Below are 55,765 nucleotides of genomic sequence, written 5' to 3'. Positions count from 1 at the left end.
CCTGGGTCAGCGGCAGCGTGTGGATGGTCTTGCCCGCGATCCAGGGCTGAATCCAGGTGAGATACAGCTCGTAGGCGACGATCACATCGCTGGCCTGCAGAGCAGCTTCCACCATCGGCGGAATCAACTCGCGTGTGCCTGGGCCGACGGAGACTAAATAGAGTTTGCCGGTCATGGTGGGGTCAGTCTTGTTCAATGTGGTGCGGATGGTCTTCAACGATGGCGACAGTCACGCCGTCCAGTGCGGTCTTCGGCACGATCAGTCGCCCTCGCGGGCTGGCGATGAGTGCGCACGGCTCGCACACGCCGTCCACGCCGATCTGCTGCTGCACCCAGTCGGATGGCTGGCCGACCCAGGCGCGCGTGGCGACATCGGCCTGTGCAATCACGCGCAACGGCAACTGGTGATGCGCGCAGAACGCCAGCAGCCCGACCTCGTCGGCCTTCAGGTCGATCGTGGCGACTTCCCGCACTTCGGTCAGGCTGCGTCCCCCCAATGCATGCACGACCGCTTGCTCGATGGCCTCGGCAGATTTGCCGCGCCGGCAGCCGATGCCGAGTGTGAGGGGTTTGAGCGCTTCGGTTGCCGTGGTGACGGCGGGGGTTGCGCCCGTGAGCCTGGCGACCGCGTAGGCGAGTGCATTGGCGCCGCCTTCGTGACCGCTCAGTAGGGGGATGGCGAAACGCGCGCCTTCGTCGAGAACCACCACGGCGGGGTCTTCGTATTTGCTTTGCGGCAGGCCGTCGAGGTAGCGCACGGCGATGCCGCTCGCGCTCACCATGACCCACTGCCGGTGCAGGCGGAAGTGCCGGCGAAAGTGCTCGCGTGGGCTTTCATCGGCGTGTAGCCAGGGCTGGTACAGGTCGGCATCCAGCCCGGCGGCGAGTCGGCGGCCAAGCGGGAGGGCATCGCTGCGCGTTAGCCAGATGGCGACCGGTCTCATGCCGGTTCTCCTGTCGACGCGCCTGCCGTGCGCGGCTTGCGTGGGCGCCGCGTTTTGCGGTCCGTCCCATCGCGGAAGATATGCGTGAAGCCGGCGGCGTAGAGACTGGACTCCACGCCGTCCTCATGCGCCAGTGCGCGGCCGACCAGCAGCAGCGTGGTGAGCAGCCAATCCTTGTTCTGCACCTCGCTCATCAGCGTGCCCAGCGTGCTGCGGTGGATGGCCTGATCGGGCCAGCTTGCTCGGCGCACCAGTGCCGCTGGGGTGTCCGCCGGGTAGTGCACCAGCAAGTCCGCCACGGTCTGCTTGAGGCGCTGGCCGGAGAGGAAGATGCACATCGTCGCCTGATGTTCGGCAAAGCGGAGGACGGATTCCAGCTCCGGCACGGCCGATGCGCGGCCCGACACCCGCGTCAGGATGACGGACTGCGAGACCATCGGCCGCGTCAGTTCGCTGCCAAGCGCGGCTGCTGCTGCGGTAAACGACGACACGCCGGGGACGATCTCGTATTCGATGCCGAGCTTCTCCAGCCGGCGCATCTGCTCTGCGGTGGCACCGTAGATGGACGGGTCACCCGAATGCAGCCGTGCCACATCCTTGTCTTCGAGTTGCGCACGGCGGTAGAGCGCCTCCTGCGCATCGAGCGACAACTCGGCCGTGTCGAACTTCTCGGCGTCCGGCTGGCAGTGTTGCAGCATCTCGGTCGGCACCAGCGAGCCGGCATACAGCACCATCGGCACGCTCCCCAGGATGCGGCTGCCACGCAGCGTGATGAGGTCGGCGGCGCCGGGGCCGGCACCAATGAAAAACACTTTCATGCGTGACGTTTCTCTCTGGCGGTACGGCGGATCAGCATGGTGGCGAGGTAGCCGCTGGCATCGGCGTTCAATTGCGATACATCGTCGCAAAGCACCTCGCCCGACAGGCCAATGCGGCGTGCGAATGCACAGTGCTCGGCAATGCCCAGCGCGTTCAGCAACTGCAAGACGGCCGGCAGGCGTGCGCCGATCTTCATCAACACGACGATGTCATGGCTTTCGATGTCGGCGCGCAGTTCGGCCATGTCGTCGGGGCAGGGCAGGATCAGGATGCGCTCCTTGCCCTCGCCCAGCGGCCATGACAGCGCCGCTGCGGTGGCGGCAAAGCTGGTGACGCCCGGATACGTGGTGTGGCGCAAGCCGGGCACCTTGTCGCGCAGGGCGGCCAGCAGGTAGCCGTAGGTGGAATACGTCATCGAATCGCCGATGGTCAGGTAGGCGACGTTGTGCCCCTGACGCAGTTCGGCCGCGATGGTTTCCGCCAGCGCACCGTAGTGCTCCGACAGGACGGTGCGGTCCGGGTCCATCTGGAATTCGACTTCGCGGAATTTGGCTTCCGCAATCGGCAGACCGGCCAAGCACTGGCGTGCGACCGACGTTTCACTGCCACGCGCACGCGGCAGGTAGATGCGGTCGGCATTCTGCAAGGCCGCCAGTGCTGCAACCGGAATCAGCCCCGCGGGCCCCGGCCCGACGCCCACGCCAACGAATTGGCCAAGCGTGCTCATGCTGCGGCTCCCAGCGGGGTGCCATCCATGGCGAACAGACGCACCGCCACGCGGTCGACGCTCGGCACTTTGGGCTGCATCAGCGCGGCCAGCCGTTGTTCGACGTGGGTCCAGAACGCTTGCGCGGCGGGTTCATTGCGCATGATTTCTACGATGTTTTCCACGGTATTGGCGTGTTCTATGGATTGGGTGAGTGCGCTGGCAAAGCCGAGTTCGACCGCCACGGCCGCCACGGAATGCATGGCCATGCCGCTCTTGCTGGAATGCGTGTCCCACACGCCGTCCAGCAGCTTTGCGAGCTTGCCGGGGTGCCCGAGCACCCAGAGCGTTTTCAGGCGCGTTTGCGACTCGTCCAGCGCTTGCTGGGCATAGTCGAGCGACGCGCCGACGAAGTTGGCGATCTGCACCACCTCTTTCTTCTGCAAGGCCAGCGTGTCAGCGGCAAAGCTGCGCCCGATCTTGCCGGGGGTGAAGGCGATGGCGTCCGGCTGGTCGCCCAGCGCGACGCGGATATATACCTCGATCGACGCCATCCATGCCGCCAGCGACATCGGCTCGACAATGCCGCTGGTGCCCAGGATGGAGATGCCGCCGACGATGCCGAGCATCGGGTTGAAGGTGCGCTTGGCAATCTTCTCGCCGTCGACGCAGCCGATGGCAAGGTCGAAGCCGGGGTTGGCTGCGCCGTTCAGGACTTCGTCCACGGCCATTTGCATCATCTGCCGCGGTACGGGGTTGATGGCCGCTTCGCCCGGTGGCACGCGCAGGCCGGGCTGCGTGACCATGCCGACGCCCTCGGCGGCGAGAAAGCGCACCTTGCTTTGATGGTTGATTGCAACCTTGGCGAAGATCGTCGCGCCATCGGTATTGTCGGGGTCGTCTCCAGCATATTTCTTCACGTCGGCACGTACCGAGCCGTCTGCCAGGCGTTCCACGTGCTCGACCGGCACGACCAGGTAGTAGTCCGGGTCGGGCAGGCTGACTTCGACTTCGTCCACCACCTCGCCGCGCAACAGTAGAAGCAGCGCGGCCTTGACGGCGGCCGTTGCGCAACTGCCGGTCGTGCGACCACGGCGCAGGCCATTCGGGGCCAGCGCTGCGAGATCGAAGGGGCGGCGTTGCGTGTTGTCGGTCACGGCATGGGGTTCTGATTCTGGCGGTAGACTTGGTCAATCGCCGCGATCATCAGCGCGTTGATGGCCGATGCGGCCCAGGGTGAGCCGCCGCGCGTGCCACGGTTGGTGATGCGCGGCACCTGCAGCAGTCGGCGCAATTCGTCCTTGCATTCCCGCGTGCCGACAAAACCCACCGGCAGGCCGACGACGAGTTGCGGGCGCCAGCCCTGCTCGCGCACCAGCCGCACCAGTTCCATGATGGCCGTGGGTGCATCGCCGATGGCCACGACGACGTCGTTGCCGAACTTCTGCCATGCGCGCCGGATGCCAGCAGCGGAGCGTGTGATGCCATGCGCCTCGGCCAGCAGGCGTGTTTCCTCATCGTGCACGCCGCACCACGTCTGCATGCCGAGTTGATCGAGCACCGCGCGCTTGAGCCCCGTCTGCACCATCGTCACGTCCGCGACGATGCGGCGGCAGCGCAGCAGCGCGCGGATGCCCGTCGTGACCGCGCCGGGAGAGAAATACAAATCATCGACGATGTCGAAATCGCCGCTGGTGTGGACCAGGCGCTTGAGCACGATCTGGTGATCGTCGGGCACGCCGGACCAGTCTCGCCCCTCGTCGATGATGCGCATGCTCTCGGCTTCGATCGGGTGCGGTACGTACGGTGGCCACGCTGCAGCGGGTGTGGGGGCTTCCGCCGCTGGGTCTCGCCCGAGCAGTCCGCGCACCAGACCATGGTGCGCCTGCTGCGGCGTGCCAACCTGTTCTTCAAAGCCGACGATCTGCACGCGGTATTTGCACAGCGCGCAGTTCATCGTGGCGCGGCCTTCGATGCCTTCTGCAGCGCGCTCCAGAAAGACATCGGCCACGTGCGGGTGCGCGCCAAGATAGCCGGCCTTGAGCACTTCCAGTTCCGGATGGCGTGCAGCAAGATCATCGGCCGCAGCGTAGATGCGCTTGACCAGCACGCCATCAAACAGAAAGTAGGGCAGCACGACGACGCGCTTGTGCCCGAGCAAGGCTGCTGCCCGGAGGCCATCGGCCACCAGCGGCCGTGCGGTGCCGGAATAGCAGACGAACGACGTACCGAAGCCGAGCCCTTCCTCCAACATGCGCGCAACCTTGGAGATCTCCGAATTCGCATCGGGGTCCGAGGTGCCGCGCCCGACGACCACCAGGCAGGTGTCGGCGCGCGCCACGGTATTCGCCGACAGCGCTTCTGCCTGGATGATGCGTTCTCGGCAGAGCTGCAACAGCTTCGGGTGCAAGTCCATCGCCGCCCCGAAATGGAAGTCGACGCCCGGGTGCGCCTGCTGCAGCGCGAGCAGCTCGCTGGGCATGTCGTTCTTCGCATGCGTGGCGGCCAGCAGCACGCCGGGCACCATCACCACGCGCTGCGCGCCTCCCGCGATGACAGCGTTGACGGCTTCGTCGATGGTCGGCGTGGCGAATTCCAGAAATCCATGCGTGACGGTTCGGCCGCCAGCGCGCTCGCGTAACAAGTCGACCAGCGCATTGAATTCGCCGATGCCGTCCGGGTCCCGGCTGCCGTGTCCGGCCAGGACGATGGCGTAGTCGTCGCGCGCGCTCACGATGCCTCCGGCGGTGGCTCGATCTGGCTCGCCATGGGTTGCAGGGTGCGGATCAACATGATGCTCATATCGGAGAAACGCTGATGCGCGCAATCAGCCAACGTGCCGCGCCATTGCGCTTCGCTTTGCGTGAGGTGCTCCCACACCTCCACCGGCTGCTGCGCGGGGATGCTATTTTCCAGCAGGTACGCGGCGATGTGCCAGGGCATGAACGAGCGCGCCTCGTCCCACGGGCAGGGGATGACGATGGCGTTGCGCTGGTCTTCGAGCACATGCACCAGGTGGCGCTTGAACGGCGTCAGATCCCCCCGGCGGTGGAAGGTGATGAAGGTGGTTTCGTCAAAACACACCTTGGCGCGCGACGCCAGAATCTGCGCCGACGATATCCCCGGAATGGTGTCGACCGGATGACCACACGCGCGCTCAACGCGCTCCAGATACTGGAAGCCGCTGAAGTGGATGTCGCCCATGAACACGACCACGCAGTTCTTTCCGGCGTGGTGCAGTTGCGCCACCTTGTCGAGCTGGGCGACCTGGTCGCGGTAGCCCATCAGCACGACCTCGGCCGTGTCGGGAATCAGCGGCTGCACGACGTTGACGACGGCATTGAAGCCGGCGACGACGTCGGCGTTGCGGATCAGCTCGGCGGAGCGTTGCGGCAGGTAGCCGATATCGCCGGGGCCGGCTCCGATGCAGACAATCATGTTCGTTCCTTGTGTGTGCTGGGCGTGTGGCTATCGTGGCAGCCTTTCGCGGATGGTCAGGCGCAGTTGTTCGCCGCTCAGTTGGTCCAGCGGCAGGTAGTCCGCGTGTAGCGCCTGCGCGAGTTCGTGGGCGCGGCCCAGGCGCACGAAATCCTGCTCCGTATCGAGCACCAGTGCCGGCGTGCCGCGTGCGGCCAGCGCCTGTGCAGCATCCAGTGACTCCTTCCACGGATCGGCGCCTTCATTGAGCGCGATATTGGCGCGTCCGTCGCTCAGCACGACGAGCAGCGGCGTCGCGCCATCACGCTGTGCCAGCGTGGAGGCAGCCAGCTGCAACGCGTGCGCGAGCGGCGTTCGTCCGCCGGTCGGCAGTTCGCGCAAGGCCAGTTCAGCCTGTTCGACCTGACGCGTGGGCGGCAGCACCAGCTCGGCACGCTCGCCCCGAAAACAGATCACGGCGACGTGGTCGCGGCGCTGGTAGGCGTCTTGCAACAGGCCGAGCACGCAAGACTTGACGACTTCCATGCGCCGGCGCGCCGCCATCGAGCCGGAGGCATCCACCACGAGCAGGATCAGGTTGGACTGCTGACCCACACGCACCTTGTCGTGCAGGTCTGCGCGGGTCACCGCAAAGTCGCTCGGGTTGCGCATCAGTGCGTGGCGCAGCGTGGCATCCGCCGCAAGCTGGCTGGGCGCCTCACTTGGCACGGCGCGGATGGCCTGGCCGCGGCTGACACCCGTGATGCTGCTGCGACGGCCACTGGCCTCGTGTGCTTGCAATGCCACCACGTTGATGCGGCCGATCTCGGCGGCCGAAGTCGCCGCAAACACTTGCTCGGCTGCGCCATCGGCGTTGTCCTCCGCAGGCTCTGGCGCGGCGGTTTCGTGGTCGTGCCCGGCACCCGTGTCATCAGCGGGAGGGGGCGGTTGGGTGCGTTGCTGCTGTTGCTGAGTCAGCGCATCCAGGCGGTCATGATCGAGACCGCTTTGCTCGAACGGCTTGCGTCGGCGGCGATGCGGCAGCGCCAGCGCAGCGGCGTCGCGCACATCTTCGGCGCTGACGACGTCGCGGCCATCCAGCGCGGCAAGCGCACGTGCCGCCTTGTGCATCACGATATCCGCGCGCAGGCTGGCGACCTCGAATTCGCAGCAGAGCTGGCTGATGAAATCGAACAGCGAGTCAGGGAACTGCACCGCAGCGATCTGTTGTTGCGCAGTGCGGATCGTGGCCCGCAGGGCATCGGTTTCCACTTGCCAGTCGGCGATGAACGCGGCGGGGTCAGCCTCGAACGCCAAGCGGCGGCGCACCACCTCAGCACGCACGGCGGGGTCGCGCGGCGCACTCACCTCAACCATCAGGCCAAAGCGATCCAGCAATTGCGGGCGCAGGTCGCCTTCCTCCAGGTTCATCGTGCCGAGCAGCGTGATGCGCGCGGGGTGGCTGATGGCCAGACCTTCGCGTTCCACCGTGTTGCGGCCCATGGCCGACACGTCGAGCAGCATGTCGACCAAGTGGTCGGCCAGCAGGTTGACCTCATCCACATACAGCAGCCCACGATGCGCGGCGGCCAGCAAGCCGGGCTGGAAGGCCTTCCTGCCGTCTTTCAGGGCACGCTCAAAGTCGAGGCTGCCCAGCACGCGGTCTTCCGTTGCGCCGAGCGGCAGGTTGACGAAGGGCACGGGCGCGCTGGCCACGTCGCGCGCATTGTCCTGGCAGGCACTGCATTCCGCCAATGGCGCATCCGGCTCGCAATTGAACGTGCAACCCGCCACTCGGGTAATCGGCGGCAGGACATCGGCCAAGCCGCGCGCGGCGGTGCTTTTGGCGGTGCCCTTGTCGCCCCGGATCAGCACACCGCCCAGTGTCGGGTCGATGGCGCACAGCAGGAGCGCGCGCTTGAGCTGCGCTTGCCCGACGATGGCGGTGAACGGGTAGTGGTGTCTCATGGTTGGCGGGCTTTGGCGTGGGCGTTTGCGTGGCCCTCGCCGCGCGCTTCCAGCAGGGCTTCACTGCGCAGATGCAGCGCCCGCAGTGAAGCGAGGGTTTCCGGTTTCGGTTCAGCCCACAACTGACGCTGCGCAGCCTCCAGAAGCCGGTCCGTAATGGCGTTAAGCGCCCAGGGATTGCTCTGCGCAAAGAACTGCTGCATCTCGGGTGCGAAGGCGTAGGTCTCGGCCACCTGTTCATAGACCCAGTCGTCCACCACATGCGCGGTGGCGTCGTAGCCGAACAGGTAGTCGACCGTGGCCGCCAGCTCCAGGCCGCCTTTGTAGCCGTGTTTCGTGATGCCGGCGATCCACTTGGGGTTGGCCACCCGCGAACGGAAGACGCGCAGCACTTCTTCTTTCAGCCCGCGCACGGCGGGGTTGTCGGGTTGGTGGCTATCACCGAAATAGTGGTGCGGTTGGCGGCCCGTCAGGCTACGGATGGTGGCGATCATGCCGCCGTGGTATTGCAGATAGTCGTCGCTGTCGAAGATGTCGTGCTCGCGGTTGTCCTGGTTGTGCAGGGCCACCTCGACGCCAGACAGGCGATGCCGGAAATCGGCACGCGCATCGGTGCCGTCATCAGCGCGGCCATAGGCGTAGCCACCCCAGTTGATGTAGGCCGTGGCGAAATCGGCGTCGTCCTGCCAGTTCTGTTCCTGGATCAGCGGCAGGATGCCCGCGCCGTAGGTGCCCGGTTTGGAGCCGAAGATGCGATAGAGCGCGCGCTGCTCGACAGCCTTGCCCTGCACTTGGCAGAACAGCTCGTGCTTGAGGTCGGCCAGGTAGTGCTTGCGCAGGAAGTTCTGCTCTGGGGGCTCGTCCAGCCGGGCCACCATGTGCACCGCTTCGTCCACGAGGTGGATCAGATGCGGGAACGCATCGCGGAAGAAGCCGCTGATGCGCACCGTCACGTCAATGCGCGGTCGGCCCAGTTCAGACAGAGGAATCGGCTCGACACCGATGACGCGGCGGCTTTCCGCCTGCCAGCGGGGCCGCACACCGAGCAGAGCCAGAATCTGCGCGATGTCATCGCCGTGGGTGCGCATGGCGCTCGTGCCCCATACGCTGATGCTGACCGACTCGGGCAGCCGGCCTGTCTCGTTACGATGGCGGGCCAGCACCTCATTGGCCAGCTCGGTGCCGATTTGCCATGCGGCTTGCGACGGCAAGCTGCGTGGGTCGACGGAATAGAAGTTGCGGCCGGTGGGCAGCACGTGTGCCATGCCGCGTGTGGGCGCGCCGCTGGGGCCCGCCGGCACGTAGCCTCCGGCGAGGCCCCTGAGCAGGTTGTCGATCTCTTCCGAGGTGCGCGCGAGATTGGGTGCCAACTCGTCGCAGACGTAGGTGAGCGTCTGCCGGATGGCGTCGGTGCCTACCACCCCAGGTAGTACGTCGGCCAGCGCTGCGTGGATCGTATTGGCGTCGAAGCCGCTCGCAGCCAGCCGGCCCACCAACTGCCGCCCAAGGGCCGTGATGGCATCGAATGCATCAGCGCGGGTGACGAGTGCTCGCCCAGCGATCTGCGCAAGTGCAGGGGAGACACCGTCCAGCCGGTGGCCCTTGTCGTCCTGCAATGCCGTCCAGTCGGTATCGAGCGCGGCAGCTACGCTGGCCGGCAGCCCCGGTACCGAAAGATTGGGCAAGCGCACCAGTGCGCAGACCATGTCCACCAGCGCCTCGCCGGCGGGAACCTTGCCCAGCACGTGCAGGCCGTCACGGATCTGCGCTGCACCCAGTTCGCACAAGTAGCCGTCGATGTCTTCGATCAAGTGGGCGACGTCCACACCTTCCATCTTGGCCAGCGTTTGTGGCACGCCGTCTTGGTTCAGCGTGGCGTCCCAGTCGTGGCCGTGGTGGTGGTCGTCATCGTGATCATGATCATGGCTGTGATGATGGCCGTCGTGGTCATGATGATGGTGGTGATGACCGTGGCTGCCATGGGCGTGATGCTTCTTGCCGGCGGGGGCCAGACCGTACTTCGCTGTGCCAGTCTTTTTCCTGGCAGGCGCGATCGCTGTCTTGGCCGGCAGCGGGCGATATTTGCCGGCCTGTGCGGGATGGTCATGGTGGCCATGCGCGTGCTCATGTTTGTGGTCATGCTCGTGCGCGTGGTCGTGCTCATGGGCGTGCTCATGGGCGTGATTCCGCATCGCCGCCAGATCGGTATCGAGCCGAGCTTCCTTGATGAGGTTCCAGATCTGCTGCTGTAACAACGGCAGCTTGGCCGGGTCGAGCATTTCGACCTGGTAGTACTCATCGACCAGTTGCGTCAGCTGCGCCAGCGGACCGTACATGTCTGCGGTCGTCATCGGCGGGGTGAGGTGGTCGATGATCACCGAATGCGCGCGGCGCTTGGCCTGTGACCCCTCGCCCGGGTCGTTCAGGATGAACGGATAGAGCATGGGCATGTCACCCAGCAGCGCATCCGGAAAGCAGTCTTGCGACATGCCGACGCCCTTCCCGGGCAGCCACTCCAGCGTGCCGTGCTTGCCCACGTGGACGATGGCGTCTGCCTGCCACGCGTCGCGCAGCCAGCAATACAGGGCGTAGTAGTGGTGCGTGGGCGGCAGGTCTGGCGTGTGATAGATCGCATCGGGATCCATGCCGTAGCCGCGCGGCGGCTGCAGCGCCACGAAGGCGTTGCCGTATTCCATGCCCGCAAACACGAGCTTGCCTTCGTGAACGTAGGCGCTGCCAGGAGCCTCGCCCCAGCGATCGCGCATCCGCTGCTGCAGCGTCGGCGGCAATTGGTCGAACCACGCTGCGTAGCGCGCCGCCGGCACCGTCGCAACCGCATGCCGAAGCTGATCCGCACTCAGGTAGGCCTCGTCATAGGCACCTCGATCGATGAGGTCGTGGATGAGTGCGTCGCTGGATTCGGGCAGGCCGTCGATCCGATAGCCGTGCGCGCGCATGGCATGCAGCAGCGCAAACAGCGAGGCCGGTGCATCCAGCCCCACCGCATTGCCGATCTGCGAGGCTTTGCTGCTGCTGTTGGTGAAGATGAAGGCGACGCGCTTGTCTTCCGGCCGTGTGCGGCGCAGGGCAACCTGACGTGCCGCAATGCCGGCCAGCCGGCGCATCCGGTCGGCCAGCGGCGCGTAATGGGTCTCGCCGCGTGCGTCGCTCTGCGTGTCTTTGAACGAGACCGGCACGCCGATGATGCGCCCGTCGAATTCGGGCAGCGCAATGTTCATCGCCGTATCGAGCGGATTGAGGCCGCGCTCGGACGCTTCCCACTGGGCCTGCGTCATGCTGCTGGTGATGGCCTGAATGACCGGCACATCAAGGTGCCCAAGCGCCGTGACCGACCAGCCAGGCTGCGTTGGGCCGTCCGCGCTCACGTCACCCATGGCGAACGACGTGGTGTTGATCAGCGCGTCGATTTGACAGTCTGCTTCGGCCGTAAACAGCCCCAGCGCGGCGGGCAAGCCGGCTGTGTTCAGCTCGCGCAGCGATGCGGTGTAGACGGGCAGCGCGTTGATGCGACGTTCGGCCAGCATGTCGACCAGCATGTCGATAAAACGCGTGTTGCCGCTGAGCCAGTGGGCCCGGTAGAACGTAATGCCGACCGTGGGCCACTGTGGGTTGCGGATCGTAGTCCAGTCCCGCAGCGTGGCTTGGAGGGGCAGCTCGGGGTGGTAGATGCCGTGCTCGGGCAGCGCAGCCGGCGGCAGGTAGCCGAAGCCGGTCATCAACAGGCGGTCGGACAGGCAGCGCAGCAGCTGGGCCATGTTGCCAACGCCGCCCGCCTGCAGGTAGGCCATCCCCTCGTGCTGCAAGGCCGGCGGAACGCTGCACAGCGCCGCTAGCTCCGGGTCGGGCTCGCCCGTGCCGCTGACGACAATCAAGGCTTGGCGGCGCGTCGATGCCGCCTTGCGCAGCGCGTCGAAGCCCGGCACATCATTCGCGCGGCCGAGCAATCGCACCACAATGACGCGGGCTTCCAGCAGGGTGGTGGCAAGCAGGGCGTCCATGCGCTCGGCGGTGTCGACGGATTGCAGGTTCACCGCATCGACGTCCACAAAATCGCCGGGCAGCAAGGCGCGCGCACGCGCCAGCGCGGTCAGGTCGGTGCCGGCATGGCTGAGCAAGACGATGCGGGGGGAAGTGCGCGCCGTCATACAGTCGGCTCCGGTTCAACGTCGCCAACACCCAGGCGGTGAAAGATCAGTGGCTCGACCGGGCAGTCGCCCACAAGGTGCTCGCTGACAATGCGCTGGATGCCAGCCGCGTCGACATTGCGATACCAGACGCCATCCGGATACACCGCCAGGATGGGTCCCTGTTTGCAGACGGCGAAGCAATGGGTGCGAGTGCGCTTGACCCGCAGGCCGTCGCACGCATCGATGGCTTGGCCCAGCACCTTGAACATGGCTTCCGCGCTGCTTTCGTTGTCAGCGACGTTGTCTGTGCAGCGCGGGCCGGTACACATCAAGACATGCCGATCGTGCGTTCTCATGGCGCGTCACCCTTCATCAGCGCGGGTGAGGGCAGCCGATCGTAGCCCTTCCATTTGTAGATGCCGGCCGAGAGCGCCCAACTGAGGATGAAGAGACCGATGGCGAGATAGCCGAACTCCGCCAGCCGCTCGTTGAGCAAGGCAACCCATGCCCACGGCCCCTCGCTCAGGCCCAGGCGGTTGGCCAGCAGGCCGAGTGCCTCGATGGAGCCGATCACGAAAGCCATCAGCACCGAGGTCAGCGTGATCGTGATGTTGTACCAAAGCTTGCGTATCGGGTTGACGAACGCCCAGCCGTAGGCGCCCACCATCAGGATGCTGTCCAGCGTGTCGATCAACGCCATGCCAGCGGTGAACAACACGGGGAACACCATGACCGACAGGAACGGCACCCCCTTGGGCGTCTGCGCTGCTGAGATCGAGAACAGGCCGATCTCGGTGGCGGTGTCGAACCCGAGGCCGAACAGGAAACCCAGCGGAAACATATGCCAGCTCTTGGTGACCAGCTTGAACATTGGGCGGAACAGCCGCGCCAGCAGGCCATTGCCGGAGGTCAGCATGTCGATGTCTTCATTGCGAATCGGTTCGCCTCTTCTGAAGCGAACAAATTGCTTCCACACCGAGCGAAGGATGACGAGGTTCGTGAGCGCAATGATCAGCAGGAAGAGCGCGGAGATGGCCGTCGAGATACCGCCACCGGTTTCCCTGAAGGCGCCCAGGCGCGCACCCATGGCCGCACTCGCGGTCACGACGATGAGCACTGCCAGCATGATCAACGTGGAATGACCGATGGAGAAGAAGAAACCCACCGCAAACGGGCGTTGGCCCTGCTGTACTAGCTTGCGGACGACGTTGTCGATGGCGGCGATGTGGTCGGCATCGACGGCATGCCGCAATCCGAATACGTAGGCCAGCAACGCGGTGCCGAGCAGCGCGGGCTGTCCGGCAAACGCGGTCAGCGCCCATGCCCAGGCAAGCAGATTGAAGACAATCAGGACCACCAGCAGACTGGCTGGCGTACGAGAAGGTGATGCGAAACGGCGCAGGAGCGGCGATGCCATGAAAGGCCTCTTTGCAAGATCATCGCCGCGAGATCGGACCACAAGAGCAAAGCGGCCGAGCCGTTTTGCGTATCCCCCAGTACACCCCGCCCAGGTTCATCCCACGTCGACAAGAGATGATGGCCGGTCTCCTGGCTTGTGCATCATCGCCTCACATCGCCTTCCCGGAAGCATCCAGTGGCCTGCGTGATGTGGACTCGTCACATACAGTTGCGGGGGCAGCCGCGGCGTTGCACCGCATTCCCGTTTCACCCTGAAAGGGCACCATCATTCGTCGCCGGATCATACGCGATGAGGGGGGGGCTGTGAACCTGGGCCTTGGCCTCGGGCCCCGGGGCCGCGGCGGGACGTTAGCGAGCGAGAAAGCGGGCGAGCCGGTCGACGCCATCGAGCAGCTTGGCGTCCGAGCTGATGGCGTGGCACCAGCGCAGCCAGCCGTTGCCCTCGTCGCCAAACGCCGAACCGGGCGCCAGGCCAAGACCGACGTCGTTCACCAACTGCTTGGCCAGGGCCAGCGAGTCGTGATGGCCGGCAAGGCGGAAGAAGACATACATCGCGCCGCCGGCATCCGGCACCTCGATGCCCGGCAGCGTGGTCAGCGCGCTTGTGAGAAGCGACCGCGTATGCGCCAGCATGCCCCTGAGCCGCGCGACTTCGGGCTCGCCATGCTGGAGCGCCACCGATGCGGCGCGCTGCACGGGCTCGAACATGCACGAAAAGTTGTACTCAATCAGCTTGGCCAGATCTGCCGAGAGCGTTTCGGGCACGACCATCCAGCCCGCCCGCCAGCCCGTCATGGACCACGCCTTGGAAAAGCTGTTCACCGAGATGATGCGGTCACCATCTTCATAGCGCTTCAGGAACGAAGGGGCTGAACGCAGTCGGGTGTCGTAGACCAGTCGCTCATACACGTCGTCGCAGAGGATCCAGATGCCGTGCTTGCGGCAATGCTCCAGGATGGCTGTGATGCTCGGCTCGTCGATGGTCCAGCCGGTCGGGTTGTTGGGCGAATTGACGATCAGCGCCTTGGTGTCGGGCGTCAATGTGTCGAGGAGCCGATCCAGATCGAGCGTCCAACGGCCATCTCGAACAGCGAGCGGAACGCGCTCGACCTGCGCGCTCAGGATCTTGGGAATCTCACACACGTTGGGCCACAACGGCGTGATGGCGACCACGCGATCCTGCACGGACAGCAGCAGTTCCGACGCGATCATGAGCCCCGTGACGCCCGAGCTGATCGCCGCGATGCGGTCCACCCCGATGGGCCGGCCGTGCAGCTCCGAAAGGTACGCAGCGATGTTCTCTCGGAGGTAGGGGCGCCCCAGGTTCTGGGAGTAAAACGTTTCGCCCTCGCTCAGCGAGCGCGCCGCCGCATCGCGGATGAAGCTAGCGGTCGTCTGGTCGGATTCGCCAAACCAGAACGGCAGGACATCGGCGCGGCCCATGCCGCTGTTGGCGACTTCGCGGATCAGCGAGCCTGCGAGGTCGCGAATGGAAGCGCGGGCTTGAACTGCGTGCGGGGTGCTGTCGATCATGGTGCCCTTGAAGTGTCCGGTGTCCGGTGTCCGGTTCCGCCGGCGGTTGCGTTGGCAGGGCTTTGATTTTCCCGAGAAAGGGTGAGCTCGTCTAGACGCGGTCGCAGATGTACAGCTCACGAAGCGGCACGAGTGATTCGCATTTGCCAGTACAGAAAAGCCCGCGTCGTCGCGGGCGTCTCTATGACCGTGTGAAAGGCGCTCGTCATCAGGGCGTCAGAACCAGCCGGTTGGCAGTGGACTGACTGTTGAATGCGATGGCAGGGGGATCGCCTTGAATGGTGCGGCGGGCGTACTCCAGCGCGGCGAGGGCGGTGCCCGCCGCCTGCGTGAGCCCGCGTTGCCGGATCAGGTCGCGGGCATAGTCATCGCGATCGAGCACGTTGAGCATGGCGTCGATGTAGCGGAGTGCATCGGCGTCGTTCGTTGCGTTGTTGTAAAGGTTGACCCGTCCAGCCAGGCCAAAGGCGTGGTCCAGGCTGATGAAGGCTTGGTTGTTTGCAACTTGCGAAATATCGATGATCGGTCTCATGGGCTCTCCAGGTGAGGGTGCTGCCTGGAAAGCGTAGGTCGATGACGATCCCGTCCGAATAGGGAAGACGTCATGGACGAAGGCATGGGCCACCTTGCATAAAAAAGCCCGCATTGCTGCGGGCTTCCTTGCGTGTGCGGTGGTCTTGGCCGCCAGTCACTTCTTCACTGAAAATCCTGCGTATCCTCAACCTTGGTGATCTTCCAGCCATCCCCCAGCTTGCGCAGGAAGACCAGCACGCTGATCTTGTCCTTCGAGCCGAAGGTGACCGGCACCACGGCCACGTCTTCGAGCAGGATCGACGCGCGGGCGATGGTGTGCTCGGACCAGTCCTTCTCGTCGTAGTCTTGCACTTTGGTGAAGTAATCAACGTCGCCCGGCAGTTCGTTGCGGCGGTAGGCTTCGCGCAGGCGGTCTACGGTGTCTTTCGATACGTACGTGGTGATGCCGCTGTCTGTGAGCGGGTAGACCGACTTGGCCTGCAGCTTGATGTACCAAGCGTAGAAGGCCTTGGTATTGGCTTCCGGCGTGGCGGCCTTGCCTTGGGCCATGGCGGTGTGCGCCCCCAGCATGCCGATCGCGAGAGCGAGCCCGGCCAGCATTCTGAAAAATCGATTCTTCATGGCGGGCCTCAATCGTCGTGGCGATAGATGCGATAGGCGGGCTGGGCGGTGCGATACGCCGGGCCCGGATAGAAGCCCTGCGGCCCAGCGTTCTGCGTGAAATCCGACACCCACACCGTGCCGTTATAGATGGCCATGTGTCCGGACGGATGGCCGGGCGCGGCTTGGATCACCACCACGTCACCCTTGCGGGCCGGGGTCTGGATGGCGTGAAACCCGGCTTCTTCGAGAACAGGGCCATAGTCCTTGGCGTAATGCGTGCGGCCGAGTTCTGCGCCGCCCCATTCCAGGGCTTTGCGGACGTATTTGGCGCAGTTTCCGGTGCTGTTCGGCTGTGCGTGGCTGTCGGCGTAGTTGGCCGCGCGGTTTCCATCGTAGGGCATCGTGTCTCTCCTGAAAGACGATTGCGAGCGCGGCCATCGTACAAGGAGAACTTCGGCGAAATGTTATGGGGTTTTCAAACAAGACCCCGCACTGCAAAGAAAAAGCCCGCGGGGTAGCGGGCTGGAGCTGGATGCGCCATTTTGGGTCATTCGGCGCCGGTGTTTGCGGGGGTTTTTGCGGTTTTTCCGGGGCGCCGCACCGCACGGATCTTGCCGCTATTGCCGCCGCCGCAGAAGAACTGATCAGCCCCGTCGGATTCCAGCCCGGACACCCCCACGCCGGGCGGCATGTCGATCAGCTCCAGTACTTCCCCGGTGTGCGAATCGATGTGGCGTAGCTCGCCTGTATCGCCTTCCCACGTGCCATGCCAGAGTTCGCCGTCGACCCAGGTGACGCCGGTGACAAAGCGGTTCGATTCAATGGTGCGCAAGATGGCGCCGGTGTCCGGGTCGATCTGTTGGATCTTGCGCTCCCGGTATTGCCCGACCCACAGCGTGCCCTCGGCCCAGGCGAGGCCGGAGTCGCCCCCGGCGCCGGGCGCGGGAATGGTGGCTAGCACTTTGCCCGTTTGCGGGTCGATCTTCTGGATGCGGTCTTCGGCAATCTGAAAGAGATAGCGCCCGTCGAACGCGGTGCCGGCGTGGGCCGGTACGTCGATGGAGCGAAGTGCTTCGCCGCTGGCAGGGTCGAGTTCCACCAGCGCGCCACCGCCGGCAAACCAGACATGCTGGCCGTCGTAGGTCACGCCGCCTACGTTGTTGGCGTCAGGGAAGGGGCCGTATTCGCGCACGATGTCTGCGGCGGATCGCTTCATGGGGTGTCCTGCGGGGTGGATTGTTGAGCTTCCATGCTAGTCGCTGGGTAGCGGAGCCGGGAGTAACAAGGTGGTCGCGAATCCGGGAACCGGTGGTGTCACCCAGCGGCGGGCGCGCCCTGCGCCGAACGACTGCACCTTTCCCGCTGCCGCCAGTGCATCCAGGGCGCGCTGTACGGTCCGCTGGCTGGCGCCCAGCGCAAGCGCCAGAGCCGAACTCGACCACGATTCCCCATCGGCCAGACAGGCCAGCACGGCGGCGTATGGTTCTTCCACCGGCCGCGCCAGCACGGCGACTTCGCGTGCGTCATGCGGCGCCAGTGCAAAACCCTGCCGCGTGGCGTGGATGCCTGCCAGCCCTGTCAGCGCGCTGCGCAAACGGCCGATTTCCACGCGCAGGCGCACGCGGTGCGTGTCGTCGGCGTGCCGGGTGCGGAAGGCCTGGGCGATGAGGGTGTCTCTCGACACATCCGCCGGCCACGCCTGTGCCAGCAGCCGAACCAGCGTGAACAACACCGGGCGCGTCGCAAGCAACACAACCGTATCCGCACGACGCACGGCAAGGCGGCACGCATCGACCACCAGCGCATCCGATGCGAACAGCGCCTCCACTTCGGCGAGCCGCAAGACACGCTCTTCGCCGTGCGCGATCAACCTTGCGGCCGGTGCATGCAAGGCGAGGGTGGCGCGCTCGACTTCCGCCGTCAGTGTCGGGATGCCGGCTTCGCGCGCGGCACGGGCGGCGTTGGTCAGCGCCTGCCGGGCAGCGGCGGTTCGCAGCCGGCGCATGGCAATACCCGCGATGACCAGTGCATGGGCCGCACGCAGCGGCGCCGGCAAGCGCGCCGGTGTCAGCGCCGCCAACGCACGTTCCGCATCGTCGAGTCGGCCAATGAGCAGCTGTTTGCGGATCGCCAGATACCGCGCGTGGGCGGCGTTGATGTGATCGCCGTGCGCTTCGAGCGTGGCGCGTGCCGTGTCCAGTGTCTTGGATGGCCAGTTCAGATCACGCGAGGCAAGCGCGACTTCGGCTTCCGCGACAACACAGCGCGCACGTGCCAGCGCCTCTTTTACGCCGAATGCACGTGCGGCGCGGCGCAGCAAAAACTTGGCGCGGGCGAGGTCACCAAGTTGGGCCATGGCGATGCCGCGCAGCGCGAGTGCCGGTGCATCGTCGCGCAGGGCGACGCGGTTCAGTGCGCCAAATGGGTCACCGGCCGCGAGTGCGCGCGCGGCTGCCGTGATCAGTGAATCCATCGGAATCCCGCCACACTTGTCACTCCCGCCGTTTGAGGTCGGCGCCTAATCTAGCACGACCCATTACCTGAACGGAGGCGAACCATGAGCGCAGTGCACCCTATCGGAACCCGCGATGCCTGGCTGGCCGAGCGGCTGGAATTGCTCAAGGCAGAAAAGGAGCTGACCCGACGTAGCGATGAACTGGCACGCCGCCGCCAGGCGCTGCCGTGGGTCCGCGTCGACAAGCACTATCGCTTTGAAACAGAGGCGGGAAGCGCTTCACTGGCCGATCTGTTTGGCGGCCGCTCGCAGTTGCTGGTCTATCACTTCATGTTCGGCCCCGATTACAAGGCCGGCTGCCCGTCGTGCTCCATGATTGCCGACGGCTTTGACGGGTTCGTCACGCATCTGGCCAACCACGATGTCACGCTGATGGCGGTGTCGCGCGGGCCGTTGGCGAAGCTGCTGGAGTACCGCAGGCGCATGGGCTGGCGCTTTCCGTGGGCCTCGTCCGTGGGCAGCGATTTCAACTACGACTTCAACGTCTCCATCACGGAGGACCAGCAGCGCGCCGGCAGCGCCGACTACAACTACGTGCGCGGCAGCCATGTGATGGACGCATCGGATCTGCCCGAACCCGTGCAGCAGTTCGCGAGCATGTGCGGCACCGACGCGCCCACCTATGTGCGTGACCGGCCCGGCGTGAGCGCGTTCGTGCTGGAAGACGGCGTCGTGTATCACACGTACTCCACCTACGCACGTGGGCTTGATGGTTTGTGGGGCGCGTATCAATGGCTCGATCGTGCACCGCTGGGCCGCAACGAAACCGGTGTCTGGTGGCGTCGCCATGATGAGTACGCCCAGCCGCGTTGAGTTGCCGCGCGCGCACGCAGCGTCCGAGCGCGGCTTCCTGGCCGCTTCGGCGCTGCTGTTCATCGCCAGCGCAGCGGCAACCGTGGCGTGGAGCCGCTCCATGCCGGCCATGCGCGCGATGCCGATGGCGTGGATGCCGATGTGCGGTCAGACGTGGCTGACGTTTGCCGCGTCGTTCATCGGCATGTGGACGGTAATGATGATGGCGATGATGTTGCCGTCGTTATCACCGATATTGCTGCGCTACCGGGCGGCGCTTCGTGCAACCGGTACAGCCGAGCAGGGTGTACTGACAGCGTTGGCCGGTACCGGCTACTTTGCAGTGTGGACGGTCATCGGCGTAGCGGTCTTTGCGCTGGGTGTTGTGTTGGCGGCGGTTGAAATGGCGTGGCCGGCGTTGTTGCGCGCGACAACTGCGGCAACAGGCGTGATCGTGCTTGCGGCGGGCGCGCTGCAATTCAGCGGGTGGAAGCTGCGTCAGCTTTCCCGATGCCGCGAGGTGGCCTGGCTGAGCGGCGCACCTTGCTTAAGCGTGGCCGCCGCGTGGCAATACGGTTTGCGCCTTGGCATGCGCTGCGCGCGGTCGTGCGTGGGGCTGACAGCCATCCTGTTGGTGATGGGCATCATGGATCTGCCCACCATGGCTGCCGTGTCGGTCGCCATGACACTAGAGCGCCTTGTCTCTTACGGCGATGTTGTTGGGCGCGGCATTGGCGCGATCGCCATGGCGGCCGGTTTGCTTCTGATCCTACGTAGCGCCGGGCCTACATGACGGCGCCCAGTTGCCACGGTACGAACTCGTTGTCGCCCAGGCCATTGAGCTCGCTCTTGGTGCGGGTGCCGGACGCGGTGTCCAGCATCAGCCGGAACAGCGCTTCGCCGGCCTGCGCGATGCTGAGGTGGCCATCGACAATGCCGCCGCAGTCGTAGTCCATGTCGAGCTCCATGTGCCGGAAGAGCGTGCTGTTGGTGGCAAGCTTTAACGACGGCACCGGCTTGCAGCCGTACGTAGATCCACGACCGGTGGTGAAGCAGATCAGGTTGGCGCCGCCCGCCACTTGGCCGGTGGCGGATACCGGGTCGTAGCCGGGTGTGTCCATGAAGACGAGACCGTGCGCCTGCACCGGCTGGGCGTATTCGTAGACCGCCATCAGCCCGCTGCTGCCGCCCTTGGCGACCGCGCCGAGGGATTTTTCCAGGATGGTCGTCACGCCCCCGGCCTTGTTGCCGGGCGATGGATTGTTGTTCATGTCGGCGCCCAGCGTGCGGGTGTAGTGCTCCCACCAGGCCAGTCGGGCCATCAACGCATCGGCCACGGCGGGTGTGGCGGCCCGTGCCGTCAACAGGTGTTCAGCGCCGTAGATCTCGGGCGTTTCAGAGAGCACTGCCGTGCCGCCGTGGCGCACCAGCAAATCGACCGCCGCGCCCAGCGCGGGGTTGGCGCTGATGCCGGAGTAGCCGTCCGATCCGCCGCATTGCAGCCCCACGGTCAGGTGGCTTGCCGGGACGGTGCTGCGTTTCGCCTGGTTGGCGATTGGCAGCATGTCGCGCAGCATGGCCAGGCCTGCCGCAATGGCCTCACGTGTGCCGCCTTCTTCCTGGATCGTCAGCGAGGCAAACAAGCCCGGCGTGCGCGCCCCCAGCATCTGCACGAGCGGCGCCACCTGGTTGACCTCGCAACCGAGGCCGACAATCAGCACGCCGGCAAAGTTGGGATGGTCGGCATAGCCGCGCAGCGTGCGCTGCAGCAGCGCAAGCCCTTCGCCGTTGCCGGCCATGCCGCAGCCGCTGCCGTGCGTGATGGCGACCACGCCGTCGACATTCGGGAACGCGGCCGCTTCCGCCTGCGCCGCTTGCACGATATGCCGGCACACGGTGGCCGAGCAGTTCACGCTGGCAATGACGCCGATGAAATTGCGTGTACCGACGCAGCCATCCGCACGCACGTAGCCTTCGAACGTGGCCGGTGCATCCACGGGCACGGTGACGCGGTAGGCGTGGCCGAAAGTGTGCTCGGCGGCGGAATCGGCCATGCCGACGTTGTGCACGTGGACGTGCTCGCCCGCGCGGATGGGGGCCGTTGCCACACCGATGACCTGCCCGTACTTGTGCACTGGCCGCCCCGCAGCGATGTCGCGCAGGGCGATCTTGTGGCCGGCGGGAATGGAGGCAAGGGCGGTCAGCGTGGTTGACGCGGCGTCGAGTTTCGCGCCGGCTTCCAGCGCAACGCGCGCGACGGCCACGTCGTCATCGGGCGCCAGGAGGATGAGGGAAGCGTGGGGCATGGTGCTCTGCAAGTTCAATTGGGATGGGCAAGTGCTGCGTTCAACCGCGGCTGGGCGATATGCAGGCCCAGCTGCCGCGCTAGCGTGACGATGGGCGCCAGGCGCCGCTGCTTCTTCTGCGCGTGGTTCTGCGCGATGTCTGCCAGACGGTGGGCGAGGTAAGGGTTCTGCAGCCGTTCTCGCAGTGAGACGAGATAGGCCTCGGCGGCGTCCTGCTTGCCCAGGGCGGCGAACACCGGAACGATCTCTTCGCGCCACAGGGCTTCCAGTTCGGGCCGCAGGCGGGCGTGCTCCATGGCTTGGGCGACGGTCAGGTCGGCAGGCAGCGCATCTTCGCACCAACGCTCGGCCAGGAATGTGTGGCCGGCGTTCAGCAGGAAGAGCTTGAGCCGCTCGTGGTGGTCGAGCTCGTCCGTCAGCACGATGGCCGGATGCGTGCAAGGCAGTACCAGCCCCGGTTGGCGCTCGATGGCCCACAGCGCATACGGTTCGGCCACAGCGCCCACAGGGTGCAGTGCTTCGGAGACGATGCGATCCACCAGCGAGTTGGCCCACACGCAATGCGTGCGCAGCCAGTCGATGAACGCGGCAGGCAGCGCCCATTGCTCGGCGAGCGCGCAGACGGTGGCGCACAGCGTGTCGCCATTGCGCTCAATCAGCTCGCACGGAAACAGCGATAGCGGCGCCTCCGGGTTGCGCAGCCAGCGGCCGTGCAGCAGCACCACCAGCTTGGCTGGGAAGCTGTGTGGCACGCGTGATGGCGCTTGCAGCAAGGAGGCATCATCGCCCGGGTCGAGTTGGTACCCCTGATCCGCCGTGTTGGACACCACGACCTGCACGTGTTTCGCCATCAGCTCGCACAGTTGGTCCCAATCCGCATCGGCTTGCAACGCACGCTGCACGGCGCGGCACGTCACGGTGTGGTCGACGGATGCGCCATCTTGCAAGCCGCGAATGCGCACCGGATACCCCGCACCGCCCGCAAGCGCCTTGACGCGCGCGGCGCTTGCTGGGTTGTTGGTGGTCTGCACCACGGTGATGCTGCCCAGCGCGTGGCCCGCGTCCAGTGCTTCCGAGACGAACAGGTCGACGTGCGCTTGCAGGAAACGGCTGGTGCCGAACTGGAGGATCGGCGTGGTCATGCGCTCAGCACTCCACGATGGCTTTCACCACGCCGGCGGCCGGGTCGAGCAGCGTCTTGAAGTGCTCGGGCACATCGGCCAGCGGCATGCGGTGGGTGTTGAGTGCGGAAGGAATCTGGCCCGCACGCATGGCGTCGAGCACGGTCTCGAAGTCTTCCGTGGTGGCGTTGCGGCTGGCAAGCAGCGTGGTCTCGCGCTTGTGGAATTCGGGGTCAGAGAAGGCGATGTTGGCCGCCACCACCGAGATCAGCACATACGTGCCGGCATGCGCCACAAAGCGCAAGCCGCGCTCCATCGCTTTCGGGTTGCCGGTGGCATCGAACACGACGTCGTAGAACTCGTTGTCCGTGAGGCTGGCGAGTTGGGCTTCGTCGGTCTCACCCAGCGCAACGCAGGCATCCACACCGAGCTGCTCAGCGGCGAAGTCGAGCCGGTCCGCGCGCGAATCCAGCGCGGTGACGGTCGCGCCGCGCAACGTGGCAAAGATCATGGCCGCCATGCCAATCGGGCCCGCACCCACCACCAGCACGCGCTGCCCCGCCTGCACCTGCGCACGACGCACCGCATGCGCACCAATGGCGAGGAACTCCACCATCGCGGCTTGATCCAGGCTCACGCCATCCGCCTTGTGCACGAAGGCTTGCGGCACGCTCAGGTATTCGGTAAAGGCCCCATCGCGATGCACCCCCAGCACCTGGATGTTGACGCAGCAGTTCGTGCGGCCCTGGCGGCAGGCAACACAGTGCCCGCACGACAGGTAAGGCATCACGTAGACGACATCGCCCTTGGCGAGCGTGCTGCCGGCCGGTGCCTGTTCGACGATGCCCGACAGCTCATGCCCCATCACGCGCGGATAGTTCAGGTAAGGCTGGTTGCCCGTGAAGATATGCAGATCAGTGCCGCATACGCCCACGCGTTTGACGCGTAACAGCACTTCTCCGTCGGCAGGCGCCGGAACGGGCCGGTCGAGCGCGCGCAGGGTGCCCGGTGTTTCGCAGATGACCGTCAGCATGGGGTGGCTCCGGCAACAGAGGCGCCGCCAGTCTCTGTGTGGTGGTGCGGTTGAGTGCGCGGGGCATGCGCGCGCGGCAAGTGCAAACGATGAGTCACCTTGCGGGTCTCCTTGGTGGATGAGGGCGGGGTGATTGCACGCGTGCCAGCGCAGAGCGGCCATGCTTAATCGGCCCGTCCATTTGGTCAGGCCAATTTAACATCTTGAGGGGAAATTCTTGATGGGGGAAACCCTGATGCAGGGAATCCTTTGTTTTAAAGGGTAAGAAACGACGCGGCTTCTGATTTGGTCAGGCCGGTTTGGCGGGGTGTTTGGGAGGGGCGGGCGTCAGGGGGTGTTGTCTTGCTGAATGGCGCCGGCAATCCAGCGCTCTTCCGAAGCCCTGAGGTGCGCGCGCATGGCCGTTTGTGCGGCGATGGGGTCGCCGGCCTGCAGTGCCCGGAGGATGTCTTCATGTTCGCGCACGGCGGCATGCCAACTGGATTCCCCTTCAGCATGGTCGCGGATGGCTGCAGCGATCGGGTCGTGACGACTATCGAACAGCTCAGCTACGAAACGGCTCAGTACCGAATTGCCGGCCGTCTCTGCAATGAGCATGTGGAATTGGCGGTCTGCATCGGTGGGGGATTTGCCTGCCTGGGCGAGCCGGCGCATGCGGTCGACGGTGCGCTGCAGCTTGTCGAGCGTGGCGGCCGTGAGCCGGCCAGTTGCCAGCGTGACGACGTCGCCTTCAAGAATGGCGCGAGCCTGCATCAGTTCCGTGGGGCTTTCGCCAAGCGATGGGACGGCGGTGCTTTCGCTTGCGGCACTCGCGTCCTGCACGTACACACCCGAACCCATGCGGATCTCGACTTGGCCACCAATCTCCAGTGCGATCAGCGCCTCGCGCAACGACGGGCGCGATACCCCCAGCGTTTGCGCCAGTTCGCGCTCCGGCGGCAGGCGTGTGCCTGGCGCCAGCTTCTCCTGCTGGATCAGGGCGAGGATCTGCGCGGCCACAGATTGGTAAAGCCGCTTGGGCTCAGTCTGCTTCATTTTTGTGTGAATTTGGTGCGGGTTTAGCCCTGCGTGTGTGTGCGTCGAGTCTAGCATGCGCGCTGCGAGGCATTGTCTAGACTGGTGTCGCTGGTATTTCAGGGTTTGCACTAGTGGTCAGGCTGGTTTGTTGGGAACAATATTGGCCTGACCAAAAAATGCTGAGCATGATCGGACTGCATTGAACTGGACTTACCAGTGCGTCAAGCGGAAGATCAGAGCCTCGCAAGATAACGGAGACCACGGATGACCCCTGCTGAGGCCGTGCCTGCGCACGCTGGCAGCGCCAGACTGTCGATGCCGCAAGAGATCCTGCGACTGCAGCGCATCGGCAAGCGCTTTCCGGGCGTGGTTGCGCTGGATGGTGTGGATCTGGATCTGCGCGCGGGCGAAGTCCATGCCGTCTGTGGTGAAAACGGCGCCGGCAAATCGACGCTGATGAAGATTATCAGCGGCCAGTACACGGCAGACGATGGTGCTATCTCGTATCGGGGCGAAGCGGTGCGGTTCACCTCTACCGCCGAGGCGCAGGCGGCAGGCATTGCAATCATCCACCAAGAACTGAACCTCGTACCGCACCTGTCGGTGGCGGAGAACATCTTCCTGGCGCGCGAACCCAAGCGCGGCCCGTTCATCGACTACCGCAAGCTCAACACCAACGCACGCAGCTACCTGCAGCGGATCGGCCTGGCGGTTGAGCCCACCACGCTGGTCAGCGCGCTCTCCATTGCGCAGCAACAGATGGTAGAGATTGCCAAGGCGCTGTCGCTCAACGCGCGTGTGCTGATCATGGACGAGCCCACGTCTTCGCTCACGGAATCCGAGACCGTTCAGCTGTTTCGCATCATCAAGGAGTTGCGCGCGGATGGCGTGGCGATTCTCTACATCTCGCATCGGCTGGATGAGATGGCGGAGATCGTGGACCGCGTCACCGTGCTGCGCGATGGCCGCCATATCGCCACGAGTGATTTTGCTGCCACCAACATCAACGAGATCGTCGCGCGGATGGTGGGCCGTTCGCTCGACGACGTGTTTCCCGCGCGCCAATCGGTGCCGACCGACGAAGTCTTGCTGCGCGTGAATGCGCTGAGCCGGGCGGGCGTGTTCGGGCCCGTGTCGTTCGAGCTGCGCAAGGGCGAGATTCTCGGCTTTGCCGGCTTGATGGGCGCGGGTCGCACGGAGGTGGCGCGGGCCATCTTCGGCGCCGAACGGCTCGACTCCGGATCGATCATGCTGGGTGATACACCGGTGACGATCCGCTCGCCGCGCGAGGCCATCCGGCAAGGCATTGCCTATCTGTCGGAAGACCGGAAGAAGGATGGTCTGGCGCTGTCGATGCCGGTGGCCGTGAACATCACCCTGGCCAATGTGCGGGCGATTTCGTCGCACGGCTTCCTGCGTTTTTCTGAAGAGACCGCCGTGGCGCAGCGCTACGTGCGCGAATTGAACATCCGCACGCCGTCGGTAGGGCAGACGGTGCGCAATCTCTCGGGCGGCAATCAGCAGAAGATCGTGATCGGCAAATGGCTGTATCGCGGTTCGCGCATCCTGTTTTTTGACGAGCCGACACGCGGCATCGACGTGGGTGCGAAGTACGCCATCTACGGTTTGATGGATCAACTGGCGGCGGACGGCGTGGGTGTTGTGCTGATCAGCTCGGAGCTGCCCGAACTGTTGGGCATGACCGATCGCATCGCCGTTTTTCATGAGGGCCGGATCACCGCCGTCCTGGAAACGCGGAACACGAACCAGGAAGAGATTCTGCATTACGCATCAGGACGAACCCATGCTTGAAATGACATCCGATCAGCCGCAGGCCGTGAAAACGCAGCGCAAGCAACACCACCGTGACTTGATCCAAAAGTTTGCAGCACTGGGCAGTCTGGTAGCGCTTGTGATTGCCTTTTCTGCAACCAGTGCGGCGTTCCTCTCCGTCGGCAACTTCATGACTGTCGCGCTGCAGGTCACGTCGATTGCCTACCTGGGCGTGGCGGCCACCTGCGTGATCATCACTGGTGGCATCGACTTGTCGGTGGGTTCGGTGCTGGCGCTCTCGGGCGTGGTGGCGGCGTTGCTGGTGAAGATGGGCGTGCCGGTGCCGATTGCCATGCTGGCCGGCGTGCTGGTGGGTGCCATGTGCGGATGGGTCAACGGCATCTGCATCACGAAGATGGGCCTGCCCCCGTTTATCGCCACGCTGGGCATGATGCTGGTGGCGCGCGGCCTGGCGCTGCAGATTACGGGCGCGCGGCCCGTGTCCGGCCTGGGCGATGCCTTTGGCGAACTCGGCAACGGCGCGCTGTTCCGCATCTCGCACATCGGTGCGGATGGCTTTCCGGATACGGTCTTCCCTGGCATTCCTTACCCGGTGGTGATCATGCTGGCGCTGTTCGTTGCCGTGTCCGTGCTGCTGGCACGCACCTCACTTGGTCGCCACATCTATGCCGTTGGCTCGAATGCTGAAGCGGCACGCTTGTCCGGCGTGAACGTGCAGGGCGTGAAGCTGTTTACGTACGTGCTGTCGGGCCTGCTGGCAGGCATGACCGGCTGCGTGCTGATGTCTCGCCTGGTGACGGCACAACCGAACGAGGGCGTGATGTACGAGCTGGACGCCATTGCCAGTGCCGTCATCGGCGGGACGTCGTTGATGGGCGGTGTCGGAACGGTCTCGGGCACGGCCATCGGCGCGTTCGTGATCGGCGTGTTGCGCAACGGGCTCAACATGAATGGCGTATCCAGTTTCATCCAGCAGATCATCATCGGCGTGGTCATCCTTGGCACCGTCTGGATCGATCAGCTCAGAAACCGCAAGTTGTGAGTGGAGCAGTTCAAACCAAAACCAAGGAGTGAGACATGAAGAAGTGTTCTGTGCTGGCGGTGGTGGCAGCAACCTGCGCATTGTTCTCTGCTTATGCGCAAGCGGCGGGCGGTGAGATTGCCGTGGTCGTCAAATCGGCCAACTCCAACTTCTGGCAGAACGTCCAGAAAGGCGCCACGGCCGCCATGGCCAACGCGAAGGGCTACACGATGACCTTCCAAGGCCCGGCTGCCGAGTCCGCCATTGCCGACGAAGTGAACATGGTCGAGAACGCGGTCAACCGCAAGGTGGCGGGCATCCTGCTGGCGCCATCCGACCCCGACGCGCTGGTGCCGGCGATGAAGAAAGCGTGGGAAGCCCACATTCCCGTGGTGCTGATCGACTCGCTGGTGTCCGATTCGGGCAAGCAGTACTACCAGTCGTTCCTGTCAACGGACAACGCCAAGGCCGGGGAGCTGTGCGCGAAGGCCATGATCGATGCCGTTGGCCAGACCGGCAAGATCGCGATCATGTCTTACGTGCCGGGTGCCGGGTCGGAGCTCGGCCGCGTGGGCGGCTTCCGGAAATACATCGAGGCGCATTCGAAGCTGCAAATTGTTGGCCCGTTCTATTCGCAATCGCAAATGGCCACGGCGCTGAACCAGACGACCGACGTGCTGGCCGCCAATCCTGATTTGAAGGGCATCTTCGGTGCCAACGAGCCGACGGCCGTCGGCATGGGCCGCGCGCTGCAGCAGTCGGGCAAGAGCGGCAAGGTGGCGGCCATCGGCTTTGACGGCAACCAGGATCTGCAGGGCTTCGTGCGCGACGGCACGATCCGCGCAATCGCTGTTCAAAGCTCCTACCAGATGGGCTACAAGGGCATCGAGACGGTCGTCAACGTGATCGAGAAGAAGCCCGTGCAGAAGCAGGTCGACACCGGCGTGATGATGGTCAACAAGCAGAACCTGGATTCGCCGGAAGCCAAGAACGTTCTGTACTGACGCGGCATCGCAATGCGGGGCTTGGCGGAGTGTCGTCCGCCAGCCTCGCTGGTGCAGTCTTCCAACCCAATTGTCGACACGGGCCGGTGCTGAATCGGCTTACGTCGCGACACAGCGCAATGAGACTCCAAGGAAAACGCATCCTCGTAACAGCGGCCGGGCAGGGCATCGGCCGGGCCAGCGCGATGATGTTTGCAAAAGAGGGCGCGCAGGTGCTCGCCACCGACGTCAACACGCAGGCGCTGGCCACACTGGCGGAGACCGCCGGCATCCGCACCCTGCGCCTGGATGTGACGGACGCCAACGCCATCGCCGTGCTGGCGCGCGAAGAAGCCGCCTTCGATGCGCTGTTCAATTGCGCGGGCTTCGTGCACCACGGCAGCATCCTCGAATGCTCGGAAGACGATTGGGCGTTCTCGTGGCAACTCAACGTGACGTCGATGTACCGGCTTACGCGCGCGCTGCTGCCCAAGATGCTCGACAACGGCGGCGCGTCGATCATCAACATGGCTTCCGCCGCGTCCAGCGTAAAGGGCGTACCCAACCGCTTTGTGTATGGCGCCACCAAGGCCGCCGTGATTGGCATGACCAAGGCGATTGCCGCCGACTTTGTGGCGCGCGGCATCCGCTGCAATGCCATCTGCCCCGGCACGGTGGAATCCCCTTCGCTGGAGCAGCGCATTGCCACGCAGGCACAGCAGCAGAATGTATCGATTGACACCGTCCGTGCGGCGTTCGTGGCGCGCCAGCCGATGGGCCGTGTCGGCACTGCAGATGAGATTGCCGCGCTGGCCACCTATCTCGCTTCGGATGAGTCCCGCTTCACGACCGGCACCTGCTGCGTGATCGACGGCGGCTGGTCGAACTGATCGCTTTGTTTGCTTGATTGCAGTCCATAACGATAACGCTATGAAACTCCTCCGCTACGGCCCCAAGGGCCACGAAAAACCCGGTCTGCTCGATGCACAAGGGCAAGTGCGCGACCTGTCCGCCGTGATTGACGATGTGGCCGGCGCGGCGCTGCTGCCCGAAAGCCTGGATCGTCTGCGCGCGCTGGATATCAATCGTTTGCCGGTCGTGGATGGCACGCCGCAAGCGGGCTTGCGGCTTGGCGCATGCGTGGGCAATGTCGGCAAGTTCATCTGTATTGGCCTGAACTACTCCGACCACGCCGCCGAAACCGGTGCCGAGGTCCCCGCCGAGCCGGTGATCTTCAACAAGTGGACGAGTGCCATCAGCGGCCCGGACGACGACGTGGAAATTCCGCGTGATTCGGTCAAGACGGATTGGGAGGTGGAGCTGGGCGTCGTCATCGGCAAGGGCGGTCGCTACATCAGCGAGGCCGATGCGCTTTCGCACGTGGCTGGCTACTGCGTCATCAACGATGTGTCGGAGCGCGAGTTCCAGATCGAGCGCGGCGGCACATGGGACAAGGGCAAGGGCTGCGACACCTTCGGCCCGATTGGCCCGTGGCTTGTCACCGCTGACGAGGTGCCCAACCCGCAGGCGCTGCACCTGTGGCTGGAGGTGGACGGACATCGTTACCAGAACGGATCGACGTCGACCATGGTGTTTGGCGTGGCGCATTTGGTGAGCTACCTGAGCCGCTTCATGAGCCTGCAGCCGGGCGATGTGATTTCCACTGGCACGCCGCCGGGCGTGGGGCTGGGGCAGAAGCCGCCGATCTACCTGCGCGCAGGCCAGACCATGCGCCTGGGCATCGAAGGTCTGGGCGAGCAGCAGCAGCGCACGGTGAACGCTCAGGCCTGAAGGCCGCGCATTCCGCAATCTCGAATCACAGATACATGACCATCATCCGATCCATGCGCGTGCTGGACGTGCGCTTTCCAACTTCGCAGCATCTCGACGGCTCCGACGCGATGAACCCGGACCCGGATTACTCCGCGGCGTACGTGATCCTGGAAACGGATCAGCCGGGCCTGGAGGGGCACGGCTTGACCTTCACCATTGGCCGCGGCAACGAGGTGTGCTGCGCCGCCATCGAAGCGATGCGTCATCTGGTGGAGGGGCTGGACCTTGACTGGATTCGTGAAGACATGGGCCGCTTCTGGCGGCATGTCACATCGGATAGCCAGCTGCGCTGGATCGGCCCGGACAAGGGCGCCATTCACCTAGCGACCGGGGCTGTCGTCAATGCCGCGTGGGACTTGTGGGCCAAGGCCGAAGGCAAGCCCCTGTGGCGTCTGGTGGCCGACCTGACACCCGAAGAATTCGTGCGCTGTATCGACTTCCGCTACATCACCGACGGCATCACGCCCGACGAAGCATTGGAACTGCTGCGCAAGCAAGCGCCCGGCAAGGCCGCGCGCATCCGCACGCTTGAGGCGGAAGGGTACCCGTGCTACACCACCTCCGCCGGCTGGCTCGGCTATGACGATGACAAGCTGCGCCGCCTTTGCCGAGAGGCCGTCGACAGCGGTTTCCGTCACATCAAGCTCAAGGTCGGGCGCGACCTGAAAGATGACATCCGCCGTGTTTCCATCGCCCGCGAGGTACTCGGGCCGGACCGCGAACTGATGATCGACGCCAATCAAGTCTGGGAGGTGAGCGAGGCCATCGACTGGGTGCGCGAACTGGGTTTCGCCAAGCCGTGGTTCATTGAAGAGCCCACCAGCCCGGACGATGTGGAGGGTCATCGCGCCGTGCGCAAGGCCATTGCGCCCGTGAAAGTGGCGACGGGCGAGATGTGCCAGAACCGCATCCTCTTCAAGCAGTTCATCATGCGCGGCGCGATTGACGTGGTGCAGATCGACGCGTGCCGCCTGGGCGGCGTGAACGAGATCCTCGCCGTGTTGCTGTTGGCCGCCAAATACGGTTTGCCGGTGTGCCCGCATGCGGGCGGCGTGGGCCTGTGCGAGTACGTGCAGCACCTGTCGATGATCGATTACATCTGCGTATCCGGCACGCGCGAAGGCCGCGTGGTGGAGTACGTGGACCACCTGCACGAGCACTTTGTCGACCCCTGTGTGGTACGCAATGCGGCCTATCTGCCGCCGCAGGCGCCGGGTTTCTCGATCACGATGAAGCCGGCATCGCTTGAGCAGTACCGCTTCCGGGGCTGAGTCGATGACGACGCTTCGCATCGACGCACATCAGCACTTCTGGCGTTACCGGCCCGAGGCTTACCGGTGGATCGGGCCCGGCATGGAGGCACTGGCGACCGATCGCCTGCCCGTCGATCTGCTGCCCGAACTGCGCGCGCAGCGGCTGGATGCCGCGATTGCTGTGCAGGCACGCACTGAGCGCGAGGAGACAGACTTTCTACTCGGTCTCGCCAATGCGCACGACTGGATTGCGGGCGTGGTCGGTTGGGAAGACCTGCATGCCACCGACCTTGAAGCGCGCCTGGAGGCTCGGAGCGGTGAACACAAGCTGGTGGGCTTCCGGCACACGGTGCAAGACGAGCCGGATGTCGAGGCATTTCTGTCGGACCCGGCATTCGAGCGCGGCGTCTCGCTACTGCAGCTTTGGGGTTACACCTACGACGTGCTGGTGTTCGGCCATCAACTGAACGCCGCCGTGGCCTTCTGCGGCCGGCAGGACCATCACTGGCTGGTACTGGACCACCTCGGCAAACCTCCGCTTGCGGCCTTTGAACGAGACCCGCAGGCCATGGCGCGCTGGAAGGCCGCGCTGGCGCCGCTCAAGGACATGCCACACGTTGTCTGCAAGCTGTCCGGCCTGCTGACCGAAGCCGACTGGCGAAAGGGTGTGACCGTGTGCGATGTGCATCACGCTCGGCAATGCCTGGACGTGGCGCTCGACGTCTTCGGCCCCCAGCGTGTGATGTTCGGCTCCGATTGGCCTGTGTGCCTGTTGGCCGCGTCGTACGGCACCGTGTACGACGTGCTGCACGTCTGGGCCGAAGAGCGCCTGAGCGCCGCCGAACGCGCCGATCTCTGGGGCGGCACCGCCGTCCGCTGCTACAACCTGCAACTCAAGGAACGTAAGGCCTGAGCCATGGATCTGCATCTGCAAGACAAAGTCGTGATCGTGACGGGTGGGGCGGCCGGTATTGGTGCGGCCATCTCGCTGCAACTGGCCGCTGAAGGCGCCATTCCCGTCATCTGCGGGAAGAGCCCGATGGCCCCGGCGTTCGAGGCCGAATTGATGCGCCGCCAGCCCAAGGCGCGCTTCTTCCAATTCGATCTGGAAGACGAGGTCGACTGCCGGGGCATGGTGGACGAAACGGCGCGCGCGTTCGACCGCATCGACGGTCTCGTGAACAACGCGGGCGTCAATGACAGCGTGGGCCTGGATGCGGGCCGAGATGCCTTCGTGCGCTCGTTGGAAAAAAACCTCATCCACTACTACGTCATGGCACATCTGTGCCTGCCGCACCTGAAAGCGAGCCGAGGGGCCATCGTCAACATCTCGTCGAAAACGGCGGTGACGGGGCAGGGCAATACGAGCGGATACACCGCCGCAAAGGGTGCACAGCTGTCGCTCACACGGGAATGGGCGGCATCGCTGGCGCGGGACGGCGTGCGAGTCAACGCGGTCATTCCCGCTGAGGTGCTGACGCCGCTGTACGAGCGCTGGATCGCCACGTTTGACGATCCGGACGCCAAACTTGCAGGTATCACATCCAAGATCCCGCTCGGCCAGCGCATGACCACTGCCGATGAGATCGCTAGCACCACGGTGTTCCTCCTGTCGAGCCAGGCTTCTCATACGACGGGGCAGTGGGTGTTTGTCGATGGTGGCTACACGCACCTCGACCGTGCGCTGACCTGATGAATGACGAGACCGCCGCCATGCGTTACTGCCTTGCTCTCGATCTGAAAGACGCCGCCGCGCTCATTGCCGAATACGAAGCGCATCACCGGCGCATCTGGCCGGAGGTCGCTCAGCACCTGCGCACCCACGGGGTGACCGGCATGGAGATCTACCGGCTTGGTACACGCATGGTGATGATCATGGAGACCGACGACGCCTTATACGACGCTGAACGCATGACCCGCGCCACCGAAACGGACCCCAAGATCCGCGAATGGGAGGCGCTGATGTGGCAGTTTCAGGCGCCCACACCCTGGACGCCCGCCGGACAGAAGTGGACGCCAATGACGCGCATTTTCGATTTGCAGCAGCAGTGAAAGCCCCGGCCGCGGCCGGTACGACATGAGAGAGGAGACGATAGTGAAGCATCGAGCAACCTTGCCGCTCGCAGCGGCCATCCTGTGCACCGCCGCAGCTACGGCGCATGCGCAAACCAACGTCACGCTATACGGCCGCGTTGTCAGCGGCATCGATTACCAGAACAACGTTGCCGCCACCGCCACATCGCCGGGCGGCAGCCTCTGGCGCGCCGCTGACAACCAGTGGGGGACCAGCATGTTCGGGTTCATGGGCAAGGAGGACCTGGGCGGTGGTTTGCAGGCCGTCTTCCGCCTCGAGTCCGGCTTTGGCGCCGCCCAGGGCAAAACCAACGGCGATGCGCTCTTCAACCGCCGTTCGTACGTTGGCCTGTCCAGCCCCACCTGGGGCACGCTGACGGCCGGTAAGAACCTCTTCATCAGCAACGACGTCTGGTTCCTCGACCCGACCGGCCAGCAGTTCATCGGCTCGGCCACGCTGGTGCGCGGGCGCAACTGGCAAGGCGCCAACAACATCGTCGAATACCAGAGCCCCACCTGGGGCGGCTTCCAGTTCGGCCTGCAGACTGGCCTGGGCGAACAGCCGGGCTCCTTCACCAATAGCCGCCGCGATGGCGTATCCGCTGTCTACACCGCCGGCCCGGTGGAAGTGCGCGCGATCTACGACGTAATCCGCGATGCCAACGGCAAATACACCGACATCTTCAATTTCTCGAAGGAAGCCACGGTGGGCGGCACGTTCACCCTCGGCAAGGCCAAGCTGTTTGCGGTGTATGAAAACCTGTCCGCGCCTGACGCCCCGGTGGGTGCACCGACCAAGGCCAACCACTACTGGCTGGGCGTGAACTACGAGCTGACGCCGGCGCTCACGCTCATCGGCGCGGCCTACCGCGTCAACGTGAACCATGGCGGCGGCAACGCCAACCTGTTCATGGCCGGTGCGAACTACAACCTCTCCAAGCGCACGATGCTGTATGCCAGCGTGGGCACGGTGCAGAACAGCGCCAACGCCAACTTCTCGGTGGAGGCGACCAACAACAACCCGGCGCCGGGCAAGAACCAGCTGGGTGCGTACACCGGTATCGTTCATTCGTTCTGAGCAGCATGATGTTCTGATCGCAGGGCTCCTGATTTCCTTGTCTCGCCCGCACTTGTGCGGGTTTTTTTTCGTCAGGACCGCGCAGCGCCATCGGCTTTGGCGCACACATTGCTACAACGCCTCGTGTGTGTCTGCCGTAGGATGCCGCGATCCAAGCGAGCCCCCAGAAACATGAGCTTCCCGTTGATCCTCAACATTGCCGCCTTTGTCGTCCTATTGATGGCGCTGCGCTATTGCGCACATTTGAAGCCGAACTGGAGCCTAGCGAAACGCGTGCTGCTGGGCATGGCGCTCGGCATCGTGTTTGGCCTAGCGTTGCACCTCATCTACGGCGACGACAGCGCCACGCTCAAGCAGTCGACCGCGTGGTTCAGCATCGTCGGCGGCGGCTATATCCAACTGCTGCAGATGATCGTGATGCCGCTGGTGCTGGTGTCGGTGCTGAACTCGGTGGCCAAGCTGAACAACGCCTCGTCGCTGGGCCGGATCAGTCTGCTGACCATCGGCACATTGCTGTTGACGACGCTGGTTGCCGCGCTGGTCGGCGTGTTCGTTACCAACCTGTTTGGCCTGACGGCGCAGGGGCTGGTGCAAGGCGCGCAGGAAACCGCGCGATTGACCGCCATCCAGGACAACTACGTAGGCAAGGTGGCGGAGCTGACGGTGCCGCAGTTGCTGCAGTCTTTCTTGCCGAAGAACCCGTTTGCTGAACTGACCGGCGCCAAGCCGACCTCCATCATCAGCGTGGTGATCTTTGCGGCGTTCCTGGGTGTTGCCGCATTGCACTTGTTCAAAGACGACGCGGCGAAAGGCGAGCGCGTGCTGGTGGCCATCGATACCGCGCAAGCCTGGGTGATGAAGCTTGTGCGACTCGTCATCCGCCTCACGCCCTATGGGGTGCTGGCCCTGATGACCAACGTGGTGGCCTCGTCCAATCTGCAAGACATCATCAAGCTCGGCAGCTTTGTGGTGGCGTCGTATCTCGGCCTGGCGATTATGTTTGGCGTGCACGCCGTGCTGTTGTCGCTGGTGGGCGTGAATCCGCTGCGCTTCTTCCGCAAGGTTTGGCCTGCACTGTCCTTCGCCTTTACGAGCCGCTCCAGCGCCGCGACCATTCCGCTGAGCATCGAGGCACAGACACGGCGCATCGGCGTGCCGGAGTCGATTGCCAGCTTTGCCGCATCGTTTGGCACCACCATTGGCCAGAACGGCTGCGCTGGCCTGTATCCGACCATGTTGGCGGTGATGGTGGCGCCCACGGTCGGCATCAACCCGCTGGACCCCACATGGATCGCCACGCTGGTCGCCATCGTCACGCTCAGCTCGGTGGGCGTAGCCGGCGTGGGCGGCGGCGCCACCTTTGCCGCCTTGATCGTGCTGCCCGCCATGGGGCTTCCGGTGACACTCGTGGCGCTGCTGATCTCCATCGAGCCGTTGATCGACATGGGCCGCACCGCGCTCAACGTGAGCGGCTCGATGACGGCTGGGACGGTGACGAGTCAGATACTGAGGCAGATGGATCGCCGAGTGTTCGATGCCGAAGACGAAGTGGAGTTGGCGCATCGATGATTGCCGATACGGGATGAAAGAATGCCGGCCCTGTGGTCGGCATTTTTCTTGAGCGTTTCAGTCAGGCGCTTGCGCCAGATCCGTCAGTAGTTCCATGAAAGCACTGGCCAGCTCCGTCGGTGCCTGGGCGCTCCGACGCAGCAAGCCGACCGGCTCCTTCGTGCCGGAGGTGGCGATGTCCAGGCGGACAAGCTGGCCGTGCCCCATATCGTCCCGCGCAGCCCGCTCTGGCGTAATCCACACCGCATCAGACCGACAAGCCAGCAAGCGTGCGACCGACACCGACAGCGTTTCCGTCACGCCGGCGGGCAGGCGCAGCCCATGTGTCTGGAACAGCGCATCGGTATGGTGGCGCGGCACCGTACCTGGCGTGGCAATCACCAGCGGGTAATCCAGTACCGCCTGCAATGAAGCCGATGCCCCTGGCTGGGCGAGCAGCGGATGCCCGGGACGCACCACCAGCGCAAGCGGCTCGGCATAGAGCAGCTCGAACGACAGCCCCTGCATGGCATCGGGCTCGGCCATGCGTCCAATAATGAAATCGAGCTCGCCTGCCTTGAGCGCGGAGAGCAGTTCGATATTGGTTCCGGTGCGCAGCCGCACGCCAGCATGTGGGCGTTGCGCATGCAACTGCGCAATCGCCTGCGGCAGCAGGCTGCTCGCCACGGTGGGTAGGGCGCCGACATCGACGACGGGCGCAGACGCATCTCCACGGCCCATCAGTGCGGCCGTGGCCGATTCCAATGCCTGCGTTACGCCAACCGCATGCCGCAGAAACTGCTCACCCGCCGCAGTGAGTCGGGCACCGTGCCGGCCGCGCTCGACCAGCGCGACACCTGCGAGTGCCTCCAGCTCCACCAGCGTTTTTGAGACCGCCGGCTGGCTCAGGTGCAGCCGTTCGGCCGCGCGGCGTAGGTTGCGCTCTTGGGCGATGGCGACAAAGCAGCTCAGATGCCGAAAACGGATGCGCGAGGGCAGGTCGCCGGAAAAATCACTTTCCATAACTTGGAGTTATTGAATTTTCGATCATAAGTCAATTTACTTCACTTTTTTGCGGAGATACAGTCCATCCCACGAGTTCAATAGGAGACGCCCCCCATGACCTTGCCCCTTTCCGGCACCGGCGAATTCGCCCAGCGCGACACCGCGCAGCATCCGCCCGCACTGACCCCCGGCTACAAGACCAGCGTGCTGCGCTCCCCGCGCAAGGCACTCATCTCCACGCTCAACACGCTGTCGGAAACCACCGCACCGGTGTTCACCGCCGATGACCTCGGCCCGCTCGACAACGACCTCATCCTCAACTACGCCAAGGACGGCCTGCCGATCGGCGAGCGCATCATCGTGCATGGCTATGTGCGCGACGAATTCGGCCGCCCGGTGCCGAACGCGCTGGTGGAGGTGTGGCAGGCCAACGCCGGCGGCCGCTATCGCCACAAGAACGACCGTTACCTCGCGCCCATCGACCCGAATTTCGGGGGCTGCGGCCGCATGCTGACGGACGCCAACGGCTACTACGTCTATCGCACCGTCAGGCCGGGCGCATACCCCTGGCGCAATAGCGTCAACGACTGGCGCCCGGCGCATATCCATTACTCGCTGTCGGGCGACGGCTGGGCGCAGCGTCTGATCACGCAGATGTACTTCGAGGGCGACCCGATGATCGCGCAGTGCCCGATCATCAAAACCATCCCCAGCGAAGAGCAGGTGCGCGGCTTGATTGCGCTGCTTGATACGGCCAACCACGTGCCGCTCGATTCGCGCTGCTACCGTTTTGACATCACGCTGCGCGGCCGTCGTGCCACGCATTTCGAGAACACTGTCCCCGGTCTGCAAGGAGCCAAGTGATGACGACGACCACGCTTCAAGCATCGCTGGAACGCGCCCAGGCAGCGGCTGCCACCACCACGCCGCCGTTTGCCCACTTCAACGAAACAGCCTCGCAGACCGGCGGCCCGTACGTGCACATCGGCCTAGCGCCGCGCCAGGCCGGTTTCGACATCTATGAAAAAGAGTTCGGCAATGTGCTGACCACCCCGGACACGCGCGGCGAGCGTATCGCGCTGGAAGGGCGTGTCTACGATGGCTCCGGCTCGCTGCTGCGCGATGTGCTGATTGAGATCTGGCAAGCCAATGCGGATGGCAAGTACGCGCATCCGGCGGATCGGCAAGACAAGCCGGTCGACCCTGCATTCCGTGGCTGGGGCCGTGCCGGCGCCGATTTCGACACGGGCGTCTACCGCTTCGAAACCATCAAGCCAGGCGCCGTGGCAGGGCGCGGAAACGCCGTGCAGGCACCGCATATCTGCATGGTGTTGTTTGCGCGCGGCATCAACCTAGGGCTGCACACGCGCGTGTACTTCAGTGATGAAGTGGCCGCCAATGGCGTCGACCCCGTGCTCAACGGCATCGAGTGGGAAGTCCGTCGCAAGACGCTAATTGCCCAGCGCAGCGAGCGTAATGGCGAGGTGGTCTACACCTTCGACGTGCGCCTGCAAGACACGCCCGATGGCGGCGCAGAGACGGTGTTCTTCGACATCTGACAGCAACGTCACATCGGAAAAATGCTACGCCCGGCGGAGCCATCTGCCGGGCGTTGTTTTTTCGCGTGTGCGGCAAGACCGCAGCAAGACCGGAGCAAAACGGTCATGCGGGCGTCGATAATGAGCGGATTCCCCACTCGCCGCCTGCCGCCTTCCCGTGACCCAACTCACGCTTCCCGGATTCGAAGCCACCCCGCAGTTGCCCGCGCATCGCCTGTTTTTGGCCGTGAAGCCCGATGCCGAGACCGCGCGACACATCGCTCGCCTGATCGAGCAACTGCGGCCCGTGGTGGGTTTCAAGGGCAAGGCGCTGCGTGCAGAACGTTTGCACGTCACGCTCCATCACGTTGGGGATTTCGTTCAACCGCCGCCCGACGACGTGGTGGCAAGGGTGCGTGCCGCCGCCGACACGCTTGCGCTGCCTGCGTTCGACGCCACGTTCAACCAGGTGGTGAGCTTTCATGGCCGGCGCGATCACCGGCCCTTCGTGCTGCTCGGCAGCGATGGCGTGACCGGACTGATGGCGTTTCAGTCGGCCCTGGGCGACGCGCTGTTGCGGGCCGGCGTGCCCGTGCCGCATGGCCACTTCAAACCGCATATCACGCTGCTGTATGACCGTGGCGGTTTTGCGCCCAAACCCGTTGAGCCCATCACGTGGACGGTGCGGGAATTCGTCTTGATCCATAGCTGGCTGGGCAAGACCCGCTATGACGAACTCGGCCGCTGGACGCTCAAGGGCTGAGGCGCGGGCTCTCTAAGTCTATGCGCAGCCATCCGGCCCGCAGACGGGGCCGTCGGCTTCATCTACCGCATCTACCGAAACCGGCGCGCCGACATGTTCCGCGAGCGCTTGCGCCCATCGCTCCGGGCGGCCCAGCCACGGGCCGATGTCGATCATGCCGATGCGGCCATCTGCATCTTCCAGCGCAAACGTCGGGAAGCCCTGGCCACCCACGCGGTCCAGCCATTGCCGGCTTGCCGCAATGTGCTGCTGCGTGAGCGCACCGGCTTGCCGCGCGTATTCCGCATCGAAGGCTTCGGGCGACAGGCCAATCTCGGCCGCCAATTCACGCAGCACAGGCACATCGGCAATGCGTCGGCCTTCTTGGTAGTGCGCACGCTGGATGCGGTGGGTCATGTCCAGCCCGCGCCCGCCCAGTGCCTCCGCAGCCAGCGCAGCGGTAATGGGCGGCTCCGAATCCATCACGGCCGTCGTATCGCGCAGCAGGCCTTCAAAGTAGGGCTCGCCGAAGGGCTGGCCGGTGAGGCTGGCGATGCGGTGGTCGTGCGGCATGACGTAGTCGCGCCACTGCGGCGTCACCGCACGGCGGTTCGCGCCGGCCAGCATGCCGCCGGCATGGAAGGCGATTTCCAGGTCCGGTACTTTGCGGGCGGCCTCCACCAGCGGCGCAGCGCCGTAGCACCAGCCGCACAGTGGGTCGAAGATGTAATGCAGCGTCGTCATGCGTTTGTCCTCGTGTCTGCCTGTGTTATTGCGGCCACTTCATTTCGCCCTTGATCACCTTGGCGCTCAGCTCCAGCGAGGCATCGCCGCCCAGCGTCGGGTAGGCGGTCTTCATGGCCTTGACCAGCTCTGCGGAGTTGTTGGCCTTGGCAGCTTGCAGCTCGAAGGTTTTCAGGTAATCGGCCGTGAAGCGTACTGCGTCCAGCCCTTTGGGCATCGCACCGGAGAAGTGGCCGGGCACTACCGTTGCAGGCTTGAGCGCGGCGATGTTGTCCAGCGTCTGCAGCCAGCCCAGGCGCGATTCGCGCGTTTGCGTGTCCGCCACCCAGACATGATCGCCGTTGAAGACGACCACGCCGCCGGCTACGGTCTTCAGCGACGGGATCCACAGATACGTGCGTGCCGCGTCGGGCGTGTAGGGGCCGTTCAACCCCTTGATCTCGATCGTACGGCCCTCCAGCGTCAGGTGGTCGGCCTGCAGCACCTCGGGCAGCACGAGTGCCTTGGGCGCGTTGTCCTTCAGGATCGGGCCCCAGTAGGCCAGCTTGCCTTGCATCGACGCGCGAATGGCGGCCACCGTTTGCGGTGTCGCCACGATCTTCGCTTGCGGAAAAGCAACGTGGATGACGTCGAGCCCGAAGTAGTAATCCGGGTCGCTATGGCTGATGTAGACCGTGGTCAGCGTCTTGCCGCTGGCCTTGAGCTTTTGCACCAGCGCTTGCGCGTCGCTGCGCTGGAATTGCGCGTCGATCAGGATCGCCTCGTGCGCGCCGGTGACGATTTCCGACGACACCGGGAAGATGCCCTTGTCGCCCGGGTTATAGACCTCCAGGTGCAGCGGCGCAGGCGCGGCGGCATGTGCCACAAGACCAGCGCTGACAAGGCTGGCGGCGAGCAGGGTGCGGATCAAGGACATTCGGGTTCTCCAGTCGGGTGAGGTGATTTGGAATGTCATCACTGTAGGTTGCTTGATTCGGCCGAAAAACCCCATAAGATGCGCATATTTGTTTCATCAATCGATCAAATATGGATCGCATCAAAGCGGCGGAAGTGTTTGTGGCGATTGTCGAGCGCGGCAGCCTGAGCGCCGCCGCAGAAGGGCTCGACATGTCGCGTGCGATGGTCACGCGCTACCTTGCCGAGATGGAGGATTGGTCCGGCGCGCGCTTGCTGCACCGGACCACACGCCGCATCGGCCTGACCGCGGCCGGCGAGGCCACGCTCACGCGCTGCCGCCAGATGCTGGAAATCGCCACGCAGATGGCCGTGGCCGACGGCGCTGAAGCCGATATGCCGCGTGGTCTGCTGCGCATTGCGTGTGCGCAGTCGCTTGCGCAGCAAGTGCTGGGCGCAGCAGTGACGGCGTATCTGCGGCGGTATCCGCACACGGCCATCGATCTCGTCGTCGATAGCCGCGCCGTCAATCTCGTGGAAGAGCGCATCGACCTGGCGGTGCGCATTACCAATGATCTCGACCCCAACCTGATTGCGCGGCCGCTGGGCACGTGTGAATCCGTTGTGGTGGCGGCGCCGTCGTACCTCGCCGCGCATGGCACGCCGCGCCGGCTGGAAGACCTGGCCGTGCACAACTGCCTGACGTACTCGTACTTCGGCAAGAGCCTGTGGAAGTTCACGGATGCAAAGTCCGGTGCGCCGGCCGATGTGCCGGTGGGCGGCAACTTGAGCGGGAATGAATCCATGGCGTTGCTGGCGGCCGTCAAGGAGGGTGCCGGCATTGCGCTGCAGCCCGTGTTTGCCGCCGCGCCACTCATCGCCAGCGGTCAGATCGTGCGTCTGCTGCCGGACTATGTGCCGCAGGTGCTGGGTATCCATGGCGTCTACAGCTCGCGCAGGCAGATGCCGGCGGCGTTACGCGCAATGCTGGATTTCCTCGTGGATTGGTTCCGCACACATCAGGGCGTCGTCTGATATGACAATCCGCGCGCGGTGACTAGAGTGGCGGGCTTTCAAACAGAGCGCCCCCATGAACTACGAAGGCATCACTCCCGAGATTGCGCGCGGTCTACTCGTGCTGCGTGAGCGTATTGCGCAGGCGAAAATCCCGTCCTCCAAGCTGGACGAAACGCTGAACATCGCCACATGGAACGTGCGCGAATTTGGCAAGACGCCGCGCACCAAGACCGCGTTGTATTACATCGCCGAGATCCTGCGGCAGTTCGACTTGATCGGCGTGCAGGAGGTGCGCGACAACCTGGGCGACCTCAAGCGTGTGCTCGGCATGCTTGGGCCGGACTGGCATGCGGTGTATTCCGATGCTATCCCCGATGCCGGCGGCAACCGTGAGCGCATGGCATTCGTCTACGACCGCCGCGCGGTCACTTTCAACGGTCTGGCTGCCGAGGCGCAACCGCCGCGCATCAAGCGCGGGGCGGAATATCTGTCGGACATCTCGTGGTGGCGCAGCCCGTATCTCGCGTCGTTCCACTCGGGCAATTTCGATTTTGTCTGCATGGCCGCGCATATCCGCTGGGGCAGCAGTGAGCGCGAGCGCCTGCCCGAAGTCGAAGCGCTGGCGCAGTGGGTGTACGACAAATCGCAAGAGAAAGATGCCGACGGCAAGGACCTCATCGTCATGGGCGATTTCAACATCCCCAGCGAGAAGAGCCCGCTCTTCAAGGCATTGACCGCCAAGGGCCTGCGCGTGCCCGACAAGCTGTTGCGCAGCACCTTCGGCAGCAATCTGGAGAAGAACAAGCGCTACGACCAGATCCTCCACCTGCCGGAATACCCCGAGAGCTTCATCAATGCAGGCGGGGTGCTGGATTTCTACCAGGGCGATCACACGCCGCTGTTCCCGCGCCTGACCAAACAGGCGATGACGTATCAGCTGTCAGATCATCTGCCGCTGTGGGTGCAGATCAACACCAACACGGAAGCGCACCTGCTGCGTGAAATTGCCGGCGAGTAGAGCGGGCGTCAGTGCTTGGGCGCAACGCTTTGCCGCATGGCCAGCAAGCCCAACGCCAGCACGCAGAACACCGCGCCGGCATGAAACGTGGCAGCCGCGCCCAGCCTGTCCCATAGCAGCCCCGCCAGGCCACTGGCAATCAACATGGCCAAGCCACTGACGAGATTGAACATGCCGTAGGCGGTGCCGCGCAGGTCGGCCGGGGCGGTGTCGGCGACCATGGTGGCCAGCAGCCCCTGCGTAATACCCATGTGGATGCCCCACAGTGCCACGCCGGCAATGACCACGCCCCAATGACCGGAAAGGCCGAGCACCACATCCGCAGCAATCAGCACGACCAAGCCGAGCGCCAGCAGCGCGTGGTGGCTCATGCGATCCGATAGCTTGCCGAATGGATACGCGGCCAGCGCGTAGACCACGTTCATCGCCACCATCACCAGCGGCACCAGCGCCACGGGGATGCCGCCCTGTTGCGCGCGCAGCACCAGAAAGGCCTCCGAGAAGCGGGCCAATGTGAAGACCGCACCGATCATCACCACCCACCAGTACGCGGGGTTGAGCCGCTTCAGGTTGTCGCGGCGGATGGGGTTGGTGCGATGCGTGGTGACGTGGCCGTGGGGCTCGCGCAGGCCAAACAGCAGCAACGCCACTGACAGCAGCCCCGGCACCATCGCCACCCAGAACACGGCGCGGAAATCATTGGCCCACAGCAGCATCAACCCGACGGCCAGCAGCGGCCCCACGAACGCGCCCACGGTATCCAGCGATTGCCGCAGCCCGAACGCCGCGCCACGCAATTCCGGTGGCGTGATGTCGGCGACCAGCGCATCGCGCGGGGCACCGCGGATGCCTTTGCCGGTGCGGTCCAACAGCCGCGCCGTCAGCACGATGCCTGCCGTGGGGGCGAGCGCAAAGAGCGGCTTGGAGAATGCGCCGAGTGCGTACCCAACCACCGCCAGCCCCTTACGCCGGCCGAGGTAGTCGCTCAGCACACCCGAGAAGATCTTGACGATCAGCGCAGTCGATTCAGCCAGGCCTTCGATCAGGCCAACCGTCAGCGCGCTCGCACCCAGCGTCGACACCATGAACATCGGCAGCAGGCTGTGGATCATCTCGGACGAAATATCCATCAGCAGGCTGACGAAGCCCAGCACCCAGACGCCGGCAGGGATCTGGCGCAGAACGCCCGGGCGTGTGGCGGCGGTCATCGCTGGGCGGCGATCAAGCGAACAGCGCGTTGAGCTTGGCGCCGCTGGCTGCATCCCGCGCAAAGTTGAAGGTGCCCGTGGTCCACAGTTCTTCCGCGGCACGCTGGAATGCACCCATGGCGGCGCGCGCCAGGGCGGCGCCCACGCTGATGCGTTTGACGCCGAGTTCGGTCAGCTCGGCCACGCTCAGGTTGCCGTCGGCAAAGCTCATCACCACGTTGAGTGGGCGGTCGATTTCGCGCAGCACGGTGGCGATCTCTTCGCGCGTCTTCAGGCCCGGTGCGTAGAGCACATCTGCACCCGCGTCCTGGAAGGCCTGCAGGCGGCGGATGGTGTCGGCCAGGTCGTTGCGGCCGTGCAGATAGTTTTCAGCACGGGCCGTGAGCGTGAACGGAAACGGTAGCGAACGCGCGGCTTCCACTGCTGCGCGTATGCGTTCGACGGAAGCTTCCAGCGAATGGATGGGCGCATCGGGGTTGCCTGTGGCGTCTTCGATCGAGCCACCGACGATGCCCGTGGCGCCTGCGAGTCGGATGGTCTCGGCGACGGTTTCGGGGGCGTCGCCAAAGCCGTCCTCCAGGTCCGCGGCCATGGGCAGATCAGTGGAGGCGGCGAGATCGGCCACGTGCGCGAGGATGACATCGCGGCCCATGCCGTAATCGGGCCGCCCGCGCGAGAAGGCGAAGCCGGCGCTCGTGCTCGTCAGCGCCTCAAAGCCGAGCGCCGCCAGCAGCCGGGCCGAGCCCGGGTCCCACGGGTTGGGGATGACAAAGGTGCCACTGCGTTCGTGCAGGTTGCGGAAGGTGTGCGCTTTTTCGATCTGAGTCGGCATGGGCGATCCGGTGTGGAGTGAGTGAGAGGGGGACTGCAAGGCTGCGACGAAAAAAGGGGGAGCGCCGAAGTCCGCCGCATTACACGTGGACTGCCGCGCACGTTCAAACGCCTTTCAGGCAAGCTCGGATGCGCAAGGTGCATGCGAGGCCTGGGTTGCTGCTTCCGAGCGGATCCACGCAGCCACATCACGCACATCGCGACGTGGGGCGGCCTCGGATTGGATAAGCCAGTACGCATGCGTGTTGTGCACGCCTGGAGCCGTTGTCGGAACGGTCACCAGGCGGCCGTCAGCCAGTAGCGGCGTAATCAGTTCCAGGCGCCCAAGCGCAATACCTTGGCCCGCCACTGCGGCATGGATGATCTGGTCGTGCTGGTTGAAGCGCAGCACGGTGCGCGGTTTGGCGTGGCTCCAGCCAGCGGCGGCCAGCCAGTCCGTCCATTGCAGCCACGGGCGGCGCAGGTCGCGGTCGTCAAAATCAAGCAAGGTCAGCCCGTTCAGGGCGTCGGCCGAGTCCAGCGAACGCACGCCCAGCGACGGATGTGCGACCGGCGCCACCGTCTCGCCAAACAGCCGGATCGCGCCCGGCGGCGCGTCCCCAGGCGGGCAGTAACGGATGGCCAGTTCGATGCCTTCGTTCTTCAGATCGACGAGGCGGTTGTTGGTGGCGACGCGCACGTCGATGTCCGGGTACTGCTGTTGAAACCGTGCCAGGCGCGGCAGCAGCCACAACCCCGTCACGCCGATGCTCGCGGTGATCGTCACCGGCCGGCGCTCCGCAGCCACGCGGATGGCGCCAATGGCGTCCTGCAACTGCTGCACGGCACTGTCGGCGCTGCGGAACAGGCGTTCGCCCTCGGGCGTGAAGGCAATCGAGCGATGCCCGCGCACCAGCAGCTTGACGCCCAGCGCTTCCTCCAGCGCAGACACCTGCCGGCTCACCGCCGATTGCGTCAGGCACAAGTCGTCGGCAGCCAGCGTGATACTCATGCGCCGGCCCACCGCCACAAAACCGCGCAGCAAGTCCAGCGAGGCCAACCGAACCAGGGGAGTCGACATGCGTTTTCCTCATGCAAAAGGTTCTCAAAGATCAATTGAGCACCTGAATCTGGCGAAGTTTAATAAGCCATCTGGCGATATTCCAGTCCATTGTGCATTTGGCACGCTTGCGAAGATGGAATGTCAGTCGCAACGAGGAATCCTTTCATGCACGCGAAATCCCACACGCAATCTGTCTGGCTGCCCGTATTGGCGGGCGGGGCGGTGATCGGTCTGGCGCTCGGCATCCGCCACGTACAGGGCCTGTTCCTGGTGCCGATCACCATGGGCCACGGCTGGACGCGCGAGACGTTTGGTTTCGCCATCGCGCTGCAGAACCTGATCTGGGGTGCGATGCAGCCGTTTGCCGGCATGTTGGCGGATCGGTTTGGCGCGGCGAAGGTGGTGGTCGCCGGCATCGCCGTCTATGCGCTGGGCTTGCTGCTGATGGCGCATGCCGGTACGCCGCTGGGCTTTACGTTGTCGGCGGGATTGCTGGTCGGTATGGGGTTGTCAGGCACGTCATTCGGCGTGGTGTATGGCGCCATCAGCCGGCTTACACCGCCCGAGCGCCGCAGTTGGGCGCTGGGTGTGGCCGGTGCGGTGGGTGGTGTCGGCCAGTTTGTGATGGTGCCGACGGCACAGGGCCTGCTGAGTACCGTCGGGTGGGTGACAGCATTGGTGGTCATGGCGGTGGTGATGGCCGTGTTTTTGCCACTGGCGGTGCCGCTGCGCGAGCGCACGTCGGCAACCGTGGCCAAGGAGGCGCACCAGAGCATGGGCGCCGCTATCCGCGAAGCCTTTGCGCATCGGGGCTTCTGGCTGCTGAATCTCGGTTTTCTGACATGCGGGTTCCAGCTCGCCTTCATTGGCGCGCATATGCCGGCGTATCTGCTCGACAAGGGGTTGACCGGTCGGCATGGCATGGTGGCGCTGGCACTGATCGCCGCCGCCAATATCGTCGGCACGTATTACTGCGGCGCGCTGGGCGGGCTGTTCCGGCGCAAGTATCTGCTGTCGTTGCTGTACCTGATCCGCACGGCGGCGATTGCGCTGTTCATCCTGCTGCCGCTGTCGCCCGTCACGCTCTATGGCTTCGCCATCGTGATGGGGCTGCTGTGGCTGGGCACGGTGCCGCTCACTAATGGGCTGCTGTCGCAGGTGTTTGGGGTGCGGTATATCGGTACGCTGTTCGGCTTTGTATTCCTGGGGCACCAGATCGGCGCGTTCCTGGGGGTCTGGCTGGGCGGCGTGGTGTATGACCGGCTCCATTCATACGACGCCATCTGGTTTGGCGCGATGGCGCTGGGCGTGGTCGCGGCGCTGCTCCACTGGCCGATCGACGATCGCCAACTGGCACGCGCGCCGATGGCCCAACCGGCATGAGCACGCGACTTGGCCGCTGGACGGCATGGGCTCTGGCGGCAGCCGGTGCTGCGTGGGTCTTCACAGCGTGGCTGACCCCGGAAGGCGCGTTTTCGTTTGTGACGTGGGCGTCCTTCTGCGGGTAGGGCGGCATAACGGGCAACGTAAGAGCCCGATCTGTGAAACAATACCGGGTTATTCACTAGTGGGTACTGGTACGGTTTGCGCGGGAATGACGTCGCTTTTTCGGCGATCTCCTGTGAATGCCACCGTTCAGACATGACTTACGCCGTCAAGGAAATCTTCTACACGCTGCAAGGCGAGGGTGCCAACACTGGCCGCGCAGCCGTCTTCTGCCGCTTCGCCGGCTGCAACCTCTGGAGCGGGCGCGAAGCCGATCGCGCCACCGCCGTCTGCCAGTTCTGTGACACCGACTTCGTCGGCACGGACGGCACGCAAGGCGGCAAATACACCACCGCAGAGGCTTTGGCCGACACCGTCGCCGCTGAATGGCCGGCTGATGCCACGGGCGGCAAACCCCTCGTCATCTGCACCGGCGGCGAGCCGCTGCTGCAACTCGACACCCCCCTGATCGACGCGCTGCACGCACGCGGCTTCGAGATCGCCATCGAGACCAACGGCACCATCGCCGTCCCGCCCGGCATCGACTGGGTGTGCGTGAGCCCGAAGATGGGCTCGGAGCTGGTCGTCACGCGTGGGGATGAACTGAAGGTCGTGATCCCGCAAGACGGGCAAGACCTCGACGCATACGAACGGCTGGATTTCCAGCATTTCTTCCTGCAGGCCATGGATGGCCCGCTGGCGCGGCAGAATACGGCGGCAGCCGTTGAACTGTGCCAGCGTCGGCCACGCTGGCGCCTGTCGCTGCAAACCCATAAGATGCTGGGCATCCGCTAAGGCGGGCCGCAGCATCTTCTCCAGTCGTTCCAGCCGTTTTGCGGCGTCCGCTGCCGCCCAGTCCTTTGCGCTCCATGACCAAGACCGTTTCCATCACGCGCCGGCTCGAATTCGATGCCGGCCACCGCATCCCGGGCCACGCCGGCCAGTGCCGCAACCTGCACGGCCATCGCTACCAGCTCGAACTCACGCTCACCGGCGAAGTCCTGCACAACGACAAGGCTGCCGACGACGGCATGATCCTTGACTTCGGTGACGTCAAGCAGCTCGCCAACAAGCACCTCGTCGACCTGTGGGACCACGCGTTCCTGGTCTATCGCGGCGACACCAAGTTGGTCGAGTTCCTGAACGACATGGAAGGCGGTCACAAGACTGTCGTGCTGAACGACGTGCCCACCGTCGAAAACCTCGCGCAGGTCGCCTTCGATATTCTGGAGCCGGTGTTCCGCAACACGTTCGGGCACCATCTGCGCCTGTCCAAGTTGGTGCTGTACGAAACCCCGAACTGCTGGGCCGACGTGAAGCTCGCGCGCCCGCACGAGCAGGATTGATCGGATCGCCTCGAACCGCATGACCACGCCCCACGTCCTCACGCCGCCCGCCGGCATGTCCGCCCACGAGCGCGACGGCTACTGGATGCAGCAGGCGCTGGTGCAGGCCAAGGTCGCGTGGGGGCAGGGCGAGGTACCGGTGGGCGCCGTAGTCGTGCGCGGCAACGAGATCGTCGGCGTCGGCTACAACGCGCCGATCGGCACACACGACCCCTCCGCTCACGCCGAAATGCGTGCCCTGCGCCAAGCTGCCGAAAAGCTCGGCAACTACCGCTTGCCCGACTGCGAAGTTTTCGTGACGCTGGAGCCGTGCGTGATGTGCGCCGGCGCCATGCTGCATGCCCGCGTGGCACGCGTCGTCTACGGCGCGCCCGACCCCAAGACCGGCGCTGCCGGCAGCATCCTCGACCTGTTTGCCGAGACGCGGCTGAACCATCAGACCGCCATCACCGGCAGCGTGCTCGCCCAGGAGTGCGGCGACATGCTGCGCGCCTTCTTTGCCGAGCGCCGCGCCAGCCAGAAGGCCGCGCGGCTTGCAACGACCGAAATCGACAAACCTACCGCATGACTACCGTCCGCCTGATTGCGCCTTCTGGTTATCCGAATGATCCCGCCATCGCCGAGCGCGGCGTGGCGTTCCTTGAGGCGCAGGGCTGCACGATCGTCAACCAGGTGTGCCTGGGGCGTCAGCATCAACGCTTCGCCGGTGGCGAACTGGCGCGACTGGCGGATCTGCACCAGATCGGCACCGGCAGCGGCCAGGAGATCGCCATGGCCATCCGCGGAGGTTACGGCCTCACGCGCCTGCTGGACCACATCGATTTCATCGGCATCGGTCGCCGCGCGCAGGCTACCGGCGCCATCATCGTTGGCCACAGCGATTTCACGGCGTTCTCGCTGGCGTATCTGGCAGCCACGGGCGGCGTGACTTTTGCAGGGCCGCACGTCTGTTCGGATTTCGGGCTGGAGATGGTCGACCCGTTCATGGTCGAACACTTCTGGGGCATCCTCCGCAGCCCGACGTATGCGTTGCGTGTGGATCTGCCGCAACCCAAGCACTGTGCGCACCCGGGTCGCTACGCCGGCACATTGTGGGGCGGCAACCTAGCCATGCTGTGCAGCCTGATCGGCACGCCGTATCTGCCAGAAATCCGTGACGGCATCCTGTTTGTTGAGGACATCAACGAGCACCCGTACCGCGTGGAGCGCATGCTGCTCCAGTTGCAGCAGGCCGGCGTGCTGGAAGCCCAGCAGGCGCTTGTACTGGGCGATTTTTCGGGCTACCGCACCACGCCGTACGACGCTGGCTACGACTTCGACGCTATGCGTGACTATCTGGCCGAGCGTTTGTCGATTCCGGTCCTCACTGGCCTGCCGTTCGGCCATTGCCCGACCAAGGCGACGCTGCCGATTGGCGCACAGGCCGAGCTTGAGGTTGATGCCACGGGCTTTACGCTGCACTTATCGGGGTATCCGACACTGAAGGCTTAAGCCTCCAAGCCATCCGGGTCACGCTCGGATGGTAAAATCCCGGGTTCTCCAAATGGCGTCCATCGCAAGCGTTCACCAAGTGCTTGCGGCGCCAGATCACCGCTTTTCAAATCAAGGTTTCCACGTGCTTTCCACCGCCAACATCACCATGCAGTTCGGGCCCAAGCCCTTGTTCGAGAACATCTCGGTCAAGTTTGGCGAGGGCAATCGCTATGGCCTGATCGGCGCCAACGGCTGCGGCAAGTCGACCTTCATGAAGATCCTGGGCGGCGATCTGGAGCCGAGCGCTGGCAACGTGATGCTGGAACCGGGCGTGCGCCTGGGCAAGCTGCGTCAGGACCAGTTCGCCTATGAAGACATGCGCGTGCTGGACGTGGTGATGATGGGCCACACCGAAATGTGGGCCGCCGCGCAGGAGCGCGACGCCATCTACGCCAATCCGGAAGCCACCGACGACGACTACATGAAGGCCGCCGACTTGGAGGCCAAGTACGCTGAATACGACGGCTACACCGCCGAAGCGCGTGCCGGTGAGCTGCTGCTGGGCGTCGGCATCCCGACCGACCAGCACAACGGCACGATGAGCAACGTCGCCCCCGGCTGGAAGCTGCGCGTGCTGCTGGCGCAAGCGCTGTTCTCCAACCCCGACGTGCTGCTGCTGGACGAACCGACCAACAACCTCGACATCAACACGATCCGCTGGCTGGAATCGGTGCTCAACGAGCGCAATTCCACCATGGTGATCATCTCCCACGATCGCCACTTCCTGAACCAGGTCTGCACGCACATGGCGGACATGGACTACGGCACGCTCAAGGTCTACCCGGGCAACTACGACGACTACATGGAAGCCTCCATGCAGGCGCGCGAACGCCTGCAGGCCGCCAACGCGCGCGCCAAGGAGCGTATCTCTGACCTGCAGGACTTCGTGCGCCGCTTCTCGGCCAACAAGTCCAAGGCACGTCAGGCCACGTCGCGTTTGAAGATGATCGACAAGATCAAGGTGGAAGACATCAAGCCGTCGTCACGCCAGAACCCGTTCATCCGTTTCGAGTTCGAGAAGAAGCTGCACAACCTGGCGGTGGAAACCGAGAACGCGCGCAAGACGTACGACCGCAAGATTTTCGACAATCTGACGATGGCCGTGCGGGCCGGCGAGAAGATCGCCATCATCGGCGAGAACGGCGCCGGCAAGACCACGCTGCTGCGTTGCCTGCTCAACGGTGCGGTGAAGAACGGCGTGCAGCGCGGCATCGAGATCGACGGTGGCACGGTCAAGTGGGCCGAGCATGCGAACGTCGGCTACATGCCGCAGGACACCTACGAAGAATTCCCCGAAGACCGCGACCTGATGGACTGGATGAGCCAGTGGACACAGGCCGGCGACGACGACCAATCGCTGCGCGGCACGATGGGTCGCCTGCTGTTCTCGGCCGACGACATCAAGAAGAACGTCAAGGTGCTCTCGGGTGGCGAGAAGGGCCGCATGATCTGGGGCAAGCTGATGCTGGGCCGCCACAACGTGCTGGCGCTGGACGAGCCGACCAACCACATGGACATGGAGTCGATCGAGTCGCTGCAGATCGCGCTGGACAAGTTCGAAGGCACGCTGATCTTTGTGTCGCACGACCGCGAGTTCGTGAGCGGCCTGGCCACGCGCATCATCGAAGTGCGCCCGGACGGCACGCTCACCGACTACCTCGGCACGTACGACGAGTACCTGCAGAGCCAGGGCGTGGAAGTCTGATCGTCGAGCGTTCTCCGTTCGACAAAAAGAAAGGCGGCCGGTGTGCCGCCTTTTTTGTTGTCCGCGTGCTGGGCTGGTTAGCTCGTCGCCTCGTCAATCAATAGATCGAGCTGGGCGATCACGTTGCTGGTATCGGGTTCGCCGCGTGTCTTCGTCAGGGCAGCCTTGAGTGTCTCGCGCAGGGCAACGAGTTCCTCAACGTTGCCGGCTTTTTCGACCTTCATCTCCAGCAGGTAGCCGCGCAGACCCAGGTAGCGGCTGATGGTCTCGGTGTAGAAGCGGTACAGCCGCTGGTAGCCGTCGACACCTGGCTCGGCCGTGGTAGTGGGGATAGGCGCCGCCTTGGCCGCAGCGGCTGCCGCTGGTGCGGGGGTGGCCGGAACACTCTTGTCCGGCACAGCGGTGCCGGACACATGCGCGCGGATGTATCCGCCTTGCTCCAGCTCGTCGAACACCGCCTGCGTCATGCCCAGAGGCTGGAGTTGGAGAAGGATGTCGTCGCAGGTTTTCTCACCGTTGACCATCAGAAGCACGGCGCGGTGACGTTGGTCGAGGTGGTTCGCGCGTGTGCGGATCTCGTCCTGCCCCTTGTCGGTCTTCTGGTAGATGGTGGTGGTCATGCGATGTCTCCCTCGGCCGGCATGTCAGCGGCGCGCGCTGCTGGCTCTACAATAGACCGATCATAACCGCCCGGGCGCGGCGTGAGTCTTAGTCGCAACCCGGATAGAACAACGCGCAGACCGCGCATCCACCAGAGCGAGACGACCAACGATGCAGCAACGCGACAAGCTTTTCATCAACGGCAAGTGGGTGGCGCCGCAGGGCAAGGGCGTCATTGAAGTGATTCATTCGGCTACCGAAGCGGTGATGGGGACGATTCCCGAGGGCAGCGTCGCCGATGCCGAAGCGGCCGTGGCAGCGGCACGCGCCGCATTCGACGGCTGGGCCGCTACGCCCGTTGCCAAGCGCGCCGAGTACATCCAGAAAATTGCCGATGGCCTCAAGGCCCGCAGCGAAGAACTGGCGCAAATGATTGCGGGTGAAGTCGGCATGCCGATCAAGCTGGCGCGTGCCATCCAGGTGGGCGGCCCGGTCTATAACTGGGGCAATTTCGCCAAGCTGCTTGGCACGTTTGAATTTGAGGAGCATGTCGGCAACTCGCTGGTAGTGCGCGAGCCCGTGGGCGTGGTGGGCGCCATTACGCCGTGGAACTATCCGCTGAACCAGATCACGCTGAAGGTCGCGCCGGCGCTCGCTGCAGGTTGCACCGTGGTGCTCAAGCCGTCGGAAGTGGCGCCGCTGAATGCCTTTGTGTTGGCGGAAGTCATTGAAGAAGCGGGGCTGCCGCCGGGCGTGTTCAACCTCGTCACTGGCTATGGCCCCGTGGTGGGCGAGGTGCTGGCGAGCCACCCGGAAGTCGATATGGTGTCGTTTACGGGCTCGACGCGTGCTGGCAAACGTGTGGCCGAGCTTGCGTCGCAGTCGGTCAAGCGCGTGGCGCTGGAGCTGGGCGGCAAATCGGCGTCGGTGATTCTGGAGGATGCAGATCTGTCGGCGGCGGTGAAGGGCACGCTGTCGGCGTGCTTCCTGAACTCGGGGCAGACCTGCTCTGCACACACGCGCATGCTGGTGCCGCGCGCCAAGTATGAAGAGGTGAAGGCCTTAGCCGCGCAGTTCGCCCAAAGCTATGTGCCGGGCGACCCCGCGCAGGAAAGCACACGCCTGGGCCCGCTGATCTCCGCCGTGCAGCGCGATCGCGTGCTCGGCTACATCCGCAAGGGCCTGGAAGAGGGCGCGGAGCTCATCACCGGCGGTGTGGAGGCGCCGGAAGGCCTGTCCACCGGCTTCTTCGTCAAACCGACGGTGCTCGGCAACGTCAAGACCACCGACACCGTGGCGCGCGAAGAAATCTTCGGCCCAGTGCTGACCGTGATCTGCTACGACAACGAGGAAGACGCCATTCGCATTGCCAACGACAGCATCTACGGCCTGGGCGGTGGCGTGTGGTCGGGCGATGAGGCGCACGCGATTCGCGTGGCGCGTCGCATTCGCACTGGGCAGGTGAATATCAACGGTGGGCCGTTCAACATGCAGGCGCCATTTGGCGGCTACAAGCAATCGGGCCACGGGCGCGAGAACGGCAAGTACGGGCTGGAGGAGTTCCTGGAATACAAGGCGCTGCAACTCAACCCCGCGCAGAACGCGTGATCGACAAGCGGGCGCCCAAAAAGAAACCCGGCTTCGGCCGGGTTTTTTCGCTTGCTGTACCGCCTACTTGCGGCTGCCGTCGGCGTTGTAGCCCTGGGCGGACCCTTCGGCCAGGATGCGTGTCCAGACCACGTTGCGTTCCTCATCGCTCATGAACACCCAGTTGCTGACTTCCAGTTGGGTGCGCCCGCAGCCTTGGCAGACCTCGTCGAAGAGGGTCGAGCAGATGCCGATGCACGGGCTGTCGGGGCGGCCTAGCAGGGTGCTGCCGGACGCACTGGTTTCGTCATCGGTCATGGGCGGGAAGGCGGTCGATTCGGTCATGGGCACTATTTTACCGGCTTCGCTCCTGGGCCCGGCTGCCCCGTCCGTTGGCCCACGTGATCCGCCGCTGCACACAGCGTGAGCGCGGAATTGACCAGCGCAATGTGCGAAAACGCTTGCGGGAAATTGCCGACTAACCGCCCCACGCGCGGGTCGTATTCCTCCGCAAGCAGCCCCACATCATTGCTCAGCGCCAGCAGCTTGATGAAGAGCGCGCGGGCTTCGTCGTGGCGGCCTTGCATGATGAGGTTGTCGACATACCAGAAGCTACAGGCGAGGAAGACACCCTCGCCCTCGGGCAGGCCATCGGCCACGGCCTCGGTGCGGTACCGGCGTACGAGGCCATCGACCAGCAGGTCTTCTTCGATGGCTTTGACGGTGCCTCGGATGCGCGGGTCCGACGCCGGCAGGAAGCCGACCAGCGGCAGCATCAGCAGGGCAGCGTCCAATTCTTCGCTGCCGTAGCTCTGCACGAAACAACCGCGGCGCGCGTTGTAGCCATGCGTGCAGACCTCGGTGTGAATGCGGTCGCGCACGGCGCGCCAGCGGTCCACGGGGCCTTCTAGGTTGAAGTCTTCGATGGTCCTGACCGCGCGGTCGAACGCCACCCAGGCCATGACCTTGGAATGCGTGAAGTGCCGCGAGGGGCCACGCACCTCCCAGATGC

The 55,765-nt window shown here is 64.6% G+C and carries 55 protein-coding genes and 1 riboswitch (2 of these 56 cut by a window edge); of the genes, 25 read left to right on the top strand and 30 right to left on the bottom strand.

Annotated elements, in window-relative coordinates; genetic code table 11:
* From cobJ to ACN9M1_RS07920, 17 genes are all read right to left on the bottom strand, one after another.
* Positions 1–175 carry the 5' end (the start) of a precorrin-3B C(17)-methyltransferase gene (cobJ, locus tag ACN9M1_RS08000; RefSeq protein ID WP_426398679.1) on the bottom strand. The gene continues 1,367 nt to the left of window position 1, outside the view, so the window shows 175 of its 1,542 coding nt (coding positions 1–175); the start codon lies at positions 173–175; the stop codon falls past the left edge of the window.
* 7 nt (positions 176–182) lie between these two features.
* Entirely contained in the window at positions 183–944 is a 762-nt protein-coding gene (locus tag ACN9M1_RS07995) for a cobalamin biosynthesis protein (protein WP_426398678.1), read from the bottom strand.
* A complete protein-coding gene (cobM, locus tag ACN9M1_RS07990) occupies positions 941–1,762 on the bottom strand; it encodes a precorrin-4 C(11)-methyltransferase (RefSeq protein WP_426398677.1) in 822 nt (273 codons plus the stop codon). The genes ACN9M1_RS07995 and cobM overlap by 4 nt, the downstream gene beginning before the upstream one ends.
* A complete protein-coding gene (cobI, locus tag ACN9M1_RS07985; RefSeq protein WP_426398676.1) occupies positions 1,759–2,490 on the bottom strand; it encodes a precorrin-2 C(20)-methyltransferase in 732 nt (243 codons plus the stop codon). The genes cobM and cobI overlap by 4 nt, the downstream gene beginning before the upstream one ends.
* Entirely contained in the window at positions 2,487–3,626 is a 1,140-nt protein-coding gene (cbiD, locus tag ACN9M1_RS07980; RefSeq protein ID WP_426398675.1) for a cobalt-precorrin-5B (C(1))-methyltransferase CbiD, read from the bottom strand. The genes cobI and cbiD overlap by 4 nt, the downstream gene beginning before the upstream one ends.
* Positions 3,623–5,203: a precorrin-8X methylmutase gene (locus ACN9M1_RS07975; RefSeq protein WP_426398674.1), complete on the bottom strand. Its 1,581-nt coding sequence runs from the start codon at positions 5,201–5,203 to the stop codon at positions 3,623–3,625. Before ACN9M1_RS07975 ends, cbiD begins: the two co-directional genes overlap by 4 nt.
* The gene (locus ACN9M1_RS07970) at positions 5,200–5,907 is read right to left on the bottom strand and encodes a cobalt-precorrin-7 (C(5))-methyltransferase (protein WP_426398673.1); all 708 of its coding nucleotides are present in this window, start codon (positions 5,905–5,907) and stop codon (positions 5,200–5,202) included. The genes ACN9M1_RS07975 and ACN9M1_RS07970 overlap by 4 nt, the downstream gene beginning before the upstream one ends.
* Positions 5,908–5,937: 30 nt before the next feature.
* Positions 5,938–7,854, bottom strand: a complete 1,917-nt coding sequence (locus ACN9M1_RS07965) for a putative cobaltochelatase (RefSeq protein WP_426398672.1) — start codon at positions 7,852–7,854, stop codon at positions 5,938–5,940.
* A complete protein-coding gene (locus tag ACN9M1_RS07960; protein WP_426398671.1) occupies positions 7,851–12,020 on the bottom strand; it encodes a cobaltochelatase subunit CobN in 4,170 nt (1,389 codons plus the stop codon). Before ACN9M1_RS07960 ends, ACN9M1_RS07965 begins: the two co-directional genes overlap by 4 nt.
* Positions 12,017–12,358 carry a (2Fe-2S) ferredoxin domain-containing protein gene (locus ACN9M1_RS07955; RefSeq protein WP_426398670.1) on the bottom strand — a complete coding sequence of 114 codons (342 nt, stop codon included), beginning with the start codon at positions 12,356–12,358 and terminating at the stop codon, positions 12,017–12,019. The genes ACN9M1_RS07960 and ACN9M1_RS07955 overlap by 4 nt, the downstream gene beginning before the upstream one ends.
* Positions 12,355–13,419 (bottom strand): HoxN/HupN/NixA family nickel/cobalt transporter, encoded by a 1,065-nt coding sequence (locus ACN9M1_RS07950; RefSeq protein ID WP_426398669.1) that lies wholly within the window; start codon positions 13,417–13,419, stop codon positions 12,355–12,357. Before ACN9M1_RS07950 ends, ACN9M1_RS07955 begins: the two co-directional genes overlap by 4 nt.
* Before the next feature lie 104 nt (positions 13,420–13,523).
* Positions 13,524–13,703, bottom strand: a riboswitch (cobalamin riboswitch).
* A 66-nt stretch (positions 13,704–13,769) separates the two neighbouring features.
* Positions 13,770–14,954 carry a pyridoxal phosphate-dependent aminotransferase gene (locus ACN9M1_RS07945; protein ID WP_426398668.1) on the bottom strand — a complete coding sequence of 395 codons (1,185 nt, stop codon included), beginning with the start codon at positions 14,952–14,954 and terminating at the stop codon, positions 13,770–13,772.
* A gap of 208 nt (positions 14,955–15,162) precedes the next feature.
* A complete protein-coding gene (locus ACN9M1_RS07940; RefSeq protein WP_426398667.1) occupies positions 15,163–15,486 on the bottom strand; it encodes a hypothetical protein in 324 nt (107 codons plus the stop codon).
* 164 nt (positions 15,487–15,650) lie between these two features.
* The gene (locus ACN9M1_RS07935) at positions 15,651–16,109 is read right to left on the bottom strand and encodes a DUF3828 domain-containing protein (protein ID WP_426398666.1); all 459 of its coding nucleotides are present in this window, start codon (positions 16,107–16,109) and stop codon (positions 15,651–15,653) included.
* A gap of 8 nt (positions 16,110–16,117) precedes the next feature.
* Complete coding sequence (locus ACN9M1_RS07930) at positions 16,118–16,492, bottom strand: NlpC/P60 family protein (RefSeq protein ID WP_426398665.1); 375 nt, start codon at positions 16,490–16,492, stop codon at positions 16,118–16,120.
* A gap of 146 nt (positions 16,493–16,638) precedes the next feature.
* Entirely contained in the window at positions 16,639–17,307 is a 669-nt protein-coding gene (locus tag ACN9M1_RS07925) for a glutamine cyclotransferase (protein ID WP_426398664.1), read from the bottom strand.
* A gap of 36 nt (positions 17,308–17,343) precedes the next feature.
* Positions 17,344–18,564, bottom strand: coding sequence for a helix-turn-helix domain-containing protein (locus ACN9M1_RS07920; protein WP_426398663.1), 1,221 nt, complete (start codon positions 18,562–18,564; stop codon positions 17,344–17,346).
* A gap of 84 nt (positions 18,565–18,648) precedes the next feature.
* Between ACN9M1_RS07920 and ACN9M1_RS07915 the strand changes: the two genes are divergently transcribed.
* Together ACN9M1_RS07915 and ACN9M1_RS07910 are read left to right on the top strand one after the other, a co-directional pair.
* On the top strand, positions 18,649–19,419 hold the full coding sequence (locus ACN9M1_RS07915) for a DUF899 domain-containing protein (protein WP_426398662.1): 771 nt from the start codon (positions 18,649–18,651) through the stop codon (positions 19,417–19,419).
* A complete protein-coding gene (locus ACN9M1_RS07910) occupies positions 19,394–20,191 on the top strand; it encodes a DUF2182 domain-containing protein (RefSeq protein WP_426398661.1) in 798 nt (265 codons plus the stop codon). The genes ACN9M1_RS07915 and ACN9M1_RS07910 overlap by 26 nt, the downstream gene beginning before the upstream one ends.
* Here ACN9M1_RS07910 and ACN9M1_RS07905 read toward each other — a convergent pair.
* The 4 genes from ACN9M1_RS07905 to ACN9M1_RS07890 form a co-directional block, all read right to left on the bottom strand.
* Positions 20,184–21,704 carry a UxaA family hydrolase gene (locus ACN9M1_RS07905; protein ID WP_426398660.1) on the bottom strand — a complete coding sequence of 507 codons (1,521 nt, stop codon included), beginning with the start codon at positions 21,702–21,704 and terminating at the stop codon, positions 20,184–20,186. The two genes, ACN9M1_RS07910 and ACN9M1_RS07905, sit on opposite strands and share 8 nt — an antisense overlap.
* A 14-nt stretch (positions 21,705–21,718) precedes the next feature.
* Positions 21,719–22,846, bottom strand: coding sequence for a mannitol dehydrogenase family protein (locus ACN9M1_RS07900; protein WP_426398659.1), 1,128 nt, complete (start codon positions 22,844–22,846; stop codon positions 21,719–21,721).
* A gap of 4 nt (positions 22,847–22,850) precedes the next feature.
* On the bottom strand, positions 22,851–23,858 hold the full coding sequence (locus ACN9M1_RS07895; RefSeq protein WP_426398658.1) for a zinc-binding alcohol dehydrogenase family protein: 1,008 nt from the start codon (positions 23,856–23,858) through the stop codon (positions 22,851–22,853).
* Between the two features lie 327 nt (positions 23,859–24,185).
* On the bottom strand, positions 24,186–24,893 hold the full coding sequence (locus tag ACN9M1_RS07890; protein ID WP_426398657.1) for a FadR/GntR family transcriptional regulator: 708 nt from the start codon (positions 24,891–24,893) through the stop codon (positions 24,186–24,188).
* Between the two features lie 246 nt (positions 24,894–25,139).
* Between ACN9M1_RS07890 and ACN9M1_RS07885 the strand changes: the two genes are divergently transcribed.
* The 11 genes from ACN9M1_RS07885 to ACN9M1_RS07835 all read left to right on the top strand — a co-directional run bounded on the left by ACN9M1_RS07885 (position 25,140) and on the right by ACN9M1_RS07835 (position 36,479).
* On the top strand, positions 25,140–26,687 hold the full coding sequence (locus tag ACN9M1_RS07885; RefSeq protein WP_426398656.1) for a sugar ABC transporter ATP-binding protein: 1,548 nt from the start codon (positions 25,140–25,142) through the stop codon (positions 26,685–26,687).
* Positions 26,680–27,711, top strand: a complete 1,032-nt coding sequence (locus tag ACN9M1_RS07880) for an ABC transporter permease (protein ID WP_426398655.1) — start codon at positions 26,680–26,682, stop codon at positions 27,709–27,711. Before ACN9M1_RS07885 ends, ACN9M1_RS07880 begins: the two co-directional genes overlap by 8 nt.
* Before the next feature lie 35 nt (positions 27,712–27,746).
* Positions 27,747–28,694 (top strand): ABC transporter substrate-binding protein, encoded by a 948-nt coding sequence (locus ACN9M1_RS07875; protein WP_426398654.1) that lies wholly within the window; start codon positions 27,747–27,749, stop codon positions 28,692–28,694.
* A gap of 119 nt (positions 28,695–28,813) precedes the next feature.
* Positions 28,814–29,563, top strand: a complete 750-nt coding sequence (locus tag ACN9M1_RS07870; RefSeq protein ID WP_426398653.1) for an SDR family oxidoreductase — start codon at positions 28,814–28,816, stop codon at positions 29,561–29,563.
* Between the two features lie 40 nt (positions 29,564–29,603).
* A complete protein-coding gene (locus tag ACN9M1_RS07865) occupies positions 29,604–30,464 on the top strand; it encodes a fumarylacetoacetate hydrolase family protein (RefSeq protein ID WP_426398652.1) in 861 nt (286 codons plus the stop codon).
* 35 nt (positions 30,465–30,499) lie between these two features.
* Positions 30,500–31,777 (top strand): L-fuconate dehydratase, encoded by a 1,278-nt coding sequence (locus ACN9M1_RS07860; RefSeq protein ID WP_426398651.1) that lies wholly within the window; start codon positions 30,500–30,502, stop codon positions 31,775–31,777.
* A gap of 4 nt (positions 31,778–31,781) precedes the next feature.
* Positions 31,782–32,672, top strand: coding sequence for an amidohydrolase family protein (locus ACN9M1_RS07855; protein ID WP_426398650.1), 891 nt, complete (start codon positions 31,782–31,784; stop codon positions 32,670–32,672).
* A gap of 3 nt (positions 32,673–32,675) precedes the next feature.
* Positions 32,676–33,452 (top strand): SDR family oxidoreductase, encoded by a 777-nt coding sequence (locus ACN9M1_RS07850; protein WP_426398649.1) that lies wholly within the window; start codon positions 32,676–32,678, stop codon positions 33,450–33,452.
* Between the two features lie 20 nt (positions 33,453–33,472).
* Positions 33,473–33,811 (top strand): L-rhamnose mutarotase, encoded by a 339-nt coding sequence (locus ACN9M1_RS07845; protein WP_426398825.1) that lies wholly within the window; start codon positions 33,473–33,475, stop codon positions 33,809–33,811.
* 25 nt (positions 33,812–33,836) lie between these two features.
* A complete protein-coding gene (locus ACN9M1_RS07840; protein WP_426398648.1) occupies positions 33,837–34,910 on the top strand; it encodes a porin in 1,074 nt (357 codons plus the stop codon).
* Between the two features lie 171 nt (positions 34,911–35,081).
* Positions 35,082–36,479, top strand: coding sequence for an L-cystine transporter (locus ACN9M1_RS07835; RefSeq protein ID WP_426398647.1), 1,398 nt, complete (start codon positions 35,082–35,084; stop codon positions 36,477–36,479).
* Between the two features lie 57 nt (positions 36,480–36,536).
* Here ACN9M1_RS07835 and pcaQ read toward each other — a convergent pair whose 3' ends face one another.
* Positions 36,537–37,481, bottom strand: coding sequence for a pca operon transcription factor PcaQ (pcaQ, locus tag ACN9M1_RS07830; protein WP_426398646.1), 945 nt, complete (start codon positions 37,479–37,481; stop codon positions 36,537–36,539).
* Between the two features lie 96 nt (positions 37,482–37,577).
* On the opposite strand from pcaQ, the gene pcaH reads away from it, so the two are divergent.
* The 3 genes from pcaH (at position 37,578) to thpR (ending at position 39,764) form a co-directional block, all read left to right on the top strand.
* Positions 37,578–38,327, top strand: coding sequence for a protocatechuate 3,4-dioxygenase subunit beta (gene pcaH / locus ACN9M1_RS07825; protein ID WP_426398645.1), 750 nt, complete (start codon positions 37,578–37,580; stop codon positions 38,325–38,327).
* The gene (gene pcaG / locus ACN9M1_RS07820) at positions 38,327–39,022 is read left to right on the top strand and encodes a protocatechuate 3,4-dioxygenase subunit alpha (RefSeq protein WP_426398644.1); all 696 of its coding nucleotides are present in this window, start codon (positions 38,327–38,329) and stop codon (positions 39,020–39,022) included. The genes pcaH and pcaG overlap by 1 nt, the downstream gene beginning before the upstream one ends.
* A gap of 157 nt (positions 39,023–39,179) precedes the next feature.
* Positions 39,180–39,764, top strand: coding sequence for an RNA 2',3'-cyclic phosphodiesterase (gene thpR / locus ACN9M1_RS07815; RefSeq protein ID WP_426398643.1), 585 nt, complete (start codon positions 39,180–39,182; stop codon positions 39,762–39,764).
* 18 nt (positions 39,765–39,782) lie between these two features.
* Here the strand turns inward: thpR and ACN9M1_RS07810 are convergent, their stop codons facing one another.
* Entirely contained in the window at positions 39,783–40,487 is a 705-nt protein-coding gene (locus tag ACN9M1_RS07810) for a DsbA family protein (RefSeq protein ID WP_426398642.1), read from the bottom strand.
* A 25-nt stretch (positions 40,488–40,512) separates the two neighbouring features.
* Positions 40,513–41,403: an MBL fold metallo-hydrolase gene (locus ACN9M1_RS07805; RefSeq protein ID WP_426398641.1), complete on the bottom strand. Its 891-nt coding sequence runs from the start codon at positions 41,401–41,403 to the stop codon at positions 40,513–40,515.
* Between the two features lie 110 nt (positions 41,404–41,513).
* Between ACN9M1_RS07805 and ACN9M1_RS07800 the strand changes: the two genes are divergently transcribed.
* Positions 41,514–42,416: a LysR family transcriptional regulator gene (locus ACN9M1_RS07800; protein ID WP_426398640.1), complete on the top strand. Its 903-nt coding sequence runs from the start codon at positions 41,514–41,516 to the stop codon at positions 42,414–42,416.
* Between the two features lie 55 nt (positions 42,417–42,471).
* Positions 42,472–43,416, top strand: a complete 945-nt coding sequence (locus ACN9M1_RS07795; protein WP_426398639.1) for an endonuclease/exonuclease/phosphatase family protein — start codon at positions 42,472–42,474, stop codon at positions 43,414–43,416.
* Between the two features lie 8 nt (positions 43,417–43,424).
* On the opposite strand, the gene ACN9M1_RS07790 is transcribed toward ACN9M1_RS07795, so the two are convergent.
* The 3 genes from ACN9M1_RS07790 to ACN9M1_RS07780 all read right to left on the bottom strand — a co-directional run bounded on the left by ACN9M1_RS07790 (position 43,425) and on the right by ACN9M1_RS07780 (position 46,515).
* A complete protein-coding gene (locus ACN9M1_RS07790) occupies positions 43,425–44,624 on the bottom strand; it encodes an MFS transporter (protein WP_426398638.1) in 1,200 nt (399 codons plus the stop codon).
* A gap of 13 nt (positions 44,625–44,637) precedes the next feature.
* On the bottom strand, positions 44,638–45,456 hold the full coding sequence (locus ACN9M1_RS07785; protein WP_426398637.1) for an isocitrate lyase/PEP mutase family protein: 819 nt from the start codon (positions 45,454–45,456) through the stop codon (positions 44,638–44,640).
* A 114-nt stretch (positions 45,457–45,570) separates the two neighbouring features.
* A complete protein-coding gene (locus tag ACN9M1_RS07780; protein WP_426398636.1) occupies positions 45,571–46,515 on the bottom strand; it encodes a LysR substrate-binding domain-containing protein in 945 nt (314 codons plus the stop codon).
* Between the two features lie 147 nt (positions 46,516–46,662).
* Here ACN9M1_RS07780 and ACN9M1_RS07775 point away from each other — a divergent pair, with 147 nt between their 5' ends.
* The 6 genes from ACN9M1_RS07775 (at position 46,663) to ACN9M1_RS07750 (ending at position 52,566) form a co-directional block, all read left to right on the top strand.
* A complete protein-coding gene (locus tag ACN9M1_RS07775; protein WP_426398635.1) occupies positions 46,663–47,880 on the top strand; it encodes an MFS transporter in 1,218 nt (405 codons plus the stop codon).
* Positions 47,881–48,138: 258 nt separating this feature from the next.
* The gene (queE, locus tag ACN9M1_RS07770) at positions 48,139–48,777 is read left to right on the top strand and encodes a 7-carboxy-7-deazaguanine synthase (RefSeq protein WP_426398634.1); all 639 of its coding nucleotides are present in this window, start codon (positions 48,139–48,141) and stop codon (positions 48,775–48,777) included.
* Positions 48,778–48,851: 74 nt separating this feature from the next.
* On the top strand, positions 48,852–49,328 hold the full coding sequence (queD, locus tag ACN9M1_RS07765) for a 6-carboxytetrahydropterin synthase QueD (protein WP_009238193.1): 477 nt from the start codon (positions 48,852–48,854) through the stop codon (positions 49,326–49,328).
* 19 nt (positions 49,329–49,347) lie between these two features.
* Positions 49,348–49,896, top strand: a complete 549-nt coding sequence (gene tadA, locus ACN9M1_RS07760) for a tRNA adenosine(34) deaminase TadA (RefSeq protein WP_426398633.1) — start codon at positions 49,348–49,350, stop codon at positions 49,894–49,896.
* Positions 49,893–50,819, top strand: coding sequence for a muramoyltetrapeptide carboxypeptidase (gene ldcA / locus ACN9M1_RS07755; RefSeq protein WP_426398632.1), 927 nt, complete (start codon positions 49,893–49,895; stop codon positions 50,817–50,819). Before tadA ends, ldcA begins: the two co-directional genes overlap by 4 nt.
* 124 nt (positions 50,820–50,943) lie before the next feature.
* Complete coding sequence (locus ACN9M1_RS07750; RefSeq protein ID WP_426398631.1) at positions 50,944–52,566, top strand: ABC-F family ATPase; 1,623 nt, start codon at positions 50,944–50,946, stop codon at positions 52,564–52,566.
* A gap of 77 nt (positions 52,567–52,643) precedes the next feature.
* Here the strand turns inward: ACN9M1_RS07750 and ACN9M1_RS07745 are convergent, their stop codons facing one another.
* Positions 52,644–53,186 carry a hypothetical protein gene (locus tag ACN9M1_RS07745; RefSeq protein ID WP_426398630.1) on the bottom strand — a complete coding sequence of 181 codons (543 nt, stop codon included), beginning with the start codon at positions 53,184–53,186 and terminating at the stop codon, positions 52,644–52,646.
* A gap of 151 nt (positions 53,187–53,337) precedes the next feature.
* On the opposite strand from ACN9M1_RS07745, the gene ACN9M1_RS07740 reads away from it, so the two are divergent.
* Entirely contained in the window at positions 53,338–54,774 is a 1,437-nt protein-coding gene (locus tag ACN9M1_RS07740; RefSeq protein ID WP_426398629.1) for an aldehyde dehydrogenase family protein, read from the top strand.
* Between the two features lie 63 nt (positions 54,775–54,837).
* Here the strand turns inward: ACN9M1_RS07740 and ACN9M1_RS07735 are convergent, their stop codons facing one another.
* Together ACN9M1_RS07735 and ACN9M1_RS07730 are read right to left on the bottom strand one after the other, a co-directional pair.
* Entirely contained in the window at positions 54,838–55,098 is a 261-nt protein-coding gene (locus ACN9M1_RS07735) for a DUF1289 domain-containing protein (protein ID WP_426398628.1), read from the bottom strand.
* 5 nt (positions 55,099–55,103) lie between these two features.
* Positions 55,104–55,765, bottom strand: the final stretch of a protein-coding gene (locus ACN9M1_RS07730; RefSeq protein WP_426398627.1) for a glycoside hydrolase family 15 protein. Its footprint extends 1,225 nt past the window's final position; only the last 662 of its 1,887 coding nucleotides appear in the window; its start codon lies off the right edge, out of view — the gene reads right to left on this strand; the stop codon is at positions 55,104–55,106.

The organism is Ralstonia sp. R-29, assembly GCF_049913345.1.
Classification (GTDB): domain Bacteria; phylum Pseudomonadota; class Gammaproteobacteria; order Burkholderiales; family Burkholderiaceae; genus Ralstonia.
The sequence above is the reverse complement of the archived record's forward strand: the minus strand, read 5'-3'. Positions and strand labels throughout refer to the sequence as shown.

Bases quoted from the DNA above. Each gene is read 5' to 3' on its own strand.
- ACN9M1_RS07995 (WP_426398678.1), bottom strand. From the start codon at position 944: ATGAGACCGGTCGCCATCTGGCTAACGCGCAGCGATGCCCTCCCGCTT.
- cobM (WP_426398677.1), bottom strand. From the start codon at position 1,762: ATGAAAGTGTTTTTCATTGGTGCCGGCCCCGGCGCCGCCGACCTCATC.
- cobI (WP_426398676.1), bottom strand. From the start codon at position 2,490: ATGAGCACGCTTGGCCAATTCGTTGGCGTGGGCGTCGGGCCGGGGCCC.
- ACN9M1_RS07970 (WP_426398673.1), bottom strand. From the start codon at position 5,907: ATGATTGTCTGCATCGGAGCCGGCCCCGGCGATATCGGCTACCTGCCG.
- ACN9M1_RS07965 (WP_426398672.1), bottom strand. From the start codon at position 7,854: ATGAGACACCACTACCCGTTCACCGCCATCGTCGGGCAAGCGCAGCTC.
- ACN9M1_RS07960 (WP_426398671.1), bottom strand. From the start codon at position 12,020: ATGACGGCGCGCACTTCCCCCCGCATCGTCTTGCTCAGCCATGCCGGC.
- ACN9M1_RS07955 (WP_426398670.1), bottom strand. From the start codon at position 12,358: ATGAGAACGCACGATCGGCATGTCTTGATGTGTACCGGCCCGCGCTGC.
- ACN9M1_RS07950 (WP_426398669.1), bottom strand. From the start codon at position 13,419: ATGGCATCGCCGCTCCTGCGCCGTTTCGCATCACCTTCTCGTACGCCA.
- ACN9M1_RS07945 (WP_426398668.1), bottom strand. From the start codon at position 14,954: ATGATCGACAGCACCCCGCACGCAGTTCAAGCCCGCGCTTCCATTCGC.
- ACN9M1_RS07940 (WP_426398667.1), bottom strand. From the start codon at position 15,486: ATGAGACCGATCATCGATATTTCGCAAGTTGCAAACAACCAAGCCTTC.
- ACN9M1_RS07935 (WP_426398666.1), bottom strand. From the start codon at position 16,109: ATGAAGAATCGATTTTTCAGAATGCTGGCCGGGCTCGCTCTCGCGATC.
- ACN9M1_RS07930 (WP_426398665.1), bottom strand. From the start codon at position 16,492: ATGCCCTACGATGGAAACCGCGCGGCCAACTACGCCGACAGCCACGCA.
- ACN9M1_RS07925 (WP_426398664.1), bottom strand. From the start codon at position 17,307: ATGAAGCGATCCGCCGCAGACATCGTGCGCGAATACGGCCCCTTCCCT.
- ACN9M1_RS07920 (WP_426398663.1), bottom strand. From the start codon at position 18,564: ATGGATTCACTGATCACGGCAGCCGCGCGCGCACTCGCGGCCGGTGAC.
- ACN9M1_RS07915 (WP_426398662.1), top strand. From the start codon at position 18,649: ATGAGCGCAGTGCACCCTATCGGAACCCGCGATGCCTGGCTGGCCGAG.
- ACN9M1_RS07910 (WP_426398661.1), top strand. From the start codon at position 19,394: ATGATGAGTACGCCCAGCCGCGTTGAGTTGCCGCGCGCGCACGCAGCG.
- ACN9M1_RS07905 (WP_426398660.1), bottom strand. From the start codon at position 21,704: ATGCCCCACGCTTCCCTCATCCTCCTGGCGCCCGATGACGACGTGGCC.
- ACN9M1_RS07900 (WP_426398659.1), bottom strand. From the start codon at position 22,846: ATGACCACGCCGATCCTCCAGTTCGGCACCAGCCGTTTCCTGCAAGCG.
- ACN9M1_RS07895 (WP_426398658.1), bottom strand. From the start codon at position 23,858: ATGCTGACGGTCATCTGCGAAACACCGGGCACCCTGCGCGCGCTCGAC.
- ACN9M1_RS07890 (WP_426398657.1), bottom strand. From the start codon at position 24,893: ATGAAGCAGACTGAGCCCAAGCGGCTTTACCAATCTGTGGCCGCGCAG.
- ACN9M1_RS07885 (WP_426398656.1), top strand. From the start codon at position 25,140: ATGACCCCTGCTGAGGCCGTGCCTGCGCACGCTGGCAGCGCCAGACTG.
- ACN9M1_RS07880 (WP_426398655.1), top strand. From the start codon at position 26,680: ATGCTTGAAATGACATCCGATCAGCCGCAGGCCGTGAAAACGCAGCGC.
- ACN9M1_RS07875 (WP_426398654.1), top strand. From the start codon at position 27,747: ATGAAGAAGTGTTCTGTGCTGGCGGTGGTGGCAGCAACCTGCGCATTG.
- ACN9M1_RS07870 (WP_426398653.1), top strand. From the start codon at position 28,814: ATGAGACTCCAAGGAAAACGCATCCTCGTAACAGCGGCCGGGCAGGGC.
- ACN9M1_RS07865 (WP_426398652.1), top strand. From the start codon at position 29,604: ATGAAACTCCTCCGCTACGGCCCCAAGGGCCACGAAAAACCCGGTCTG.
- ACN9M1_RS07860 (WP_426398651.1), top strand. From the start codon at position 30,500: ATGACCATCATCCGATCCATGCGCGTGCTGGACGTGCGCTTTCCAACT.
- ACN9M1_RS07855 (WP_426398650.1), top strand. From the start codon at position 31,782: ATGACGACGCTTCGCATCGACGCACATCAGCACTTCTGGCGTTACCGG.
- ACN9M1_RS07850 (WP_426398649.1), top strand. From the start codon at position 32,676: ATGGATCTGCATCTGCAAGACAAAGTCGTGATCGTGACGGGTGGGGCG.
- ACN9M1_RS07845 (WP_426398825.1), top strand. From the start codon at position 33,473: ATGCGTTACTGCCTTGCTCTCGATCTGAAAGACGCCGCCGCGCTCATT.
- ACN9M1_RS07840 (WP_426398648.1), top strand. From the start codon at position 33,837: ATGAGAGAGGAGACGATAGTGAAGCATCGAGCAACCTTGCCGCTCGCA.
- ACN9M1_RS07835 (WP_426398647.1), top strand. From the start codon at position 35,082: ATGAGCTTCCCGTTGATCCTCAACATTGCCGCCTTTGTCGTCCTATTG.
- pcaQ (WP_426398646.1), bottom strand. From the start codon at position 37,481: ATGGAAAGTGATTTTTCCGGCGACCTGCCCTCGCGCATCCGTTTTCGG.
- pcaH (WP_426398645.1), top strand. From the start codon at position 37,578: ATGACCTTGCCCCTTTCCGGCACCGGCGAATTCGCCCAGCGCGACACC.
- pcaG (WP_426398644.1), top strand. From the start codon at position 38,327: ATGACGACGACCACGCTTCAAGCATCGCTGGAACGCGCCCAGGCAGCG.
- ACN9M1_RS07810 (WP_426398642.1), bottom strand. From the start codon at position 40,487: ATGACGACGCTGCATTACATCTTCGACCCACTGTGCGGCTGGTGCTAC.
- ACN9M1_RS07805 (WP_426398641.1), bottom strand. From the start codon at position 41,403: ATGTCCTTGATCCGCACCCTGCTCGCCGCCAGCCTTGTCAGCGCTGGT.
- ACN9M1_RS07800 (WP_426398640.1), top strand. From the start codon at position 41,514: ATGGATCGCATCAAAGCGGCGGAAGTGTTTGTGGCGATTGTCGAGCGC.
- ACN9M1_RS07795 (WP_426398639.1), top strand. From the start codon at position 42,472: ATGAACTACGAAGGCATCACTCCCGAGATTGCGCGCGGTCTACTCGTG.
- ACN9M1_RS07790 (WP_426398638.1), bottom strand. From the start codon at position 44,624: ATGACCGCCGCCACACGCCCGGGCGTTCTGCGCCAGATCCCTGCCGGC.
- ACN9M1_RS07785 (WP_426398637.1), bottom strand. From the start codon at position 45,456: ATGCCGACTCAGATCGAAAAAGCGCACACCTTCCGCAACCTGCACGAA.
- ACN9M1_RS07780 (WP_426398636.1), bottom strand. From the start codon at position 46,515: ATGTCGACTCCCCTGGTTCGGTTGGCCTCGCTGGACTTGCTGCGCGGT.
- ACN9M1_RS07775 (WP_426398635.1), top strand. From the start codon at position 46,663: ATGCACGCGAAATCCCACACGCAATCTGTCTGGCTGCCCGTATTGGCG.
- queE (WP_426398634.1), top strand. From the start codon at position 48,139: ATGACTTACGCCGTCAAGGAAATCTTCTACACGCTGCAAGGCGAGGGT.
- queD (WP_009238193.1), top strand. From the start codon at position 48,852: ATGACCAAGACCGTTTCCATCACGCGCCGGCTCGAATTCGATGCCGGC.
- tadA (WP_426398633.1), top strand. From the start codon at position 49,348: ATGACCACGCCCCACGTCCTCACGCCGCCCGCCGGCATGTCCGCCCAC.
- ldcA (WP_426398632.1), top strand. From the start codon at position 49,893: ATGACTACCGTCCGCCTGATTGCGCCTTCTGGTTATCCGAATGATCCC.
- ACN9M1_RS07745 (WP_426398630.1), bottom strand. From the start codon at position 53,186: ATGACCACCACCATCTACCAGAAGACCGACAAGGGGCAGGACGAGATC.
- ACN9M1_RS07740 (WP_426398629.1), top strand. From the start codon at position 53,338: ATGCAGCAACGCGACAAGCTTTTCATCAACGGCAAGTGGGTGGCGCCG.
- ACN9M1_RS07735 (WP_426398628.1), bottom strand. From the start codon at position 55,098: ATGACCGAATCGACCGCCTTCCCGCCCATGACCGATGACGAAACCAGT.